This is a genomic window from Burkholderia contaminans (assembly GCF_029633825.1).
Classification (GTDB): domain Bacteria; phylum Pseudomonadota; class Gammaproteobacteria; order Burkholderiales; family Burkholderiaceae; genus Burkholderia; species Burkholderia contaminans.
Window position 1 is genome coordinate 2,457,681 of the sequence record NZ_CP090641.1, and the last position, 55,987, is coordinate 2,513,667.

General features: G+C 67.8%; 50 protein-coding genes, 1 tRNA gene and 1 pseudogene (2 of these 52 only partly in view). 29 read left to right on the forward strand and 23 right to left on the reverse strand.

The genetic code is table 11. The annotated features are described in order from the left end of the window. The 3 genes in view from LXE91_RS28730 to LXE91_RS28740 are tightly spaced (at most 8 nt apart) and all read left to right on the forward strand, a layout consistent with a single transcriptional unit that may run on beyond the window. Positions 1 to 305, forward strand: the end of a protein-coding gene (locus LXE91_RS28730; RefSeq protein WP_039364214.1) for a DUF802 domain-containing protein. 2,743 nt of this gene lie to the left of the window's left edge; only the last 305 of its 3,048 coding nucleotides appear in the window; its start codon lies beyond the left edge, outside the window; it ends in the stop codon at positions 303 to 305. 3 nt (positions 306 to 308) lie between these two features. Then, on the forward strand, positions 309 to 953 hold the full coding sequence (locus LXE91_RS28735) for an OmpA family protein (protein WP_039364216.1): 645 nt from the start codon (positions 309 to 311) through the stop codon (positions 951 to 953). Positions 954 to 961: 8 nt separating this feature from the next. Beyond that, positions 962 to 1,576 (forward strand): DUF2894 domain-containing protein, encoded by a 615-nt coding sequence (locus tag LXE91_RS28740; protein WP_039364234.1) that lies wholly within the window; start codon positions 962 to 964, stop codon positions 1,574 to 1,576. 32 nt (positions 1,577 to 1,608) lie between these two features. Here LXE91_RS28740 and LXE91_RS28745 read toward each other — a convergent pair whose 3' ends face one another. Together LXE91_RS28745 and LXE91_RS28750 are read right to left on the reverse strand one after the other, a co-directional pair. Then, positions 1,609 to 2,181, reverse strand: a complete 573-nt coding sequence (locus LXE91_RS28745) for an NADPH-dependent FMN reductase (RefSeq protein ID WP_039364219.1) — start codon at positions 2,179 to 2,181, stop codon at positions 1,609 to 1,611. A gap of 58 nt (positions 2,182 to 2,239) precedes the next feature. Further along, on the reverse strand, positions 2,240 to 2,830 hold the full coding sequence (locus LXE91_RS28750; RefSeq protein ID WP_039364222.1) for a hypothetical protein: 591 nt from the start codon (positions 2,828 to 2,830) through the stop codon (positions 2,240 to 2,242). 690 nt (positions 2,831 to 3,520) lie between these two features. Between LXE91_RS28750 and cml the strand changes: the two genes are divergently transcribed. Continuing rightward, positions 3,521 to 4,753: a CmlA/FloR family chloramphenicol efflux MFS transporter gene (gene cml, locus LXE91_RS28755; protein WP_039364225.1), complete on the forward strand. Its 1,233-nt coding sequence runs from the start codon at positions 3,521 to 3,523 to the stop codon at positions 4,751 to 4,753. Positions 4,754 to 4,840: 87 nt separating this feature from the next. Here cml and LXE91_RS28760 read toward each other — a convergent pair whose 3' ends face one another. Further along, positions 4,841 to 6,124, reverse strand: coding sequence for an isoprenylcysteine carboxylmethyltransferase family protein (locus LXE91_RS28760; RefSeq protein ID WP_039356423.1), 1,284 nt, complete (start codon positions 6,122 to 6,124; stop codon positions 4,841 to 4,843). 120 nt (positions 6,125 to 6,244) lie between these two features. Further along, the gene (locus LXE91_RS28765) at positions 6,245 to 8,419 is read right to left on the reverse strand and encodes a collagen-like triple helix repeat-containing protein (RefSeq protein WP_278068139.1); all 2,175 of its coding nucleotides are present in this window, start codon (positions 8,417 to 8,419) and stop codon (positions 6,245 to 6,247) included. A gap of 358 nt (positions 8,420 to 8,777) precedes the next feature. Here LXE91_RS28765 and LXE91_RS28770 point away from each other — a divergent pair, with 358 nt between their 5' ends. After that, entirely contained in the window at positions 8,778 to 9,176 is a 399-nt protein-coding gene (locus LXE91_RS28770; protein WP_039356429.1) for a carboxymuconolactone decarboxylase family protein, read from the forward strand. 57 nt (positions 9,177 to 9,233) lie between these two features. On the opposite strand, the gene LXE91_RS28775 is transcribed toward LXE91_RS28770, so the two are convergent. Genes LXE91_RS28775 through LXE91_RS28785 form a run of 3 tightly spaced genes read right to left on the reverse strand, consistent with a single transcriptional unit; the run spans position 9,234 to position 12,722 of the window. Then, entirely contained in the window at positions 9,234 to 10,217 is a 984-nt protein-coding gene (locus LXE91_RS28775; protein ID WP_039356432.1) for an alpha/beta fold hydrolase, read from the reverse strand. Positions 10,218 to 10,224: 7 nt separating this feature from the next. Beyond that, on the reverse strand, positions 10,225 to 11,799 hold the full coding sequence (locus LXE91_RS28780; protein WP_039356435.1) for a flavin-containing monooxygenase: 1,575 nt from the start codon (positions 11,797 to 11,799) through the stop codon (positions 10,225 to 10,227). Then, positions 11,796 to 12,722 carry an SDR family NAD(P)-dependent oxidoreductase gene (locus tag LXE91_RS28785; protein WP_039356438.1) on the reverse strand — a complete coding sequence of 309 codons (927 nt, stop codon included), beginning with the start codon at positions 12,720 to 12,722 and terminating at the stop codon, positions 11,796 to 11,798. The genes LXE91_RS28780 and LXE91_RS28785 overlap by 4 nt, the downstream gene beginning before the upstream one ends. 103 nt (positions 12,723 to 12,825) lie before the next feature. Here LXE91_RS28785 and LXE91_RS28790 point away from each other — a divergent pair, with 103 nt between their 5' ends. Beyond that, the gene (locus tag LXE91_RS28790) at positions 12,826 to 13,476 is read left to right on the forward strand and encodes a TetR/AcrR family transcriptional regulator (protein ID WP_223274374.1); all 651 of its coding nucleotides are present in this window, start codon (positions 12,826 to 12,828) and stop codon (positions 13,474 to 13,476) included. A gap of 312 nt (positions 13,477 to 13,788) precedes the next feature. On the opposite strand, the gene LXE91_RS28795 is transcribed toward LXE91_RS28790, so the two are convergent. Further along, complete coding sequence (locus LXE91_RS28795; RefSeq protein ID WP_039356445.1) at positions 13,789 to 14,052, reverse strand: fucose-binding lectin; 264 nt, start codon at positions 14,050 to 14,052, stop codon at positions 13,789 to 13,791. A gap of 231 nt (positions 14,053 to 14,283) precedes the next feature. Beyond that, a complete protein-coding gene (locus tag LXE91_RS28800; RefSeq protein WP_039356448.1) occupies positions 14,284 to 15,234 on the reverse strand; it encodes a LysR family transcriptional regulator in 951 nt (316 codons plus the stop codon). A 126-nt stretch (positions 15,235 to 15,360) separates the two neighbouring features. Between LXE91_RS28800 and LXE91_RS28805 the strand changes: the two genes are divergently transcribed. The 11 genes and pseudogenes from LXE91_RS28805 to LXE91_RS28855 all read left to right on the forward strand — a co-directional run bounded on the left by LXE91_RS28805 (position 15,361) and on the right by LXE91_RS28855 (position 31,728). Next, entirely contained in the window at positions 15,361 to 16,005 is a 645-nt protein-coding gene (locus LXE91_RS28805) for a glutathione S-transferase family protein (protein ID WP_039356451.1), read from the forward strand. A 36-nt stretch (positions 16,006 to 16,041) separates the two neighbouring features. Next, positions 16,042 to 18,162: a pyridoxamine 5'-phosphate oxidase family protein gene (locus tag LXE91_RS28810; RefSeq protein ID WP_046196696.1), complete on the forward strand. Its 2,121-nt coding sequence runs from the start codon at positions 16,042 to 16,044 to the stop codon at positions 18,160 to 18,162. A 123-nt stretch (positions 18,163 to 18,285) separates the two neighbouring features. Then, the gene (locus LXE91_RS28815) at positions 18,286 to 18,489 is read left to right on the forward strand and encodes a DUF2970 domain-containing protein (protein ID WP_039356454.1); all 204 of its coding nucleotides are present in this window, start codon (positions 18,286 to 18,288) and stop codon (positions 18,487 to 18,489) included. Between the two features lie 578 nt (positions 18,490 to 19,067). After that, positions 19,068 to 21,298, forward strand: a pseudogene (locus LXE91_RS28820) (TonB-dependent siderophore receptor). 59 nt (positions 21,299 to 21,357) lie between these two features. After that, positions 21,358 to 21,990, forward strand: a complete 633-nt coding sequence (pnuC, locus tag LXE91_RS28825; RefSeq protein WP_039356458.1) for a nicotinamide riboside transporter PnuC — start codon at positions 21,358 to 21,360, stop codon at positions 21,988 to 21,990. A gap of 42 nt (positions 21,991 to 22,032) precedes the next feature. After that, the gene (locus LXE91_RS28830; protein ID WP_039356459.1) at positions 22,033 to 23,223 is read left to right on the forward strand and encodes a phosphotransferase enzyme family protein; all 1,191 of its coding nucleotides are present in this window, start codon (positions 22,033 to 22,035) and stop codon (positions 23,221 to 23,223) included. A 242-nt stretch (positions 23,224 to 23,465) separates the two neighbouring features. Beyond that, a complete protein-coding gene (locus LXE91_RS28835; RefSeq protein WP_039356461.1) occupies positions 23,466 to 24,779 on the forward strand; it encodes a TolC family protein in 1,314 nt (437 codons plus the stop codon). 34 nt (positions 24,780 to 24,813) lie between these two features. Further along, entirely contained in the window at positions 24,814 to 26,280 is a 1,467-nt protein-coding gene (locus LXE91_RS28840; protein WP_039356464.1) for an efflux RND transporter periplasmic adaptor subunit, read from the forward strand. Positions 26,281 to 26,405: 125 nt separating this feature from the next. Continuing rightward, entirely contained in the window at positions 26,406 to 29,618 is a 3,213-nt protein-coding gene (locus tag LXE91_RS28845; protein WP_046544088.1) for an efflux RND transporter permease subunit, read from the forward strand. Continuing rightward, on the forward strand, positions 29,618 to 30,301 hold the full coding sequence (gene irlR / locus LXE91_RS28850; protein ID WP_046544089.1) for a heavy metal response regulator transcription factor IrlR: 684 nt from the start codon (positions 29,618 to 29,620) through the stop codon (positions 30,299 to 30,301). The genes LXE91_RS28845 and irlR overlap by 1 nt, the downstream gene beginning before the upstream one ends. Beyond that, a complete protein-coding gene (locus tag LXE91_RS28855) occupies positions 30,298 to 31,728 on the forward strand; it encodes a heavy metal sensor histidine kinase (RefSeq protein ID WP_039349338.1) in 1,431 nt (476 codons plus the stop codon). Before irlR ends, LXE91_RS28855 begins: the two co-directional genes overlap by 4 nt. 79 nt (positions 31,729 to 31,807) lie before the next feature. On the opposite strand, the gene LXE91_RS28860 is transcribed toward LXE91_RS28855, so the two are convergent. Further along, on the reverse strand, positions 31,808 to 32,095 hold the full coding sequence (locus LXE91_RS28860; protein WP_039349334.1) for a DUF4148 domain-containing protein: 288 nt from the start codon (positions 32,093 to 32,095) through the stop codon (positions 31,808 to 31,810). A gap of 141 nt (positions 32,096 to 32,236) precedes the next feature. Between LXE91_RS28860 and LXE91_RS28865 the strand changes: the two genes are divergently transcribed. Further along, on the forward strand, positions 32,237 to 32,641 hold the full coding sequence (locus LXE91_RS28865) for a hypothetical protein (protein ID WP_223274470.1): 405 nt from the start codon (positions 32,237 to 32,239) through the stop codon (positions 32,639 to 32,641). A 199-nt stretch (positions 32,642 to 32,840) separates the two neighbouring features. Here LXE91_RS28865 and LXE91_RS28870 read toward each other — a convergent pair whose 3' ends face one another. After that, complete coding sequence (locus tag LXE91_RS28870; protein WP_039349328.1) at positions 32,841 to 34,001, reverse strand: porin; 1,161 nt, start codon at positions 33,999 to 34,001, stop codon at positions 32,841 to 32,843. Positions 34,002 to 34,324: 323 nt separating this feature from the next. On the opposite strand from LXE91_RS28870, the gene LXE91_RS28875 reads away from it, so the two are divergent. Further along, a complete protein-coding gene (locus LXE91_RS28875; protein WP_039349326.1) occupies positions 34,325 to 34,828 on the forward strand; it encodes a hypothetical protein in 504 nt (167 codons plus the stop codon). Between the two features lie 22 nt (positions 34,829 to 34,850). On the opposite strand, the gene LXE91_RS28880 is transcribed toward LXE91_RS28875, so the two are convergent. After that, positions 34,851 to 35,576, reverse strand: a complete 726-nt coding sequence (locus tag LXE91_RS28880; RefSeq protein ID WP_039349323.1) for a ZIP family metal transporter — start codon at positions 35,574 to 35,576, stop codon at positions 34,851 to 34,853. A gap of 186 nt (positions 35,577 to 35,762) precedes the next feature. After that, positions 35,763 to 37,058, reverse strand: coding sequence for an O-acetylhomoserine aminocarboxypropyltransferase/cysteine synthase family protein (locus LXE91_RS28885; protein ID WP_039349320.1), 1,296 nt, complete (start codon positions 37,056 to 37,058; stop codon positions 35,763 to 35,765). 132 nt (positions 37,059 to 37,190) lie between these two features. Here LXE91_RS28885 and LXE91_RS28890 point away from each other — a divergent pair, with 132 nt between their 5' ends. Further along, entirely contained in the window at positions 37,191 to 37,859 is a 669-nt protein-coding gene (locus LXE91_RS28890; protein WP_039349317.1) for an O-methyltransferase, read from the forward strand. Positions 37,860 to 37,868: 9 nt separating this feature from the next. Here the strand turns inward: LXE91_RS28890 and LXE91_RS28895 are convergent, their stop codons facing one another. From LXE91_RS28895 to LXE91_RS28915, 5 genes are all read right to left on the reverse strand, one after another. After that, the gene (locus LXE91_RS28895; RefSeq protein WP_039349313.1) at positions 37,869 to 39,017 is read right to left on the reverse strand and encodes a DUF1176 domain-containing protein; all 1,149 of its coding nucleotides are present in this window, start codon (positions 39,015 to 39,017) and stop codon (positions 37,869 to 37,871) included. A 258-nt stretch (positions 39,018 to 39,275) separates the two neighbouring features. After that, positions 39,276 to 40,088, reverse strand: coding sequence for a nucleotidyltransferase domain-containing protein (locus tag LXE91_RS28900; protein WP_039349311.1), 813 nt, complete (start codon positions 40,086 to 40,088; stop codon positions 39,276 to 39,278). Positions 40,089 to 40,143: 55 nt separating this feature from the next. Further along, the gene (locus tag LXE91_RS28905) at positions 40,144 to 41,367 is read right to left on the reverse strand and encodes an RtcB family protein (RefSeq protein WP_039349368.1); all 1,224 of its coding nucleotides are present in this window, start codon (positions 41,365 to 41,367) and stop codon (positions 40,144 to 40,146) included. A gap of 62 nt (positions 41,368 to 41,429) precedes the next feature. After that, positions 41,430 to 42,569, reverse strand: a complete 1,140-nt coding sequence (locus LXE91_RS28910; RefSeq protein WP_039349366.1) for a slipin family protein — start codon at positions 42,567 to 42,569, stop codon at positions 41,430 to 41,432. A gap of 258 nt (positions 42,570 to 42,827) precedes the next feature. Next, positions 42,828 to 42,899: transfer RNA gene (locus LXE91_RS28915), tRNA-Phe, on the reverse strand. Between the two features lie 336 nt (positions 42,900 to 43,235). Between LXE91_RS28915 and rtcR the strand changes: the two genes are divergently transcribed. Continuing rightward, positions 43,236 to 44,852 carry an RNA repair transcriptional activator RtcR gene (rtcR, locus tag LXE91_RS28920; RefSeq protein ID WP_039349308.1) on the forward strand — a complete coding sequence of 539 codons (1,617 nt, stop codon included), beginning with the start codon at positions 43,236 to 43,238 and terminating at the stop codon, positions 44,850 to 44,852. 67 nt (positions 44,853 to 44,919) lie between these two features. Here rtcR and LXE91_RS28925 read toward each other — a convergent pair whose 3' ends face one another. Beyond that, positions 44,920 to 45,507, reverse strand: a complete 588-nt coding sequence (locus tag LXE91_RS28925; protein WP_039349305.1) for a nuclear transport factor 2 family protein — start codon at positions 45,505 to 45,507, stop codon at positions 44,920 to 44,922. A 128-nt stretch (positions 45,508 to 45,635) separates the two neighbouring features. Here LXE91_RS28925 and LXE91_RS28930 point away from each other — a divergent pair, with 128 nt between their 5' ends. Then, positions 45,636 to 46,178: a MarR family winged helix-turn-helix transcriptional regulator gene (locus LXE91_RS28930; RefSeq protein WP_039349302.1), complete on the forward strand. Its 543-nt coding sequence runs from the start codon at positions 45,636 to 45,638 to the stop codon at positions 46,176 to 46,178. A 58-nt stretch (positions 46,179 to 46,236) separates the two neighbouring features. Here LXE91_RS28930 and LXE91_RS28935 read toward each other — a convergent pair whose 3' ends face one another. Further along, positions 46,237 to 47,448, reverse strand: a complete 1,212-nt coding sequence (locus LXE91_RS28935; RefSeq protein WP_039349299.1) for an IscS subfamily cysteine desulfurase — start codon at positions 47,446 to 47,448, stop codon at positions 46,237 to 46,239. Between the two features lie 276 nt (positions 47,449 to 47,724). Between LXE91_RS28935 and LXE91_RS28940 the strand changes: the two genes are divergently transcribed. From LXE91_RS28940 to LXE91_RS28955, 4 genes are all read left to right on the forward strand, one after another. Further along, positions 47,725 to 48,252 (forward strand): flavin reductase family protein, encoded by a 528-nt coding sequence (locus LXE91_RS28940; RefSeq protein WP_046196693.1) that lies wholly within the window; start codon positions 47,725 to 47,727, stop codon positions 48,250 to 48,252. A 36-nt stretch (positions 48,253 to 48,288) separates the two neighbouring features. Further along, positions 48,289 to 49,767 carry a 4-hydroxyphenylacetate 3-hydroxylase family protein gene (locus tag LXE91_RS28945; RefSeq protein ID WP_039349292.1) on the forward strand — a complete coding sequence of 493 codons (1,479 nt, stop codon included), beginning with the start codon at positions 48,289 to 48,291 and terminating at the stop codon, positions 49,765 to 49,767. 48 nt (positions 49,768 to 49,815) lie between these two features. Beyond that, a complete protein-coding gene (locus tag LXE91_RS28950; RefSeq protein WP_039349288.1) occupies positions 49,816 to 50,202 on the forward strand; it encodes a hypothetical protein in 387 nt (128 codons plus the stop codon). A gap of 72 nt (positions 50,203 to 50,274) precedes the next feature. Continuing rightward, positions 50,275 to 50,964, forward strand: a complete 690-nt coding sequence (locus LXE91_RS28955; RefSeq protein ID WP_039349286.1) for a DUF2848 domain-containing protein — start codon at positions 50,275 to 50,277, stop codon at positions 50,962 to 50,964. Between the two features lie 37 nt (positions 50,965 to 51,001). On the opposite strand, the gene LXE91_RS28960 is transcribed toward LXE91_RS28955, so the two are convergent. Together LXE91_RS28960 and LXE91_RS28965 are read right to left on the reverse strand one after the other, a co-directional pair. Continuing rightward, positions 51,002 to 51,766 carry a class I SAM-dependent methyltransferase gene (locus LXE91_RS28960; protein ID WP_039349363.1) on the reverse strand — a complete coding sequence of 255 codons (765 nt, stop codon included), beginning with the start codon at positions 51,764 to 51,766 and terminating at the stop codon, positions 51,002 to 51,004. Between the two features lie 11 nt (positions 51,767 to 51,777). Further along, the gene (locus LXE91_RS28965; protein ID WP_039349284.1) at positions 51,778 to 52,404 is read right to left on the reverse strand and encodes a LysE family translocator; all 627 of its coding nucleotides are present in this window, start codon (positions 52,402 to 52,404) and stop codon (positions 51,778 to 51,780) included. Positions 52,405 to 52,584: 180 nt separating this feature from the next. On the opposite strand from LXE91_RS28965, the gene LXE91_RS28970 reads away from it, so the two are divergent. The 3 genes from LXE91_RS28970 (at position 52,585) to LXE91_RS28980 (ending at position 55,025) form a co-directional block, all read left to right on the forward strand. Continuing rightward, positions 52,585 to 53,385 (forward strand): AraC family transcriptional regulator, encoded by an 801-nt coding sequence (locus LXE91_RS28970; protein ID WP_039349281.1) that lies wholly within the window; start codon positions 52,585 to 52,587, stop codon positions 53,383 to 53,385. Positions 53,386 to 53,512: 127 nt separating this feature from the next. Next, the gene (locus tag LXE91_RS28975) at positions 53,513 to 53,932 is read left to right on the forward strand and encodes an ATP--cob(I)alamin adenosyltransferase (RefSeq protein WP_039349279.1); all 420 of its coding nucleotides are present in this window, start codon (positions 53,513 to 53,515) and stop codon (positions 53,930 to 53,932) included. Between the two features lie 97 nt (positions 53,933 to 54,029). Beyond that, on the forward strand, positions 54,030 to 55,025 hold the full coding sequence (locus tag LXE91_RS28980) for a LysR family transcriptional regulator (RefSeq protein ID WP_039349360.1): 996 nt from the start codon (positions 54,030 to 54,032) through the stop codon (positions 55,023 to 55,025). A 275-nt stretch (positions 55,026 to 55,300) separates the two neighbouring features. On the opposite strand, the gene LXE91_RS28985 is transcribed toward LXE91_RS28980, so the two are convergent. Further along, positions 55,301 to 55,987, reverse strand: partial view of a LysR substrate-binding domain-containing protein gene (locus tag LXE91_RS28985; protein WP_039349277.1) — the 3' portion only. 222 nt of this gene lie beyond the right edge of the window; 687 of the gene's 909 nt are visible here — the last part of the coding sequence; the start codon falls outside the window, past its right edge; it ends in the stop codon at positions 55,301 to 55,303.

Here is a 55,987-nt window from a genome sequence, read left to right on the forward strand (position 1 = left end):
ATGCCGAAACACGCAAGCTCGACTCGGTGGCCGCGCAAGTCACGGCAGGCGCCGTCGAGGTCGCGAGCCTCGGCGACGCGTTCGGGATGGCCGTGCAGGTATTCGGCGAGTCGAACGACAAGCTGCTGACCCATCTGCAACGCATCGAGGCCGCGCTCGAGAAGTCGCTCGCGCGCAGCGACGAGCAGCTCGAGTACTACGTCGCGCAGGCGCGCGAGGTGATCGACCTGAGCATGATGTCGCAGAAGCAGATCGTCGAAGACCTGCAGCAGCTCGCCGGCCGGCGGGCGAGCGTCGGAGCGTAACGCATGCACGACGAAATCGACGGCGACGCAACCTCCGCGCCGGTATGGCCCGCGTTCGCCGACCTGATGTCGGTGCTGCTCGGCGCGTTCGTGCTGATTCTCGTCGGCGTGATCGGCATGCAGCTTCAGCTCACGTCGAAGCTCGAGGAAGCCGTGCGTGCGCGCCAGCAGGAAGCGCAGCAGCGCAAGTCGCTCGAGCAGGCGCTCGCCGGGCCGCTTGCAGCCGGCCGCGTGACGCTCGTGAACGGGCGCATCGGCATCAGCGGCAACGTGCTGTTCGCGCTGAACTCCGACCAGTTGCAGCCCGCGGGCCGCGACCTGCTGAAGACGCTGGCCGCGCCGTTGGGCACCTACCTGAAGACGCGTGACGAGATCCTGATGATCAGCGGCTTCGCCGACGACCAGCAGGTGCACGCGGGCAACCGCCTGTTCGCGGACAACTGGGAACTGTCGGCCAAGCGTGCGTTGACGGTCACGCGTGCGCTGATCGACGCCGGCGTGCCGGCGTCGTCGGTGTTCGCGGCGGCGTTCGGCTCGGAGCAGCCGGTCAGCTCGAACGCGGACGATGAAGGCCGCGCGAAGAACCGTCGCGTGGAGATCGCGCCGGTGCCGCGCAAGTCGGCTTCGAACGGAGGGAAGGCGAAGTGACCGGCGAAGTGACCGGCGACGCGACGCACGTTCGCGCGACGCTCGACGCATGGCGCGAGCAGGGCGCCGACCGGCTCGATCCCGTGCGCTTTCACCGGATCGACGCACTCGAACGGCGCGCGGCCGCGCTCGAAGGCGAAGCGCGTGCGTTGCTCGACGCGCGGCTGGCGACGCTGATCGAAGGTTTTGCGGAAGTGGTGGCGTGCGCCGGTGAAACGGCAACCGCGAGCAGCGCGACAGGTGCGCCCGCGCGCGGCGCGCTGGCGGAACTCGTCGAGCGGCTCGCGCGCGATGTGCAGGCCGACCGGCGCGGGCTCGATCCCGAGCTGGTCGACTACTTCCGCACGATGTGGTCGAAGGTCCGCACCGAACAGCAGTATCGCCAGTCGCTCGACCAGGTGCCGCGCAACGCGGGGCCGCTCAATTCGAACAGTCTCGTGCACCGGTCGCTCGCGACGATGCGCGAGTTGTCGCCGGCTTATCTGCAGCAGTTCCTGTCGTATGTCGACGCGCTCGCGTGGCTCGAGGATCTCGCCGGCGGCGGCGCGCAGCCCGAGAAGGAAGCGCCGCGGGCGAAGGCGGCCAAACCGGCGAAGAAGGCGACGCGCGCCAAGGCGCGGTAACGCTGCGCGCGTTCACGAACGAACGCGGATTGCTACCGGCCCGGTTCCGCCTCGTGGATCGCCGCGCGCAGTGCGTGCAGCGCATCGGCCAGCGCCGATGCGAACGGCGGATGCGCGGCGATGCCCGCCGCGTCGAGCTGGCTCCCGAGGATCGGCAGCGTGATCGACGCGGGTTCGACGATGCGTGCCGACATCATCGACAGCGTTTCCCGCAGCGCCGCGTCCGCATGCGTTGCGCGTGGCGATGCGTTCAGCACGGCGACCGGCTTGTACACGACGGCTTCGCACCCCACGATCCAGTCCAGCGCGTTCTTCATCACGCCCGTTACGCCGTGTGCGTATTCCGGGCTCGCGATCAGCAGGCCGTCTGCGGCATTCACGCGGTCGATCAGGTCGCGCACCACGGCGGGCGACGGATATTCGGTATCGGGATTGAACAGCGGGAATTCACCGAGACGATCGAAGCGCGCGATGCGCATGCCGCGCGGCGCGACGAGCGCGGCCGCATCGAGCAGCGCGGCGTTATACGACTGCGCGCGGAGGCTGCCGCACAGCGCGACGATGTCGATGTGGCGGTCGGCGTGGGGGCGGGGATCGGTGGTCATCGATGGGCGTGTCGGTTGGCGCGTTGCGTAGCGGTGAGCGTCGCGCGGGTCGCACGGATTATCGCACTGGTGTTCGGGCGGCACCGGCCATCCCCGTCGCGCGCGCGAATTCCCCGATCTCCCATCCATGACCGAGCATCAGCCGCCGCGTATGCAGCGCGCCATGCACGTGGTCGTCGACGGTTTCGCCGAGATAACGCAGCGCACGTCCGTCGATATCGACGAAGCCGTGCCGGTAATCCTGCGCGAGCGCCGTCCACAACTGTGCGGCGCCGACCGACTGGCGCGCGCCGCTGATCAGGCACAGGCCAGCGTCGAGTCCCCAGCGATACAGCGTCGTCGCCAGCCCCTTGCGTTGCGCGGATCCGCGCAGCCGCGTATGCGGCGCGCGCAGGTAGCGGTCGGCGCGGCGCGGGATTTCGGGCAGGCGGTTGAACACCGTATAGCCGGCGAGCTGGCGCGCGGCCGGGTCCTCGACATACAGGAAGTATTCGCCGTCCGCTTCGCGGTGGCGGACGATCAGGCCGGAGCGGCCGAGCGCGACCGCCGGCAGGCCGTGCAGGCGATGGCCTGGCTGGTAGAGACGCGCGTAGAGCGCGTCGAGTTCATCGTCGATGTCGTGCTGGGAATGCTGTACGTCGATACGCATGGCAAAGGTCGCCCGTCCCGGGCGGTCCGAGAAAGTGGTTCATCGCAAAAGGGGAAAGGAATGGCTGCGGCCCCCGGGCTCGGCGAAGCGAGCCGGGGCCGCGAATCAGCTGGGGATGTGCTGGAAACCGGCGGCGATCGCGGCGAGGCCCGCGATGCAGAGTGCGAACAGGATCAGGACTTTGTGGATCACGTCTCTCTCCTCAAGAATGCGCGGCGCCTAAGGGCGGCATCGCGGAGACGGTGAGCGGCGGGCACGGCCCGCGCGGCCGTCGTGCGGGACGACGGTCGAAGGCCTGGGCGACGTATCGCTCGCGGACGGGCAGCACCATACGCGACGTGATTCGGGTGGGCAATCGGACAGAGGATGAAAAGCGACGAAAGGCGGAGAATCGCGTCGTTTCGCGACAATTGGCCGCATGAGGGCGGGCCGCCGCCTGAGCGGAAGGCGATGCGGGCCGGCCCGACAGCTGTCGCAAGGCCGTGTGCGCACGGCTGGTGCCTCCCAGTCGAACCGACTACACTGCGCAGTCAACGCACACCGCAAGGATTCCTCCATGGGAGCCGGACCGTCCACGGATCGCTAAGCCGCAACGACCTTCGTCAACCGGTCGTTGCGGCGATCTCCCGTTGTCCCTCGCTGACCAGGCAGATCGCCGCCAGATTCCCTTTTCTGAGCGGATGCCTTGTCATGCCTGAACAATCCACGCCCGTCTGGGCCTATTCGTTACCGTCGGCGCTGCTGCTGATGGCGCCTTTCGATCTCCTCGCTTCGATGGCGATGGACGTGTACCTGCCGGTGATCCCGGAGATGCCGTCCGCGCTGGGCACGTCGCCGGCCATCGTCCAGTTGACGCTGAGCGTCTATATGGTCGTCCTCGGCCTGGGCCAGATGCTCTTCGGCCCGTTGTCGGACCGTGTCGGCAGACGCCCGGTGGTGCTCGGCGGTGCGCTGTGTTTTGCGGCAGCTTCGCTGGCACTTGCGATTGCCACGGGCGGCGGCCTGTTCGCCACGCTGCGCGTGCTTCAGGCGCTGGGCGCGTCAGCCGCGCTCGTTGCAACGTTCGCGACCGTTCGCGATGTCTACGCCGATCGCCCTGAAGGCCGCATGATCTACAGCCAGTTCGGCGCGATGCTGGCGTTCGTTCCCGCACTGGGTCCGCTGCTCGGCGCGGCCATCGCGACAGCCTGTGGATGGCGCGCGATTTTCGCGACGCTCGGCCTGCTGGGTCTGCTCGCGTGCGGCCGTGCGTGGCCACGCTGGCACGAAACGCGGCCGCGGACGGCGAACCGGCAGGGGCCGTCCGTCGCTTCGATTCTCGGCAGCCGGCCCTTTCAGGTTCACACGCTTGCATTTGCCGCCGCGATGGGCGCGTTCTTCGTGTTCTTCTCCACCGCGCCGCGCGTGCTGGTCGGAGGGGCCGGCTATTCGCGCGTGGCATTCGGCGTGGCGTTTGCGACCGTCGCGATCGTGATGGTCGTCGTGTCGCGCTTCGCGGGGACGTTCGTGTCGAGGTGGGGCGAGGCCGGCTGCGTTGCGCGAGGGGCGCTCACGATGATGACCGGTGCGATCGTGCTGGCCGTCTGCACGGTCCTGGCGAAGCCGTCGTTCGCGACGTTCGTGATGCCGATGTGGCTGGTAGCGGTCGGTATCGTGCTGATGTCGTCGGTGTCCGCGAACGGCGCGCTGCGCGATTTCGGCGATGCCGCCGGCAAGGCGGTTGCGCTCTACTACGCGGTGCAGGGCGTGATCGTCACCGGCGTGGGCACGCTCGCGACGCTGGTCTTCGACGGTGCTACCGCGTGGCCGCTGGCGGCCTGCTGTTTCGGTATGGGCCTCGCGAGCTTCGTCGCGATCAAGGGGCTGACGCGTGCGACCGGTCGCGCGCGTGACGGGCGCGACAGCAGCCTTTCGTTCGACTGAGCATGCGCGCAGCGACGCGCTGTGGTGTCGGGCCGCGCGGCGCGCCGATGAAGTGGCGGGGCAGCCTGCCCCGCCATTCCAACCGTATCAAGCCGGCGCGCGTTGCCCGAATGCCTGCCTGATCCGCGCGAACAGCCCGTGTTGCTCGATCCATTCGGCATACGCGCGATAGTCTGGGTCGCGCATCAGGTGGCGCTCTTCCGTCTTCGCCCGCGTGTAGTAGATCAGGTTGATCGCGACGAGCCCCGCGCAGTGCATGAGCCCTACCTGCCAGCCGAGCGGCTCGACGAACGGCACCGACACCATCCAGTACGACAGGTTCTTCGTGATGTACGCCGGATGCTTCGTGAAGCGGTACGGGCCCGACGTGATGATCCCGCGGTTGGTGAGGTTCGAGAAACGCAGCCCGAACGAGATCGTGCACAGCGCGTAGGTCAACAGCAGCAGGATGATCACCGAGCCCCAGATCACGCGCAGCGTCGGGGCCGACATCAGCCAGTTGTCCCAGAACATCGAGCCTTCGTAGCGGATGTAGTTGTTCGAGAACAGCGACCAGAACGGCTGGTAGCACATCAGCGCGGCCACCCAGCCGAGCGTCGTCGGCTCGACGGTGCGCACGTGGCTGTCGAGGATGCGGAACGTGCACAGGTAGCCGACGGTGCCGAACATCAGGTCCATCGTGAACGACAGGTCGTACATGAACACGAAGGTCGCGATCGTCATCGGCGCATGCATCGCGTTCGCGAGCGACGCGGTCAGGTGATCGGCGTCCTTCGACAGGTAGACGGTCATCAACGGCAGGAAGAACGCCTTCACGCCCCAGCCGGCCAGCATCTCGCGCACCGGCTTCCAGCTTGCGGGCCGCTCGCGGCGGAACAGGAAGCGGCCCCACAGCAGGTACGCGTCATCGGTCTCGCGCTGGTGGCGGTCCATCCAAGCGAAGTAGAACGGCGCGGCGACGATCACGTACGGCGCGAGCGAGCGCAGCAGCGACCAGAACGGCAGGTAGAACCGGCCGTGGTATTCGGGCAGCAGCCAGTAGATCACGCCGATGCCCGCATAGATCGACGTCAGCGCGCCGAGCCGTGTCGCGACGCGCGCGATGCCGAGCGGCCGGACGGCCTGCCGCGACAGGCCCGCGCTCGGGCGCAGGTAGACGCGCGAGATGAAGATTTCGTGCAACGCGATCGTGCCGATGATCGCGAGGCTCGCGATGACGGCGCGCGTGGCTGCGTCGAGGGCCGGCTGGTCGCGCGTGATCCACAGCGCGAAGAGCCCGGCGGTGATGCCGAGCAGGCCGGCGCGCAGCGGCGTGGCGGAACGGGGTGGGCGGTCCTGGACCGCGGCGATGCCGTCAAGCGTGGAATTCATGATCGGATCCTCGTACGGATGAGGGCCGGCGCCCCCGCTTGGCGGGTGACGCCGGCCGTCGGCCGGGCTTTGTATGGATGCGCGCCCGGCCATTGGCCTGTGGTTCTGTCAGATAAAGCGTTACTTCTTGTTGCCGCCGCCCAGCAATCCGCCCAGGAGGTTCGTCACCGGCGACAGCAGGTTGCCGGCGCCGCCCGCGGCACCACCGTTCGAGCCGCCGGTGAGGCCACCCACCACGGAGCCGCCACCCGCCGGCGTCGTGACCGAGCCGGCCGCACCGCCACCGCCGGGGCTGACCGTGCCGGCGGCGCCCGCGGCGCCTGCCGGCGTCGTGAGCGCACCCGTCACCGTGCCGACCGGGCCGCTCGACAGCAGGCCGCCGAGCGTGCCCGTCACGTTGCCGCCCGGCGTCGTGACCGTGCCGGTGAGGCTGGCGCCGAGCGGCGTCAGCGAGTTGACGAGGTTGGTGACCGGCGCGAGCAGGCCGCCGATACCCGCGCCACCGGTGCCGCTGGTGCCGCCCGTGCCACTCGTTCCGCCGGTACCGCTCGTGCCGCTCGTGCCGCTCGAACCGAGGCCGCCGAGCGCACCCGTCAGCGAGCCGAGCAGGCCCGTGACCGGTCCGAGCGGGCCGCCGCTGCTCGTGCCGCTGGTGCCGCCCGAACCGCTCGAGCTGCCGCCGCCCGGGCCGCCCGTCAGCGTGCCGAGCAGGCCCGTGATCGGGGCGAGCGGGTTGCTGCCGCCCGTGCCGCTGCTGGAGCTGCCCGCGTTGTTGTCGTGGACGAGGCCGCCGGTGGACGTCACCGTGTTGCCGAGCTGCGCCACGACGCCGCCGAGCGCGCCGCCGACCGGGTTGTCGGTCGCGCCGCCGACCTTCGTGCCGGCGCTGGCGAGGCCGTTGCCGAGCGCGCTCAGCAGGCCGTTGAGCGGCGTGCCGAGCAGCGTGACGCCGCCGAGCGTCTGCGTGGCGCCCGGCGTCGTGACCCCGCCGGTCAGCGTGTTCGTGATCGGGTTGATCACCTTGCCGACCTGCGTCTCGAGCTGCTGGACCGGCGAGCTGTTCAGCGCCGTGTTGAGGCCCGACGCGGTCGAGTTGACGGCGCCGCCGACGGTGTTGACGAGATCGCCGACGAGCGTCGTGACCGGCGACAGCGGCGACAGCGGGCCGGAGCCGAGGCTCTTCACCGCGTTGCCGAGGTTGTTGACCGCGCCGCCGGCGCCGGTCAGCAGGCCGGTGGTCGACGTCAGCGTCGGTCCGAGCGGGTTGGCCGACACGCCGATCGAGCCGAGACCGGCCGCGACGCCGTTGCCGAGCGCCTGCACGCCGTTGCCGAGGCTCGTGACCGCGTTGCCGACGCTGGTGGCCGTCGTCGGGTTCGTGCCGGGGATCTGCACGCCGCCGATCTGCGCGCCGCCGGTTGCGACCGTCGTGCCGAGTGCCGTCACGAGGTTGCCGGATTTCTGGAGGACATTGCCGAGGGGGGTGACGCCGGTGCCGGAGGTGCCCGAGGTGCCGGAGGTGCCCGAGGTACCGGAGGTGCCCGAGGTACCGGAGGTGCCCGAGGTACCGGAGGTGCCCGATGTGCCCGACGTGCCCGACGTGCCGGAAGTACCCGACGTGCCGGAGGTACCCGACGTGCCGGAGGTACCCGAGGTGCCGGAGGTGCCCGAGGTACCGGAAGTACCCGACGTGCCGGAAGTACCTGACGTGCCGGAAGTACCTGACGTGCCGGAGGTGCCCGAGGTGCCAGACGTACCGGAAGTGCCCGACGTGCCGGAGGTACCCGAGGTGCCGGAAGTACCCGAGGTGCCGGAAGTACCCGAGGTGCCGGAAGTACCCGAGGTGCCGGAAGTACCCGAGGTGCCGGAAGTACCCGAAGTACCGGAAGTGCCCGACGTGCCGGAAGTACCCGAGGTGCCGGAAGTACCCGACGTACCGGAGGTACCCGACGTGCCGGAGGTACCCGACGTGCCGGAGGTACCCGACGTGCCGGAAGTACCCGACGTACCGGAAGTACCCGACGTACCGGAGGTGCCCGAAGTGCCGGAAGTACCCGAAGTCGTACCCGACGTCCCGGACGAACCCGACGTACCAGAAGACCCCGACGTACCCGAAGACCCCGACGTCCCAGAAGACCCCGACGACCCCGAGGTCCCCGAACTGCCGCCCGACCCGGACGTGCTCGGCTTGATTGTCGGCGGCGTTGTCGGTCCATCGACCGAGCCGCAACCATAGAGTGCGAGCAGCGACGAGACGGCCATCGTTACCGTCGTCTTCTTGAAGAGTTTGTGCATGTTGGCCTCGACATTGGAAGTGTGTCCAAGCCACCACTGCAAATTCCGCGCCACGGCAGTTTTCCCGAAACGGTGTCGCGCTTTATTTCAGAAATCGGGAATATACGTGCGATTTAAACGGAGTACCGGGGCTTTCGCGCGACGGGCACGCAGGGTGCGCAGGCGCGGCGGTTGCGATGTTCCCGCGCGCCGCCGTAACGTGCGGCGTGATGTTACGTAGCGTTCGATATTGCGCGGCACGGGCGCCTCGAACCGAGGGCCGCATCTTTGACGAAACGCGCCGGCCCGATGAACATGGCGCGACATCCCCGGCTGCCGGCGACGCCGCAACGACCACGACTCCACACAGGACACGGACATGAGCGAACAGGACAGGGAATACGGCAAGGCGCGACGCATCGACGTGATGGGCGAGGCGTTCGTCGAGCGTGCGATGCGTGACCTCGACGGTTTTTCGCGGCCGCTGCAGAACTGGCTGAACGAGCACGCGTGGGGCAGCACGTGGCAGCGGGGCGGGATCGACCTGAAGACGCGCAGTTTGTGCACTTGCGCGATGCTGGCGGCGCTTGGCCGCAGCACGGAACTGAAGGGTCACGTTCGCGGTGCGCTCAACAACGGCGCGAGCCTCGTCGAGATCCGCGAGGTGTTGCTGCACAGCGCGCTGTACGCGGGCGCGCCGGCCGCGGTCGAGGCGTTCCGCAGCGCGCGGGAGGTGATCTCGGATCTCGGGCTGTCGCTGCCCGACGACGAAGCCTGATTCCGCCACAGCGCCGGCGGCACGGCACGGAATCAGGCTCTGCTACACGGTTTCGGCTTATGCGATGCGTGCCGACGGCGCGGCAACCTCGGCCGGCGCAGCGGCGACTTCGAGCAACCAGTCGGCGGTGGCCTCCGGAATCGTGACCGGCAGCATGTGCCCGCCCTCGACGACCTTCAGCCGCACGCGCGCCGATTTCTTCGCGAGCGCTTCGCCGTGCTCGCGCCAGTTCAGGATCGGATCGGCACGGCCGTACAGCACGTCGACCGGCAGCGCGAGGTCAGGGTAGCGGCGTTCCATCGCGGGCAGGTCGACCGGTGCCGACAGCAGGTCGGTCGCCGTTGCGTAAAACACGTGCGGGCGCATCCCGAGCAGTCCACCCCCCTTTACCGGGAAGTCGCGCGGCACGTCTTCCGGCGCGAACACCTGGCGCACGGCCTTGCGGCCGGTCAGGATCGTCAGCGGAATCGCGAAGGTCCACGACACGAAGCGGCGCACCAGCGGCGACGGCAGCATCAGCGGCTTGAACGGCGCCGGCGGCTCGCTCTGCTCGTGCGACAGCGGCGCGATCAGCGCGAGGCGGCTCACGCGGTCCGCATGATTGAGGCCGACCGCGAGCGCGATCGCGCCGCCGAGCGAGTGGCCGACCAGCACCGGCTTGTCGAGCTGCAGCGCGTCGATGAACGCGGCGACCGTGCGGGCCTGCGCGAACACGTTCGCCTGCGAACCCGCGCCGCGCAGCGAGCGGCCGGCACCCGGCCGGTCGATGAGGATCACGCGATGCTGCTGCGCGAGCCGCGCGAGCGGCAGGTACGCGAAATTGCGCAGTTGCCCCGCGAGCCCGTGGACGAACACGATCGGCGGCCCGTTGCCGTATTCGACGTAGTGGATGCGGTCGCCGCCGATGTCGACGAAGCGCCCTTCGGGCGGAAACGCGCGCGTCACGCGGCGGGCCACGTAGCCGGTAAACAGCGCGAGCGCGGCGAGCACCGCGACGACGCCGAGCAGCACGTTCTGGATCAGATGGAGCGTATGGGTCATGTCGGCCTCAACGGGTTTCGAGTGCGGGTTCGGCAACCGGCGACGTCGCGGCCGGCCCGGTTTTCGCGCGGCGTTCGAACTGCATCGCCGAATCGGCGAGTCCGCTGAACTTCAGCGATGCGAGATCGAGCACGTAGTTCTGATGGAATTTCCACGGCTTGCTGTGCCCCTGCTTCGGCAGGATGCCGGCCGCGCGCTGGATGTAGCCCGAGCTCAGGTTGACGGCCGGCACGTTGCCGAGGTCGCCGGTGCCTAGCCGCGGCACGCACGTGTCGTAGCCGTTCGCGCGCATGTGGTTGAGCAGCCGGCACACGTAGCGCGCGATCAGCTCGGCCTTCAGCGTCCACGACGCATTCGTGTAGCCGAACGACGACGCGAGGTTCGGCACGTCGCTGTACATCATGCCCTTGTACGACACGGTGTCCGGCAGGTTGACCGCGCGCCCGTCGACGGTGACGCGCGCGCCGCCGAGCATCTTCACCTTCAGACCGGTCGCGGTGACGATCACGTCCGCGTCGAGCTGCTGGCCGCTCTTCAGCTTGAGGCCGGTCGGCGTGAAGCGCTCGATCTCGTCGGTGACGATCGACGCGCGGCCCGAGCGGATCGCCTTGAACAGGTCGCCGTTCGGCACGAGGCACACGCGCTGGTCCCACGGCATGTAGCGCGGCGTCAGGTGCTTCGCGACGTCGAAGCCGGGGCCGACCTGCTTGCTGGCCGCGCGGATAATGAACTGCTTCGTCCGGTCGGGCTTGCGGCGCGACACGTTGTACAGGTACATCGTCAGCAGTACGTTCTTCACGCGCACGAGCCGGTGCGCGAGCCGCGACGGCAGCACGCGGCGCAACGCGTTCGCGATCCTGTCGCGCGCGGGCAGCGACACGATGTAGGTCGGCGAGCGCTGCAGCATCGTCACGTGCTGCGCATCGGCCGCCATCGACGGCACGAGCGTGACGGCCGTCGCGCCGCTGCCGATCACGACCACGCGCCGGTTCGCGTACGACAGGTCCTTCGGCCAGTGCTGCGGATGCACGAGCTTGCCTTCGAACGTGTCCATCCCGGCCCAGTCGGGCAGGTAGCCGGCGTCGTAGTCGTAATAGCCGCTGCACATGAACAGGAAGCGGCAGGTGTAGACGAGCGAGTCGGTCGCACCGTTTCGCGTGCGCTCGATGCGTACCGTCCAGCGCGCGCGGTTCGAGTCCCAGTCGGCTGCCACCACCTTCTGGCCGTAGCGGATCGTCTTGTCGATGCCGTACGCGCGTGCGGTATCGCGGATGTAGTCGAGGATCGTCTGGCCGTCCGAGATCGCCTTGTCGCTGTGCCACGGCCGGAAGCTGTAGCCGAGCGTGAACATGTCGGAATCCGAACGGACGCCCGGATAGCGGAACAGATCCCAGGTGCCGCCGATCGCGTCGCGCGCCTCGACGATCGCGACGCTCGCATACGGGCAGCGCTGCTTCAGGTGATAGGCCGCACCGATGCCGGACAGGCCGGCGCCGACGATCAGCACGTCGAGGTCGTAACTGTCGCCACGGGCGTCGGGGGCGGGCGGCGCGTCGCGCCGGTCGGTCGTCGTCGAGGTCATGCGGGGTCCTTGGTCGGCGTGGTCGGGAGCGCGGCCGGGGCATGCGCGCGTTCTCCCACTGGGACTTCCTTCGGTCGGAGGTTGCGTGCCCGGGCGCGGCGTACGTGGCGCAGCATCAGCCACTGGTAGCCGGCGCCGAGCACGCGCGCGATCCGGTCGAGCCGGCGCGCATCGGCGCCCACGAGCACGCGGCGCGCATTGCGCTCGACACCCGCGAGGATCTGCCGCGCGGCGTCGTCGGCCGTCGTCGCGTTGATCAGGCGGTTGGCCTGGCGGCGATGGGTCGCTTCGTCCTGGCCGGTGAGCGCATGGATGCTGGTATCGACGCGGCCTGCGTCGACGATATTCGTCGCGACGCCGCCCGGATGCACGCAGGTCGCGCTCACCGGCGCACCGTCGAGTTCGAGCTCCATCCGCAGCGCCTCGGTAAAGCCGCGCACCGCGAACTTGGTCGCGTTGTACGCGCTTTGGGTGGGCATCGCGACGAGGCCGAACAGGCTCGACGTGTTGACGATGTGCCCGTCGCCCGACGCGCGCAGATGCGGCAGGAACGCCTGCGTGCCGTGCACGACGCCCCAGAAATTGATGCCGACGATCCATTCGAGATCGGCGATGCGCGCGGTCTCGGCGCTGGCGGCCAGCGACACGCCCGCGTTGTTGAAGACCAGGTTGACCTTGCCGTGCTCGGCCCGCACGAAATCGGCCCACGCGAACACCGCATCGCGGTCGGCGACGTCGAGCCGCCGCGTGCTCACGCGCACGCCGTGCTGCGCGCAGGCGGCCGCCGTGCCGGCGAGCCCGACGTCGTTGACGTCGGCGAGTGCGACCTCGCAGCCGCGCCGCGCGAGCTCGACCGCGAGGCTGCGGCCCATGCCCGAACCGGCGCCCGTGATCGCGGCAACCTTGCCGGAAAACCCCTTCATCCGTCGTTCCTCCCGTTCCGCTTGCGCTGTACCGGCGGCGCATCTATTGTGGTGTTGTTCGTCACCACTTTAGTTTTCGGGTGTCCTGATGTCAAATAGCGGAATGGAGAAAGCACTCGAAACGGAAAAAACGGAAAAAAGGGGCCGGTCGTATGGTGGCGTGGCGCCCGAGGTGCGGGCCGCGGAGCGGCGCGACGCACTGATTCGCGCGGCGACGCGCGTGTTCGGCACGGTCGGATTCCGTAAGGCGACCGTGCGGTCGATCTGCCAGGAAGCGAAGCTGAACGATCGCTATTTCTATGCGGCGTTCGACAGCACCGAGGATTTGCTGCGCTGCACCTACCTGCATCATGCGCAGCAGCTGCACGAAGCGGTCGCGCGGGCGGTGGCCGAGCGCGGCGGCGATCTGCGCGAGAGCGTCGACGCGGGGCTCGCCGCGTTCTTTGCGTTCCTGCGCGACCCGTGCGCGGCGCGCGTGCTGCTGCTCGAGGTGATGGGCGTGAGCGCGGATACCGACATGACCTACCAGCGCATGCTGATCGACTTCGGCAAGCTGATCATGGCGATCGGCGCGCCGCGCGAAGCGGCGACGCCTGCGGAGCGCACCGAGCAGCGGCTGATCGGGCTCGCGCTCGTCGGCGCGATGACGAACGTCGGCGCGGCGTGGCTGCTCACCGACTATCGCGATCCGGAGGCGCAGATGGTCGCGAGTTGCAGGAAGGTGCTGTTGGGGACGTTGCGGGAGGTGGGGTAACCGGAAGGCATCGCGCTTTTGCATGGCCGCCCGGCATTGCCGGTCGAAAATGGAAATAAAACATCAGCTGCACGGCTACCGGAGCCGTGCTGTTTTCTTGCTCGATTTAATCGCCTTTTGCATAAATAAAAAATCGGCGATATTTGGGGGTAAAAAATTTCAAGAAACTGTCATTGTTTTTAATTCTGATTCCATGTGGCGGTGAATTGATCAAAACAACGTGGAGCGAATTAAAAAGCGGCGCAAGGCGAAATCCGGTTCGCATTGCGCCGATCGTGGCGCGAAACCCCCTCGCGCCCCAGGCACGCTCGATCAGGAACCCGTATAGCCGCCCCGGGTCCAGCCGTCGCCATCCCAGCACCACTCGGTCGTCGAGCCGCCGCTGGTCGCGTACACGCGGATGTGGACCGCGCTTCCGGCCAGCCAGCACGTGGCGGACACGTTGTCGCCTGCCTGGTTGAACGCGCCCGTGTACCAGTTCTGGCCGTCGTAGCAGCGTTCGGTGATCTTGTTGCCGTTGGCCGTGTAGACGCGGATCGACGGCGTGGTTCCCCATGAAATTGCGGCGGTTTGCATTTTAGACTCCTTGATTGAATAAATTGGAGAATTGAAACGTTTCGGTAAACGCAAATCATCGTATTACCGGGAATAAGATTAGTAGAAAAATGGGAAAGGCAATGCCTGTTTTTTGGAGATGATAAAGGGCGTATTCGTTTTGAATGAGAAAGCCCGGAGAAAGGATATTGGAGGTGAGTCAATGCGCCTGGATTGCAAGCGGTCGTGCCGGAGGGGGCCGGCTATCCGGAATCAGCTGCTTGTGGGTGGTGCTCGCGTCGCATCCACCCGCGTCCCCGCCGTCTCCCCGATCCTCGCCTTCATCGCGTCGACGAACGCCCGTACTTTCGGCGAAGGCAGCCGCGTCGACGGATATACCGCATGAATCCCGGCCGGCGCCGAGCGCCACGTGGGCAACAACCGCACGAGCCGGCCGGCTGCGACGTCGTCGGCGGTCGAGAAATCCGTCAGCAGCCCGAAGCCGCCGCCCGCTAGCACGATCGCGCGGCACGCGGTGGCGGTGTTCGACACGACCTGCGCGACACAGCGCACGGAAGCGGTGTCGCCTTTCTCGTCTTCGAGTTCGACCGTATGCGGGCGCGGCAGCGTCGACAGCATCACGAACGGCAGCGCGGCGAGCGCATCCGGATCTTGCGGCCGCCCGTGGCGCGCGACGAACGCGGGGCTCGCCACCAGCCATTTCTCGTACGTGCCGAGCTGCACCGCCCGATAGTTCGAATCGGCGAGGCGGCCGATGCGGATCGCGACGTCGAGGTTGTCCGCGACGAGATCGACCACGCGGTCGTTCGCGACGAGTTCGACGTCGAGCCCCGGATGCCGGTCGCGCAACGCGACCACGGCAGGCGCGACCACCAGCGCGCCGTAGTCGATCGGCACGCTCACGCGCAGCGTGCCCCGCAGCGGCCCCGCATCGGACGACACCGCGTCGAGCGCGCTTTCGGCGGCGCGCACGATGTCGCGGCACGCGTCGTAGAACGCCCGCCCCGCATCGGTCACGCTCAGCCGCCGCGTGGTGCGCACCAGCAGGTTCGCGCCGACCTCGGATTCGAGGCGCTGCATGTGCGTGCTGACGACCGTCTTCGCCAGGCCGAGCCGCTCGGCCGCGGCTGTCAGCGAGCCGGCGTCGACCACCGCGACGAAGATCGCCAGCCGGTTCAGGTTCACGTCGCGCAGATCGGCCATCGTCGATTGTCCTATGGGAAAGGATAATGTTTCCGCGATTATCCGTCTTCTGGTGACGAACGGCGAGCGTTACGCTGCAGTCGTTCGTCGCCGATCCCCGGCGGCGCGAGAGTCAGGAGCGTTTCCATGTCTGCCGCCAACAAGCCTGCTTCACCGATTCGTGTCTATTCATTCCTGCTCTCGGGGCACGCCCATCGCGTCCGGTTGTTCGTGTCGCTGCTCGGCCTGCCGTCCGAAACCGTCGATGTCGATCTGGCGGCCGGCGCGCAGCACGAACCGGCGTTCCTCGCGCTCAATCCGCTCGGGCAGGTGCCCGTGATCGACGACGGCGGCACGGTGATCGCCGATTCGAACGCAATCCTCGTGTATCTCGCGAAGCGCTACGGCGACGCGCACTGGCTGCCCGACGATCCGGCTGGCGCGGCGCTCGTGCAGCGCTGGCTGTCGTATGCGGCGGGGCCGATCGCATCAGGGCCGGCTGCCGCGCGGCTCGTGACCGTATTCGGCGCGAAGCTCGACCAGGAGGCCGCCAAGCGCACGGCCGCGAAGGTGCTCGACGTGATCGACCGCGAGCTGGCCGGCAAGCCGTTCGCGGCCGGCGCGCAGCCGACGATCGCCGATATCGCCGCTTACTCGTACATCGCGCATGCGCCGGAGGGCGGCGTGTCGCTCGAACCGTATCCGCACGTGCGTGCGTGGCTCGCGCGCATCGAGGCGCTGCCGGGCTTCGTCGCGATGCCGACGACGCGCGCGGGCCTGCTCGCCGCGTAACGCCCACCGAAGCCGGGCCTGCCCAGGGAGAACGTGATGAACACCCCGACCGCCATCGTACCGGGCTGGGAACTCGACACTGCGCCGTTTCACGCGGGCGAGCTCGCCGTGCAGCAGCGCGCGGGCGTGACGGAGGCCGCGGGTTCGGCCGGCCGGCGCGGGATCCGGCGCTTCATGCCGGACCAGCATCGGGCGTTTTTCGCGCAACTGCCGTTCTTCGTGCTCGGCGGCGTCGATGCGCACGGCCAGCCGTGGGCGACGCTGCGGGCCGGCGCGCCGGGGTTCGTGACGTCGTCCGACGCGCGCACGCTGCGCATCGCGGCGCGCGCGCTGCCGGGCGATCCGCTGGCCGGCGCGTGGCAGCCGGGTGCGCCGCTCGGCGGGCTCGGGATTGAATTCGATACGCGGCGGCGCAATCGCGTCAATGGCGTCGTGCGCGCGGTGGATGGCGATGCGCTGACGATCGCGGTCGAGCAGAGCTTCGGCAACTGTGCGAAGTACATCCAGGGGCGCAAGCCGACGTTCGTCGCGCGGGAAGCCGATGCGTTTGCCGAGCCGGACGTGTCGGATGCGTTGAACGACGCCGATCGCGCGCTGCTGGCCCAGGCCGATACGTTCTTCGTCGCGAGCGCGAACACGTCGGCGGACGCGGGCGCCGCGCGCGGCGCGGACGTGTCGCATCGCGGCGGGATGCCGGGCTTCGTGCGTGTCGACGATGCACGCACGCTGACGACGCCGGATTTCAGCGGCAACCGCTTCTTCAACACGCTCGGCAATCTGCAGCACGATCCGCGTGCGGGGCTGCTGTTCGTCGATTTCGACAACGGCGACCTGCTGTACGTGGCCGCGCGCGCCGAGATCGTGTGGGACGGGCCGCTCGTCGCGTCGTTCGATGGCGCGCAGCGCGTCGTGCGGTTCCATGTGCGGGAGGTGCGGCGCATGCGCGCGGTACTGCCGTTCCGGTGGTCGGCGGTCGAACGTGCGCCGCAGTTCGCGGCGATGGCGGCAGGTGCGGGCTCAAATGCAGCCGCAGGGGCAGGCGTGGTGGTATCGTCCGCATCCGCATCCGCATCCGCATCCGCATCCGCATCCGCATCCGCATCCGCATTGCCGACCGCATCGACGTCGGCACCCGCATGGCGCTCACTGCGCGTTGTGAAGATCGTCGACGAAGCGCGCGCGATCCGCTCGTTCCATTTCGAGTCGGCCGACGGCGGCCCGTTGCCTGCCTACGAAGCCGGGCAGCACCTGACGCTGCGCATCCCGCTGCCGGGCAGCGATGCGCCGGCGATCCGCAGCTACACGCTCTCCGATGCGCCGGGCGGCGCGCACTATCGAATCACCGTGAAGCGCGAAGGGCGCGTCTCGGCGTGGCTGCACGATTACGCGCACGCGGGCATGACGCTCGACGCGCAGATGCCGCGCGGCCGCTTCTCGTTCGATCTCGCGAGCCCGCGCCCGGCCGTGCTCGTGTCGGCCGGTATCGGCATCACGCCGATGATCGCGATGCTGCGCCGTGCGCTGGCCGACGCGCCATCTTCGCGCCGCGTGGTGTTCGTACACGGTGCGCGTGAAGCAGCCGATCGACCGTTCGCCGAGGAACTGGCACGCGCCGCGGCGACCGACGCGCGCCTGTCGCTTCACTGGTTCGACAGTCATCCTCACGAAGGCTCGGCAGCGCATGCCGGCCGCATCGACGTCGCGCAGCTGAAGCGGATCCTTTCGTTCGACGATTACGATTTCTACCTCTGCGGGCCGTCGGCGTTCATGCGCGACTTGTACGACGGATTGCGCGCGCTGAACGTGTCGGACGAACGCATCCGTTTCGAGGCGTTCGGGCCGTCGAGCGTGGCACGCAGCGCGACCCGCACGTCTGCCACGCCGGCGGCGGCGAGCGTGCCGGTCGTCTTCCGGCGCACCGGCCGCGAAGCCGCGTGGACGCCCGCCGACGGCTCTTTGCTCGAATTCGCGGAAGGGCAGCGCGTGGACGTGCCGTCCGAATGCCGTTCCGGGTCGTGCGGCACGTGCGCGACGCGCGTGCTGTCCGGCGCGGTCGACTACGAGCAGGCACCCGATGCACAGGTCGAACCCGGTTGCGCGCTGCTATGCGTCGCGCGGCCCGCGAAGGGGACGGAACCGCTCGTGCTCGACTGCTGACGCACGCATGCGACATGCCGCCGCAGACGGCCTGCTGCGCGAAATGCGCGCGCAACTGCTTCTTTTTTCGGATGCCGGTTGGATCGACGATAGCGTCAACCGATAGATGAAAGGAGCGCAATCATGAAACTGCTCGGCATGATCAAACTGGTCCTGTGGAGTTTCTTCGGCGTACGCAACAGCAAGGCGCACGCGGCCGATCTCGCCAACGTCAACTTCACGCTGCTGCCGTTCGTGGCGATCATCCTCGCGTTGCTCGTCGGCGCGGTCATCTACGGCGTCGTGCACCTGGTCGTCGATCCGACCGTGACGATGCAGGGGTTCTGAGCAGACGGCCGATGAATCGCGAGCGGGCGAACGTTCCCGCTCAGGTTGCCGGCCGTATGACCGGCGCCTAACGGCGCGTAATGGCGCCGCTCATTGAAGCGGGCGCGCACGACGCAAGTCACGCGCCCATCGGCACCGTCGTCGTGCCGCGCGAATCGCGCTCCTCCCATTCCCGCCTTCCCCGCCCCCGTTTCGCCCGATTTCCGGGCGGTCTGCCCCGCCCGGGGTAAAATGCGCGCCGCGCCGCGATGTCGCGCGCGACGGGCACGCCGCCGTTCCAGCGAACGGTGCGCGCCAATGCGTCGCGCCCGCACCGAGGCGTTCGAAGCGTCCCCCCGCATGACAAGACTGCGCGATGCAGCCGGCCGCCCGATACGCCCCCGACGAACCCGTCGACGGCCGCGTCGGTGCCCGGTGCGTCACCTGAATCCGATGTCCCATCCTGCGCCTTCCCGACCGAGCGGCCCGCGTGCGTGCCGCGTCGTCCGGTTCGTCTGATGAATGTCGCGCGCGGGCACGCTTCGCAGCTTCGTAACGGGTTTCGACAGGGTCGAGTGGCGAGTTTTCCATCCAGAACAATGACGGTGAATAGAACAACAGCGTCGCCCGCACGGCGGCGGCGCGCGAAGGTCGGGCTTGGCGTCGGTCTCGGCATCACGCTTTTCGCGGCCCAGGCCGCCGCGGCGCAGGGCGACACGCCGGCGCCGGACTCGGGGCGGCCGGCAGCGCGACGCTGCCGACGATCACGGTGAGCGGCGAGCGCGGCAATGCGCTGCGCGTACGCAACGCGTCGGTCGCGGGGCTCGACGACACGCCGCTGCGCGACACGCCGGCGTCGGTGAGCGTCGTCACGCGCGCGCAACTCGACGACCAGCAGGCGAAGCGGTTGAGCGACGTCGTGCGCAATGATGCGTCGGTCGTCAACGACTATGCGCCGGTCGGTTATTTCGAGGGCTTTGCGATCCGCGGCTTCCCGGTCGATCTCGCGAGCGCGATCCGGATCGACGGGCTGACGGTGTCCGGCGAGCAGAACGTGCCGCTCGAGAACAAGGAGCGCGTCGAGATCCTGAAGGGGCTTGCCGGCATCGACAGCGGCGTCGTCGCGCCGGGCGGCGTGATCAACTTCGTGACGAAGCGCTCGGCGAACGTTGCGAGCGTGACGGGTGGCGTCGACAGCCGCGGCTCGACGTCGGCGGCCGTCGATCTCGGCCGCCGCTTCGGCCCCGACAATCAGTTCGGCTTCCGGATCAATGCCGCGAAGGAGAACATGCACTCGTACATCGACGGCACGAACGGGCGGCGCACGTTCGGCTCGATCGCCGCCGACTGGGACATCAGCCCGCGTGCGAGCTTGCAGCTCAACGCCGAATTCCAGCAGTGGATCCAGCGTTCCGCCCCCGGCTATCAGCTGCTCGGCGGCACCGTCGTGCCGTCGGTCAAGACGACGTCGAAGGCGCTCGGCACGCAGCCGTGGGCGAAACCGGTGACGACCGACGCGCTGAACCTGAACGCGCGCTTCGACTACCAGTTCAACGACGACTGGAAGGCCTATATCGCCGCCGGCCGCAGCCGCACGATGATCGACGACAACAGCGCGTTCGCGTACGGCTGCTCGTACGCGGCGAGCTGCACGGCCGGTGCGACGTCGCCGTTCTTCTTCGGCGCGAACGGCGACTACGACGTGTACGACTTTCGCAGCCCCGGCGAATATCGTCGCAACGACGACCTGCGTGCGGTCACGACCGGCAAGTTCGCCACGGGCCCGCTGCGGCACGAGCTGACGCTCGGCGTGAGCGTGCAGCGCCGCGTCGTGAGCATGGCCGACGCCGTGTACGACTACGTGGGCAGCGAGAACATCTACGGGCCCGACACGACGTTCTCGCCGTCGCCGAATTCGCCCGGCCCGTCGTATCCGCGCCTCGATGCGTGGCAGTACGGCGTGTTCGGGCTCGACCGCATCAGTATCGGCGAACACTGGCAGGTGCTCGCGGGCGGCAAGGAGGTGCTGCTGCGCCAGCGCAGCTGGAGCAGCCTCGACGGCGACGCGACGCATACCGACCGCTCGGTGTTCCTGCCGCAGGTGGCGCTCGTCTACAAGCCGGTGAACGTGCTGTCGCTATACGCGTCGTACAGCAAGGCGCTGTCGCTCGGAGACCAGGCGCCCGTGCGTGCGACCAACGCGTATGCGTTCCTGCCGCCGGTCGAATCGCACCAGTTCGAGGTCGGCGCAAAATACGACTGGCTCGACCGGCTGAGCCTCACGGCCGCAGTGTTCTCGATCAGCAAGCCGTTCCAGTTCGCCGACCCGGACGCATCGGGCACGAGCTACACGTTCGTGCAGCGCGGCACGCAGCGGCACCAGGGAATCGAGCTCGGCGCGGCCGGGCGCGTGACCGAGCGCCTGGGGCTGACGGCCAGCGTCGCGGCGATTCGTGCGCGTGCGTATGATTCCGGATCGCCGGCATACGAAGGGCACCAGATCATTAACGTGCCGGCGCTGCGCGCGACGGTGTATGCGGATTACGCGGTGCCGGGCGTCGCGGGGCTGAACGTGCTGGGCGGCGTCGAATACAGCGCGGCCCGCAATGCGAACGAGGAGGGCACCGCGCGCGTGCCGTCGTGGTTCGTGTTCAATCTCGGCGCGCGCTATACGACGAAGATCGGCGGCCATCGCACGGTGCTGCGCGTGTCGGTGGACAACCTGTTCAACAAGTTCTACTGGCGCGACGCGGGCGAGCAGCAGGGCGATGCGTACCTGTTCCCGGGTGCGCCGCGCACTGCGCGCGTGTCGTTGACCTATGATTTCTGATCGTCCGGAACCGGCCGCGTGATGTGCGGCCCCGGCGGCTAACCTGGAGAGCACAGACGATGTCCCCACTCGAAATCGCCGGCGTGATCGTCAGCGCGCTCGCGATCTGGCTGACCGCGAAGCGGCGCATGCTGTGCTGGCCGGTCGGGCTCGTGTCGGTCGCGCTGTACGGCTGGATCTTCTTCGACGCGAAGCTGTATTCGGACATGCTGCTGCAGGGTGCGTTCGCGGTGCTGCAGGTGTACGGCTGGCAGCGCTGGCTCGCGCAGCGTGCGAGCGAGGCCGATGGCGGCGCGGCACCGGCGGGGGATGTCGCACCCGTCACGGGCGTTCGGCCGATGCAGATGCTGCCCGACCTGATCGCGGCCGTCGTCGGCAGCGCGCTGCTCGGCGGCATGATGGCGCGCTGGACCGATGCGGCACTGCCGTTCGTCGATGCATCGCTGACCGCGTTCAGCCTCGTCGCGCAATACTGGACCGCGCGGCGCTACATCGCGTCGTGGGGGCTGTGGATCGTCGTGAACGTCGTGTACGTCGGGATGTTCGTGTTCAAGGAACTGTATCTGACGGCCGGACTCTATGCGCTGTTCATCGGGCTGGCCGTCGTCGGCTGGCGCGACTGGAGCCGCACGGCCGCGGCGCTGCGCGCGGCGGCCGGCGGTGCGCTGGCAACAGGCGGCGGCGCGCGCTGATTCACGCGCCGATTCGGATTCAACCACGGAGCAACGTCGTTCATGTCATTCCCACTCGAGCCGGACGGATCCCTGTCGCGTGACGTCGCGCCGCCGCAATTCGGTGTCGACGGCGAACAGGCCGAGCGCGACTGGCCGCTGATGACACACGACGAGGTGGCGGCGGTGCTCGCACGGATCGACGGCGCCGGCGAGCCGGCGCGGCTCACATGGCACAGCCCGCGGCAGTTCGCGGCGGCCGTCCTGGTCCAGATGACGGACGGGCGCGGGCTGTTCGTCAAGCGTCATCACGTGAGCCTGCGCGATGTGGAAGGGCTCGAGGAAGAGCATCGCTTCATCGCGCATCTTCGCGAACGCGGGATGCCCGTGGTGGATATTCTTGCCGACCGCGACGGCGCGACCGCATTCGCGTCCGGCGACTGGACCTACGAGGTGCACGTGCGCGCGCCCGGCGTCGACCCGTATCGCGGCGTGATGTCGTGGCAGCCGTTCACGCATGCTTCGCACGCGTACGCGGCCGGCCGCGCGCTAGCGGAGCTGCATCGCGCGTCGGCCGGCTACGATGCGCCGGCGCGGCCCGTGCGGACCCTGCTGTCGAGCTTTCGCGTGCTGTCGTCCGCCGATCTGGCGGGCGCGCTCGAACGCTGGGTCGACGCGCAGCCGCTGCTCGTGCGCGCGCTCGGTGCACGCGACTGGCGCGGCGACGTGGCCGACGCGATCGGCCCGTATCACGCACGCCTCGTTCCGTTGCTGCCCGCGCTTACGCCGTTGTGGACACACGGCGACTGGCATGCGTCGAACCTGTTGTGGACCGAGGCAGGACCTGGCGCGCAGGTGCGGACCGTACTCGATTTCGGGCTGTCGGATCGCACCTGTGCGGTGATGGATCTCGCACTCGCGATCGAGCGCAATACGGTCGACTGGATGGCGCCGGCCGATGCGCGGCGCGTCGAATACGCGCAGATCGACGCGTTGCTCGACGGCTACGAATCGCTCGAACCGCTGAGCGACGAAGCCTACGCGGCGCTGGTCGCGCTGCTGCCGATCGTGCATACGGAGTTCGCGCTGGCGGAAGTCGCTTATTTCGGCTGCATCATCGATGCGCCCGCCATTGTCGACATCGCGTACGACGGCTACCTGATCGGTCACGCTCGCTGGTTCGGCGAGCGCGACGGGCGGCAATTGCTTGACTGGCTCGTGCAGCGACGGCGCGCGAAGCAAGGGGCTGCCTGATTCGCCGGCGGAGAATCGCTGCCACATGTGCCGATTATCCGTGTCACTGTCGTCCTTCGTGCGGCCATCGCGCCGCACATCCATCGAATCCCCCTGATCGCCGACGCGGGGCATGGCTCCCGCAGGGTGTCGCACGCATGCGCGCGGCTGCACCCAACATGACGGAAATATCATCTTCGCCTCATGTTCGCACTGCGGCCGGACCGTAGCATCGGTCGCGAACCGTTACCGCAGAACCGAACATGCTCAAGCTCAACCTCGCCGTGGCCATCGTCTTCGCGATGGCCGCGACGGCTCATGCGCAGCCGTCGCTGTCGCCGGGGCCGGCCCCGGCTGCCTCCGGCAGCGCCGCGCCGATCGGCGCACCGCCCCCCGACACGCTCCCTTCCCCCTCGTTGACGCTTGCCGATGCGCTATCGGTCGCGGCCCGGAACAATCCGGCGCTGCGCGGCGCCCGCGCGGACGTCGATGCGTCGGCCGGCGCACTGATGCAGGCCGGTGCGCGTCCCAATCCCGAAGTGTCGTTCCTGCAGGAAGGATTTCGTCGCGCCGAGCGCACGTCGACCGCGCTGATCAACCAGACGATCGAACTCGGCGGCAAGCGCAGCGCGCGGCTCGATGTCGCGTCGTACGGCAGGGAAGCGGCGAATGCATCGCTCGACGAGCAGGGCGCCGTCGTGCGCGCCGACGTGATCGCCGCGTTCTACGGGCTGCTCGCCGCGCAGCGCCAGCTTCAGGTGACCGAGGAATCGGCCGCGATCGCCGCGCGCTCCGCGGATCTCGCGAGCCGCCGCGCACAGGCCGGCAAGGTGTCGCCGGTCGAGGCGACCAAGGCGCAGGTGGCGGCGGCCGGCGTGCAGATCGAAGTCGTGACCGCGCGTGGCCGTGTCGAGGTTGCGCGCGAGAAGCTGAACGCGGTGATGGGCGAAGCACGCGACGGCCTGCTGGCGGTGCAGGGCGACCTCGAAGCCGTGCCGCCGGTCGAGCCGCTGTCCGCGCTGACCGCGCAGCTCGACGATTCTCCGCTTGCCCGGATCGCACGCGCCGAGATGCTGCGCTCGAACGCGGCCGTGTCGCTCGAACGCGCGCGGCGCATTCCGGACGTGACGATCAGTGCCGGCGTGAAACGCGTGACCACGGGCGGCGTGCCGGACAACCAGGCGGTGGTCGGCGTGTCGATCCCGATTCCGCTGTTCAACACGAACAAGGGCGCGCTGCTCGAGGCGACGCACAAGGCCGCGCGCGCGAATGCCGATCTCGATCGCGAACGCACGCGCCTGCGGCTGGACCTCACGCAGGCGTACGCGAATTTCGAAGCCGCCGCGCAGGAAGCGCAGCGGCTGAAGGCCGACATCCTGCCGGCCGCGCGTCTCGCGCTCGACGCGATGTCGCGCGGCTACGAGCTCGGGAAGTTCAGCTTCCTCGACGTGCTCGACGCGCAGCGCACGCTGTTCCAGGGCCAGTCGCAATACGTGCGCGCGCTCGCCGATGCCCATACGGCCCGCGCCGACATCGGCCGGCTCGTCGGCACGCCGCTCGCACCGGTCGCGCAATAGCGCAACGGACGCCACTCTTACCTGAAGGATCACCATGTCACGCAGCAGAATCCTGATCATCGCGGCGGTCGTGCTCGGCAGTGCCGGGATCGTCATCGGCGCACTCGGCGTCACACGCAACAGCGGCGGCGACGGTGCGGCCGCGGCCGAAGCCGCTTCATCCGCTGAAGCCGCCGGCGAGCGCGGCGGTGTCGTGCTCAAGCGCGGCAAGCTGTCCGTCGAAATCGTGATGACGGAGAAGCCCGGCGACGCGCGCCTCATCGTCTATCCGTTCGTCGACGGCAAGCCGGCCGACAAGGGCGTCATCGTGTCCGGCACGCTGGTTCGCTACGACCGCACGCACGAGCCGTTGCGTTTCGACGCGGCCGGCCAGAAGTTCGTATCCGCGCAGTCGATCGGCAAGCCGCACGTGTTCGACGCGACGATCGACGTGAAGGCGGGCAACGAATCGGCGTCGTTCCCGTTCGCCCGCGCCGACGGCGCGATCGCGCTGACCGACGCGCAGCTCGCGGCTTCGAAGATCGCGCTGGCGAAGGCCGGCCCAGCACAGATCGCGACGCCGTTCCAGTTGCCGGGCGAGATCAAGTTCAACGAGGATCGCACCGCGCACGTGGTGCCGCGCGTGGCCGGCATCGTCGAGCAGGTGTCGGTGTCGCTCGGGCAGAACGTTGCGAAGGGCCAGGTGCTGGCCGTGATCGCGAGCACCGATCTCGCCGACCGGCGCAGCGAGCTGCTGACGGCCGAGCGCCGGCTGTCGGGTGCTCGCGCGACCTACGAGCGCGAGCGCACGCTGTGGAAGGAGCGCATCTCGGCCGAGCAGGACTACCAGCAGGCGCAGGTGCAGTTGCGTGAAGCCGAGATCGCCGTGCAGAACGCGCGGCAGAAGCTCGCCGCGCTGAACGCGCCGGTCGGCGCGGGCGCGCTGAACCGCTACGAACTGCGCGCGCCGTTCGCCGGCACGATCGTCGAGAAGCATGCGACGCCGGGCGAAGCGATCGCCGCCGATGCGAGCATGTTCGTGATCTCCGACCTGTCGACGGTATGGGCCGAGATGGCCGTGCCGGCGCAGCGATTGAACGACGTGCGGGTCGGCCGCGACGCGACGGTCATCGCAACCGCGTTCGAATCGCGTTCGAGCGGCCCGATCGCGTACGTGGGGTCGCTGCTCGGCGAGCAGACGCGCACCGCGCCGGCGCGCGTCGTGCTGCCGAACCCGGACGGCGTGTGGCGGCCCGGGATGTTCGTGAACGTGTCGGTCGATGCGGGCAAGCAGGGCGTGCCGCTCGCGGTCGCGAGCGACGCGCTGCAGGACGTCGACGGCGCACCGTCCGTCTTCGTGCGCTCGTCGAAGGGTTTCGTCGCGCAGGCCGTCGAAACGGGCCGGCGCGACGAACGTGCGACCGAAGTGCTGAAGGGGCTCAAGCCGGGCCAGGAATACGCGGCGTCGAACAGCTTCGTGCTGAAGGCCGAGCTCGGCAAGGGGAGCGCGGAACATGAATGAGCGATACGTGTGTGCCGTGGCACGCCTCGCGGCCCGATATGCGGCCCGCTTTCCGGCCCGCCGGGTGACCGGCCGGGCGGCCCGTCCGTCGAGGGTGACCGTGCCCCGTTTCAAGGAATCCCGTCATGTTTGAGCGCCTGATCCGCTTTGCGATTGCGCACCGCTGGCTCGTGATGCTGGCGATCGCGGCCGTGGCCGCGCTGGGCGTGTTCAGCTACCAGAAGCTGCCGATCGATGCGGTGCCCGACATCACCAACGTGCAGGTCCAGATCAATACGGCCGCGCCCGGCTATTCGCCGCTGGAGGCCGAGCAGCGCATCACCTATCCGGTCGAGACCGTGATGGCCGGCTTGCCAGGCCTCGAGCAGACGCGCTCGATCTCGCGCTACGGGCTGTCGCAGGTCACGGTGATCTTCAAGGACGGCACCGACATCTATTTCGCGCGGCAGCTCGTCAACGAGCGCATCCAGGAAGCGAAAGACAAGCTGCCGGCCGGTATCGCGCCCGCAATGGGGCCGACGTCGACGGGGCTCGGCGAGATCTACCTGTGGACCGTCGAGGCCGACGCCAACGCGCGCAAGCCCGACGGCACGCGCTATACGGCGGCCGACCTGCGCGAGCTGCAGGACTGGGTCATCCGGCCGCAGCTGCGCAACGTGCGCGGCGTGACCGAGGTCAACTCGATCGGCGGCTACGTGAAGGAGTACCGCGTCGCGCCGAATCCGGCCAAGCTGATGTCGTACGGGCTGACGCTCGCCGACGTCGTGCGCGCGCTGGAACGCAACAACGACAACGTCGGCGCCGGCTACATCGAGAAGCGCGGCGAGCAGTATCTGGTGCGCGTGCCGGGCCAGGCGCGCACAGTCGACGACATTGCCAGCATCGTGCTGACCAACGTCGGCGGCGTGCCGGTGCGGATGAAGGACGTGGGGCTGGTCGACATCGGCCGCGAGCTGCGCACCGGCGCGGCGACGTCGGACGGCGAGGAGGTCGTGCTCGGCACGGTCTTCATGCTGATGGGCGAGAACAGCCGCACGGTCGCGAAGGCCGTCGCCGCGAAAATGGAGGACGTGAACCGCACGCTGCCGGCGGGCGTGAAGGCGATTCCCGTGTACGACCGCACGGTGCTCGTCGAGAAGGCCGTCGCGACGGTGAAGAAGAACCTGCTCGAAGGCGCGATCCTCGTGATCGCCGTGCTGTTCCTGTTCCTCGGCAACATGCGCGCGGCGCTGATCACGGCGCTCGTGATCCCGCTGTCGATGCTGATGACCTTCACCGGCATGGTGAACGCGAAGGTGAGCGCGAACCTGATGAGCCTCGGCGCGCTCGATTTCGGGATCATCGTCGACGGCGCGGTGGTGATCGTGGAGAACTGCGTGAGGCGGCTCGCGCACGCGCAGGCCGCCGCGGGCCGGCCGCTCACGCGAGACGAGCGCTTCGCGGAGGTGTTCGGCGCGTCGCAGGAAGCGCGTCGCGCGCTGATCTTCGGGCAACTGATCATCATGGTCGTGTACCTGCCGATCTTTGCGCTCACAGGTGTCGAAGGCAAGATGTTCCACCCGATGGCCATTACCGTCGTGATGGCGCTTGCGGCCGCGATGGTGCTGACCGTCACGTTCATTCCGGCGGCTGTCGCGCTGTTCATCGGCGAGCGTGTCGAGGAGAAGGAGAACCGGCTGATGAGCTGGGCGCGGCGAGCGTACGAGCCGGCGCTCGCCGCATTCATGACGTGCCCGGCGCGCGTGATGGTCGGTGCGGGCGTGATCGTGCTGGCCACGCTCGGGCTGGCCACGCGGCTCGGCAGCGAGTTCATCCCGAGCCTCAACGAAGGCGACCTGGCCGTTGCCGCATTGCGGATTCCCGGCACGAGCCTGTCGCAGTCGGTCGAGATGCAGAAGTCGATCGAGAAGACGCTGAAGGCGCGCTTCCCCGAGATCGAGCGCGTGTTCGCGCGCACCGGCACGGCCGAGATCGCGGCCGACCCGATGCCGCCGAACCTGTCGGACGGCTACATCATGCTGAAGCCGGCCGACAAGTGGCCCGACCCGAAGAAGCCGCGCGACCAGCTCGTGCGCGAGATCGAGGAAGCGCTCGCCGAGCTGCCGGGCAACGCGTACGAGTTCTCGCAGCCGATCCAGCTGCGCTTCAACGAACTGATCTCGGGCGTGCGCAGCGACGTCGCCGTGAAGATCTTCGGCGACGACATGGCCGTGCTGAACCAGACCGGCGAGCAGGTCGCGGCCGCGCTGCAGAAGGTGCCGGGCGCGTCGGAGGTGAAGGTCGAGCAGACCACCGGCCTGCCCGTGCTGACCGTCAACCTCGATCGCGACAAGCTCGCGCGCTACGGCGTGAGCGTTGCGGACCTGCAGGACTCGGTGGCCGCGGCCGTCGGCGGGCAGAAGGCCGGCACGCTGTTCCAGGGCGACCGCCGCTTCGACATCGTCGTGCGGCTGCCCGACGAGCTGCGCTCGGACATCGAGGCGATCAAGCGGCTGCCGATCGCGCTGCCCGCATCGGCGGCCGGCGCCAGCGCGCCGCTCGCGGCAGCGCCGTATGTGCCGCTCGCGGAACTGGCGACGATCGACGTCGCGCCCGGACCGAACCAGATCAGCCGCGAGGACGGCAAGCGGCGGGTGGTCGTCAGCGCGAACGTGCGCGGCCGCGACGTCGGGTCGTTCGTCGCCGATGCGCGTGAGCAGTTGCAGCAGGACGTGCGCGTGCCGGCCGGCTACTGGGTGTCGTGGGGCGGGCAGTTCGAGCAGCTGCAGAGCGCAAGCGAGCGCCTGAAGCTCGTCGTGCCGCTCGCGCTGTTCATGGTGTTCGTGCTGCTGTTCGTGATGTTCAACAACGTGAAGGACGGGCTGCTCGTGTTCACCGGCATTCCGTTCGCGCTGAGCGGCGGTGTCGTGTCGCTGTGGTTGCGCGGGATTCCGCTGTCGATCACGGCGGCGGTCGGCTTCATCGCGCTATCGGGCGTGGCTGTGCTCAACGGGCTCGTGATGATCTCGTTCATCCGCAACCTGCGCGACGAAGGCATGCCGCTCGAGGCCGCCGTGCGCGAAGGCGCGCTCACGCGGCTGCGGCCGGTGCTGATGACGGCACTCGTCGCGTCGCTGGGGTTCCTGCCGATGGCGTTCGCGACCGGCACCGGCGCCGAGGTGCAGCGCCCGCTCGCGACGGTCGTGATCGGCGGTATCCTGTCGTCCACGGCGCTGACGCTGCTGGTGCTGCCGGTGCTGTACCGTGTCAGCCATGCGGTGTCGTGGCGCGCGGCGTTGCGCGGCGGCTTCGGCTCGGGCGTGCTGCGCCGGCTGGGTTTCTTCAAGGGTAATGCGTGATGCGAATTCTGATTGTCGAGGATGAACCGAAGACGGGCGCGTACCTGCGCAAGGGGCTGACCGAGGCCGGCTATGTCGTCGACTGGGTCGAGGACGGCATCACGGGCCAGCATCAGGCCGAGACCGAGGAATACGACCTGCTCGTGCTCGACGTGATGCTGCCCGGCCAGGGCGGCTGGACGCTGCTGCAGAACCTGCGGCGCAGCAAGTCGACGCCCGTGCTGTTCCTCACCGCGCGCGACGATGTCGGCGATCGCGTGAAGGGGCTCGAGCTCGGCGCCGACGACTATCTCGCGAAACCGTTCGACTTCGTCGAGCTGACCGCGCGCATCAAGTCGATCCTGCGGCGCGGCCAGCCGCGCGATTCGAATACGCTGCGCGTGGCCGATCTCGAACTCGACCTCACCCGCCGCAAGGCCACCCGGCAGGGCGACACGATCCTGCTGACCGCGAAGGAGTTCGCGCTGCTGTGGCTGCTGATGCGCCGCGAGGGCGAGATCCTGCCGCGCGCGACGATCGCGTCGCAGGTGTGGGACATGAATTTCAACAGCGACACGAACGTCGTCGATTCGGCGATCCGGCGCCTGCGCTCGAAGATCGACGACGCGTACGACCCGAAGCTGATCCACACCGTGCGCGGCATGGGCTACGTGCTCGAGGCGCGCGGCGGCAGCGCGGCATGATCGCGCGCCTGCTGCCGCGCACGTTGCGCGGACGCCTGACCGCGCTGATCATCCTGTCGACGTCGGTGATCCTCGCGTCGAGCGGCGTCGCGCTGTACGAGGCGCTGAGCAATCGCGTCGACACGACGGCGGCCGAGCAGATGGCCGGCATATCCGCCGCGTTGGGTGCGCATCTGGCCGAAGCACGCTCGACGGCCGACGTCGCGCGCAACATCGACATCTGGATCGACCAGTTGCATGGTCATCCGAACATGGATCTCGCGATCTTCGATGCCACGGGGGCGCGTCTGGTCGGCACGCCCGGCTTCCGCCCGTATGGGCCGCTGATGTCGCTGGATGCGGGACGCGTGCCGGTCGGCGTCGCGCCACCCGGCACGCGGCATCAGTATCTGGTGACGAATGTGCCGCTTGCCGGTGCGGGCACGGGTGCACCCGTGGTGCGTGTCGTGGTGCAGTACGACCGCAGCGCGGACATGCTGCTGCTGCGCACGCATGCTTATACGATCGTCGTGATCGAGGTGTTCGGCGTGGTGCTCGCGGCCGCGATCGCATACGGGATCGCGGCGCTCGGCTTGAGCCCGCTGCGGCGGTTCGCGGCGCGCGCCGAACAGATGTCGACGAGCCGGCTCGCCCATCCGCTGCCGGCGCTCGATACGGCCGGCGAGCTGAAGGAGCTCGAGCACGCGTTCAACGGCATGCTCGAGCGATTGAACGAATCGTTCACGCGGCTGAGCCAGTTCTCGTCGAATCTCGCGCACGACATGCGCACGCCGCTCACGAACCTGCAGGCGGCCGCGCAGGTCGTGCTGTCGCAGCCGCGCAGCGCGGACGAATACCGGAACGTGATCGAGTCGAGCATCGACGAATACCAGCGGTTGTCGCGGATGATCGAGGACATGCTGTTCCTCGCGCGATCGGAGCAGGCCGGCACGTCGATCAGCGTGCGGCGCCTGGATGCGTCGGAAGAGGCGGGGCGCGTCGCGGGCTATTACGAGCCGCTGGCGGAGGATGCCGGCGTGACGGTGAAGGTCGACGGCCATGCGTGGGTCGACGCGGACCTGACGCTGTACCAGCGCGCGCTGAGCAACTTGCTGTCGAATGCGCTGGCCTACGCGCCGCGCGGCAGCATCGTGACGATCGATTGCGTGGAGCAGGGCGGGGCGACGACGATCGCCGTGTCGGATACGGGGCCCGGCATCGAGGCCCGGCACGTCGGAAGGATCTTCGAGCGCTTCTATCGCGTCGATCCTTCCCGGCACAACTCGGCGCAAGGGACGGGGCTCGGCCTCGCGATCGTCCGGTCGATCATGGACAATCACGGCGGCGAATGCGGCGTCGACAGCGACCCGGGCCGGCGTACGACGTTCTGGCTGCGCTTTCCGCGCCGGCCGGCCGAGCCGATACGGCCGGCGGCCATCCATACCTGACACCGCCGGCGGGCACGCCCGCGCGTTCGCCATGAGGCGGCCGCGCGCGGCGCGCCGCTTGCGGTCGTATGACCGGGCATCATCTCTGCGCGGTCAGGTTGTCGTGGTTGTCGGTCTGCGGCTTCTTCTCGCCGCCATGCACCGAAATTCCATGCAGCTCCTTGTTGCGCGCGACGAGCTCGCCGGTCGGCGGGTACTGCGTCTTGCTCACCGGCACGACGCCGTCGTGCTGCGCCTGCTTCAGTTCATTGACAACCTGCGTGCGGGTCTTGCCCTGCGTTTGCGTCTGCGCGAATGCGCCCTGCGTGGCCATGCCGAGCGACAGCGTGGCGGTGACGAACAGTGCTGCGAGTTTTGCGGTTTTCATCGAGTGCTCTCCTTGATCAGGGCCGCCGGGTGGCGAACCATGGACCCAGTATGCGAAAGCAGCCGTGCGTGATCGTGATCGCGAGATGAAAAATGCGTCAGATTGCGTGATGAGGGGCGGTGCCGTTCGGACGCGACCGACATGACGCAATCGTCATGTTCGGGTCATGGGCGCGATGAGCGGGAAGCGGAACATGAAGTCCGCCGATGGTCGATGTGGCCGGCGGCATTCATGCCGTTCGCGATCGCTGTATGGAACGCGTGCGGCGTCGTTCAGACTTTCCTTCCGGACCAAAAAGTGCATCGTCCCGCCATTCGCCTAGCCTTGATCGCAGTCCTGATCGTCCCGCTGTTCTCGGGCTGCGCATCGACACGTTCCGGCACCCCGCCTACTGCGCAGGCCGCGCCCGCCGCTGCGAAAAAGCCGGTGCCGGCCGATCTCATGCCCGGCGAGCAGATCGACTACGCCGGGCATCGTTGCGGCAATCCGAACCTGTACGTAAAGACGCACAACTGCCTGTTTCCGCAACGCACTTCAACGCGCTGATCGTCGGCGCGCGATCAAAAAAAGGCCCGGCACTCGACGTGTCCGGGCCTAACGCGTGACGTGCCGTGCGGCAGCGACTCGCTTGCGTGGTCTGGAACGGGCGCTGCCCGTCACGTTTCCGATCGTAGCGATGCGACGCTTCGCGAACCTGATCGGAACATGAAATTTTCGTCACGCTGCGCGCGTCATGCCGCTGCGGTCAGAACCGGTGGCGCAACCCGAGATTGACGATACCCTGCGTGCGCGTTCCGCCGTAGCCATACGAGCCGATCGACGCCTGCGCCGTTTGCGTACCGCCGTCGAGCGTGCGCTGCTCCCCGTTCGCGCGTTGCCATGCGCCGACTGCATAGAGATCGGTGCGCTTCGACAGCACGTAGTCGGCGCCGGCGGACACCTGATGGTAGGTTGCGCCCGTATCGCCACGGGCGCGCGTGTAGCTGTAGCCGACGCCGACGAGCAGGCTGGGCGTCGCCTGGTAGTTGAAGAAGCCGCGCGCGGTGTCGTACTTCTGCGTGCTGCGGAACGCGGACATCGCATCGGCCTTGTACAGCGCGTTGCTGTAGTCGATGCCGATCGCGAACGGCGCGAAGTTGTAGCGTAATGCGCCGCGCGCGATGCCGATTGATTTCGCGGAGATGTAGCCGCCGTTGACCAGCGACCCGTCGAACGTGCCGTCGGACGTGCCGTTCCAGCCGGTCCGGATGCCGTTGGCGAGCGAGGAACGGTTGGCCGCGTAGTAGTAGCCGCCCGCCACGTCGACCGGGCCGTTGCTGTACGACAGGCCGGCCGACCAGGTTTGCCCGGCGCCGCTCTTGCCGGCCACGCCGCCGAGCGCATACATGCCGACAAACTGGAGTCCGTTGATCACGGGCGACGTGTATTTCACCGCGTTGTCGGTGCGCGACGACGTGTCGTAGTTGTCGACGTCGCCCGGCGTCGCGTAGACACTGCCGAAGTAGAAGTCGCCGGTGACCGGCCACGCGACATCCGCGAGTGCATCGTACTGGCGACCGAGCGTCAGCGCGCCCCAGCGTGCGCTTTCGAGGCCGACGAATGCCTGGCGGCCGAACATCCGGTTGCCCTGCCCGAGCGCGCCGGTGTTCGGGTTGAAGCCGTTTTCCAGCGTGAAGATCGCTTTCAGCCCGCCGCCGAGATCTTCCGAGCCCTTCACCCCGAAGCGGTTGCCGAGCAGATTGCCGTTGCCGAGGCCGACGAGATTCCTGCCGTCCGCGTTGGCGTTCCATACGTACGTCAGCGACGTATCGAACAGGCCGTATAACGTGACTTCCGATGCGTGGGCCGCGTGAGCGGTCGCGAGCAGCGCACCCGACATCATGGCGAGCCGAACTGGAGTTTTCATGGTGTGCCCCTGAAGGTCAAGATGATCGTTTCGTGCATCGATCGATTTCGTGCCGCGCCGGGTACCGGCGGGCGCGGAATGTCGCGATGGCGCTGCCGATTCTGGAAAGCGTTCGGATCGTGAAGGTGAGGGACAAATGAGAAAAATGTCATCGCCGCGTCATACGTGCGGAAATGCGCGACGAATTGTCGTTCGTAGTGCGACGCATACGGTGTCGAGGTGGTGACGAAACCGTCATGCTGCGATCACGATTCCGCACCGCTGCCGGCTCAAAGTGAACGCTCCTGTCACGGATTTCCAGCAAACACGAAGAGGAGAGTGCCATGCGCCATTTCGCGAAAGGAATCGTGCTTGCGGCGTGCCTGATGTCGACGGCCGCGGTGGCGGCCGGCTGGCCGGAGCGAGCGTTGTCGCACGCGTCGGCGCATGACGTCGGCCGGCGCGCGAGCGAGCGGATGCGCTGCGAGTTCGCGGCCGTACCGGCCGGCGAGTGGAGCGCGACGTTCACGCGCGGGCAATGCGAGGTCGGCAACGGCCGGCTGACGTTCGTGCCGGCCGATGCAGGCGGCGGATCGAATGGCGCGGAGAAACGGATCCTGCTCGGCGATATCCGCACCGCATCGCATCAGTCGCGCAAGCTGAAGGAGCAGCTGCAACTGACGTCCGGCGACGAAGTGATCGCGCTGAACGTGCTGACCGACGACGGCACCCGCAAGTCGCGCGAACATGCGATCGACCTGTGGGCCGCGCTGCGCAACGAGGGCGTGACGCCCGTCAACGGCATGCGCATCGTCGATACGTATCCGACGGGCGCGACGACGTGGTAGCCGGTGCGCGGTCGTGCGCGGCTTATCCTGCCTTCACCGATCCCTCGATCAGGAAGAACGCGATGAAGCCGATGAAGAACGCGGCCGTTGCGAACGGTGTCTCAGGTACCTCGTGCGCTTCGACCAGCAGTTCTTCGGTGACGAGGTACAGCAGCGCGACGGTACCCAGCCCGAGCAGCGCTGCGTAGAGGTTGGAAGGAAGTCCGGCGAACGCGGCGTTGCCGGCCACGGCCGCGATGCTCAGCAGCGCCGCGAGCCCGACCGGTACGACGATCGACAGCAGGCGGCCGATGCCCGCGGCCGCGAGCGCCGCGCTGACCGACAGCGCGAGGAACAGCACCTCGAGCGTCAGCGCGACGGTCAGGATGATCCCGCTTTCGTCGCTCGCGGAGAACGCGATCCCGAGTACGAGACCGTCGATGACGAGGTCGATCGCGGTGACGACGATGAGGCTCACGGGCAGCCGCGCCGCTTCGAAGCGCGTCTCGATCGCGCCCGACAGCGCGCGGACCGCGAGCATCAGTGCGATGCCGAGCACGAAGCCGACGACGACCGGAAACAGCGCGTGCGCGCGGTCCTGCGGCAGCAGCTCGAGTGCGGCGGCCGCGAACACGATGCCGCCGGTGAAATGCTGGATGACGCTGGAAGTTTTCGGGCCGGGTGAGCGCCATGCGGCCGCGAGGGCACCGAAACAGGCCGCCAGCAAGGGCGGTAACGTGAGCAGCGCGAGCTTCGCGGTCGGTGTCATGAGGCCTCTCGGACGGTTGGCGTACCGCAGCGGGCTCAGCGTCTGGCCATCCGGCTGCTGGGTACGGGTGGTTCGTACACGCCGGGCATCGCCCCGGCACCAACCGGCGATTGAACACCTTGAAGCCGCTTCAAGGTCAACCCGTTCGATGCAGGGCGCACCGGCAAGCCGGCGCGCCCGTGGCGGTCAAAGCTGCGCGAGCGCCTGGTCGAGATCGGCGAGCAGGTCGTCGATATGCTCGATGCCGATCGACAGCCGCACCGTTTCTTCCTTCACCCCGGCCTTCGCGAGTTCGGCCGGCGACAGTTGCCGGTGCGTCGTCGATGCCGGGTGCGTGGCGAGCGACTTCGTGTCGCCGATGTTGACGAGCCGCGTGAACAGCTTCAGCGCGTCCTGGAACTTCGCGCCGCCGTCGCGGCCGCCCTTCACGCCGAACGTCAGGATGCCCGGTGCGCGGCCCGACAGGTAGCGCGCGACGAGCGGATGGTCCGGGTGATCGGGCAGGCCCGCGTAGTTCACCCATTCGACGTTTTCGTGGCGCGCGAGATGCTGCGCGATCTTCAGCGCGTTGTCGCTGATCCGCTCGATGCGCAGCGCCAGCGTCTCGATGCCCTGCAGGATCTGGAACGCATTGAACGGTGAAATGGCCGCGCCCATGTTGCGCAGCGGCACCACGCGTGCGCGGCCGATATACGCAGCCGGCCCGAACGCTTCCGTGTAGACGACACCGTGATAGCTGACGTCGGGTTCGTTCAGCCGCTTGAAGCGGTCCGCATGCTCGGCCCACGGGAACTTGCCCGAATCGACGATCGCGCCGCCGAGGCTCGTGCCGTGGCCGCCGAGATACTTCGTCAGCGAGTGCACGACGATATCCGCGCCGTGCTCGAACGGGCGCAACAGGTACGGCGACGGCACCGTGTTGTCGACGATCAGCGGGATGCCGTGGCGATGCGCGACTTCCGCGAGCGCGGCGATGTCGGTGACGTTGCCGAGCGGGTTACCGACCGATTCCGCGAAGATCGCCTTCGTGCGCGCGTCGATCAGCGGCTCGAACGACGCGGGGTCGCGCGGATCGGCGAAGCGCGTCGTGATCCCGTATTGCGGCAGCGTATGCGCGAACAGGTTGTAGGTGCCGCCGTACAGCGAACTCGCGGACACGATGTTGTCGCCGGCTTCGGCGATCGTCTGGATCGCGTACGTGACGGCCGATTGCCCCGATGCGAGCGCCAGCGCGCCGATGCCGCCCTCGAGCGCGGCGATGCGCTGCTCGAGCACGTCCGTCGTCGGGTTCATGATCCGCGTGTAGATGTTGCCCTGGACCTTCAGGTCGAACAGGTCGGCGCCGTGCTGCGTGTCGTCGAATGCGTACGCAACGGTCTGGTAGATCGGTACGGCGACCGCGCGCGTGGTCGGGTCGGGACGATAACCGCCGTGCACGGCGATGGTTTCGAGGCGCCAGTTCGATGCGGCCTGATCGGTCATGGGTGCTCCGTCTGTTGTTGTGGTGGTCGAGCGATTATAGGAGCACGTGCGCACCTGCCCTTAGAACGAATGGTTTGTTGCTTATGGCGGGGCGGCGCATAAAATGCCTGTTCCGCAAACAAGGGGTGCGCGATGAATCAGGACCAATGGAACCAGGTGGATGCGTATTTCTCCGCGACGCTCGTGCCATCCGACGACGCGCTCGACGCCGCGCTCGCGGCGAGCGATGCGGCCGGGCTGCCCGCGATCAACGTCGCGCCGAACCAGGGCAAGCTGCTGCAACTGCTCGCGACGATCCGCGGCGCGCGCCGGATCCTCGAGGTCGGCACGCTCGGCGGCTACAGCACGATCTGGCTCGCGCGCGCGTTGCCGCCGGGCGGCACGCTCGTGACGCTCGAACTGAACCCGGAGCATGCAAAGGTCGCGACGCGGAACATCGCGCGTGCCGGGTTCGCGGAAGTCGTGACGGTGGTGGTCGGCAGTGCCAAGGATAGCCTCGCGCGGCTCGTCGATGCGGGTGAAGCGCCGTTCGATTTCATCTTCATCGATGCCGACAAGGACAACAACCCGGTCTATCTCGACGCGGCGCTGAAGCTGTCGTGGCCCGGCACGGTGATCGTCGTCGACAACGTCGTGCGCGGCGGGCGCGTGGCCGATCCGGGCAATCGCGAACCCGACGTGGTCGGCGTGCGCGACGGGTTCGCGCGTCTCGCGGCTGCACCGAACCTCACGACGACCGCCGTGCAGACGGTCGGACAGAAGGGCTGGGACGGGTTCTCGATCTCGATCGTCGGCGCGTGAGGGGATGCGTCAGCGGTTTCCTGCCGCATCGGCCCGTCGATACAGGCGTGGCCACTGATCGTCGAACAGGCCGTTGCAGGTGCCGTGCGTCGCGATGTCGCCGAGCACGAAGCGCCGGCCGTCGAAGATCCATGACGCGGTCGAGCCGCAATCACCGGCACTGCGCAGCCTCACCTTGCTCGACAACGTCGCGCTGGCAGAATCGTAGCCGGCCTCGGTCAGTTCGTTCGCGAACGACGCCGAATCGAGCCCCGCGTTCGCGTTCTCGCCGAAATTCATCGCCGTCGGCGTGAAGGGTGCCGTCCGTCGCGCGCGATACCACAGGTCGGTGTGGTTATACATGCTGCTGGTCTGGCACGGTATCGCAACCAGTGCCTCGTCGGCGGAGATCGCCACGGCGCGCGATGCCTTCCGGCGATCGCTCGCCGACATTTCGTCTTCGACGTCGGCCGCACATTGCTTCACGTCACCGCCGAACTTCGCAAGCACCGCGTCGACGAGCGGGCGTTGCTCGGCGGCCGACAGATCCGCGACGGCCGGTGCCGGCGTGACGGCGGGCGGCAGTGCCGGTGCGGCCGGTACCGACGACGCGGGCCGGGTGCCCGGGCGCAGCAGCGCGGTGACGGTGCCGACCCGGCCCTGCGTGTCGTCGATCAACAGCAGCGCGGCATTCAATCCCGTCAACGGCGTGCGGGCGGTTTGCGCCGACGCCGGATCGCCGAAGCTCAGCAACTGCGCATTGCGCGAAGCGGTGAGCCATGCCGCAACCGTTGCCGGATCGTTGGTGCGGATCCGGAATGGATGCGCGTCGTCATCGTCCGGCTTGCCGCCGAATGCATGCCATTGGGCCGCCATGGCATCGAACGGGCGGCCATCCATGCGTGCGGTGCGCAGGTCCAGCGGCGCCGACGTGTAGAGGTCGAGCGAGGCCTGTGCGTCCGGGCCCGCATCGCGCGTCACGCGCAGGATGAGCCGGGTGCGTGCGTCGTCGATATCGTCGGCGTGGCTTTCGGCAATGCAACGGTTGCCGTTGTCGCAGACGACCGACCAGTTCTTGAAATCGCGCTCGACCGGCGGCCGCGCAAGCGGACGAGCCTGGGCGACGAGCGGGGAAACGGCGAGGAGGGTGGCGATGGCGAGCGAAAGGCGGTGCGACATGACGGTTCGTATCGACTGTGGAAGGGCGGGCGGAAGACGTCGGACTGCAAGCGCATCGTCAGCAAGCGGCGCGGGTCGAAGGCTGCGGCGCATGCGGCGGCGCGCGTTACGGAACAGCGTCGAGTATACCGCCGCAATGTGTTGCGATCGCGACGACGACGCGTAGTGTGCGGTCACGGCGGTTGCTGGCCGGCATGGGTCGGACAAGCGCGGGTGAAAAAAAGGCGCGACGCCCTCAGGCATCGCGCCGTTCACCTTTCATCGTCCGTCGACCACGTCGCGCAGGAACGCATCGAGCATCGCCACGTCGCCCCACGGCCGCTTGTATTCGCGATCGTGCTCGGCATCGGCGAGCATCGTCTCGACGAGCGCGTGGATCGCCGGCCGGCGCGGCCCGTACTCGCTTTCGTTCGCGCTCATCTTCAGCGCGAGCAACGCGTCGAGTTCCGCGCGCGCCGCCGGCTCGTGCACGGTGCCGTCGACGAGATCCACGAAGCGCATCGGCGGCATCCCGAGCCCCGCGTCGATCCAGCGCACCGCGAGCAGCGGCCGCAGCACGTACAGGTACTTCTTGTAACGCACCGTGTCGCCTTGCAGATAGCCGCGAAAGTTCTTCTTCGCCATCGCGAGGTAGTGGTGACGCCCGCGCACCGGCGAGAAGAACGCCGACGCGAGCGACCTGAGCCGCGGCGCCCAGCGCGCGTCTTCGCGATACACGACGGGCGAGTCGAGCCATTCGAGCAGCGTCGGGTTCGAGCGGCGCAGCAGTTGCAGCGCCTTGCGCAGTTCCCAGCCGCTGACGTCGAGCTCGTCGTCGAGCGGCCGCTCGATCACGTCGCGTTGCGACTCGACGCTCAGGTACCAGTCGCGCTTGTGTGCATACACGAAGCGCACGTCGTAATCGCTGTCCGGCGATGCGAACCCCCAGCCGCGGCTGCCCGATTCGCACGCGAAAAGCACGCTCACGTCGTGGCGGCGCTCTACTTCCTCAAGCTCCGCCATCACGCGTGCCCGCACGGCCGGGTCGACCGGATGTGCGCTGCGCACGGCCGTCAATTTTTCCGTTTTCATTGTTGTTGCTTCCTTTTCGTTGTGCGCGGCCGCCGGCCCTCGGCCGCGCACCGCGCTATCCTTTCACGCACACCACCTGGCGCAGCGTATGCACCACTTCGACGAGGCTGCGCTGGGCCGCCATCACCGCGTCGATGTCCTTGTAGGCCATCGGGATTTCGTCGACGACGCCCGAGTCCTTCCGGCATTCGACGCCCTGGGTTGCCTTCACCTGGTCGTCAACGGTGAAGCGGCGCTTCGCTTCGGTGCGGCTCATCGTCCGGCCCGCGCCGTGGCTGCACGAGCAGAAGCTGTCCGGGTTGCCGAGCCCGCGCACGATGAAGCTCTTCGCCCCCATCGATCCCGGAATGATCCCGAGCTGCCCCTTCTGCGCCGACACCGCACCCTTGCGCGTCACGAGCACGTCTTCGCCGAAGTGGCGTTCGCGCTGCACGTAGTTGTGGTGGCAGTTCACCGCGTGTTCGTCGACCGAGAACGGTTTGGCGATCACGCCGCGTGCCGCCCCGATCACCGCGTCCATCATCGCCTGCCGGTTGCGGCGCGCGTAGTCCTGCGCCCAGCCCACCGCTTCGACGTAGTCGTCGAAGTGCCGGCTGCCCTCGGTGAAATACGCGAGGTTGCGATCCGGCAGGTTCGCGATGTGCTGCCGCATGTCGGCCTGCGCGAGCTCGATGAACAGACTGCCGATCGCGTTGCCGACGCCGCGCGAGCCGCTGTGCAGCATGAACCACACGTGGTCCGCTTCGTCGACGCACACTTCGATGAAGTGGTTGCCGGTGCCGAGCGTGCCGAGATGCGCGTAGTGGTTCGTCTTTTCCAGCTTCGGATATTTGTCGACGATCCGCTGGAAGCCCGGCTGCAGCGACTTCCACGATTCGGTCACGGCGGCCGGTGTGCGGTCGCCCCACGCGCCCGGATCGCGGCGGCCCGGCGCGCGGCCGTGCGGCACCGCGCGTTCGATCGCGCTGCGCAGGCCCGCGAGCGAATCCGGCAGGTCGGACGCCGTCAGCGTCGTGCCCGCGGCCATCATCCCGCAGCCGATGTCGACGCCGACCGCCGCCGGAATGATCGCGCCCTTCGTCGGGATCACGCTGCCGATCGTCGAGCCCTTGCCGAGGTGGACGTCCGGCATCACCGCGACGTGACTGAAGATGAACGGCATCTGCGCGGTGTTGCGCAGTTGCGCGCGCGCTTCGTCTTCAACGGCCACGCCTTGCGTCCACATCTTCACCGGCTTGCCGTTCGCCAGTTCCATCACCTGGTAATCCAATTCACTCATGTTCATCACCTTGCTACCTTGTTCACGAGGCACGGCGCCCGTGCGCCGTGCCTGATCGTTCATTACGCGCCCTTGATGCTGACGAGTCCGTTCAGCACCTGGTCTAGACCGCCGAACACCGAGATGCGGTCGATCCGTTCCGCGACGCGCTCGAGCGTTTCCAGCTCCTTGAGCCGCAGCGCGGTCGGGTTTTCTTCCATCACCTTCGCGGTGTTCAACAGCGAACGCGTGGCCGCCGTTTCCTCGCGGCGGCGAATCACGTTCGCCTGCGCGGATTTCTCCGCTTCGACCACCTGCGCGAGGATCGTCTTCATGTCGCCCGGCAGCACGATATCCTTCACGCCGACGCTGCGCACGTCCACGCCGGAATGGCCGAGGCGGGCACGCACCTGCGCGATCACGACGTCGTCGATCGACTGCTTGTCCTCCAGCAGTTCGTCGAGCGAGCGCGTGCCGACGGCCGATCGCAGTGCGAACTGCAGCTCGCGATACAGGTGTTCGACCGGCTTCTGCAACTGGCCGAAAGCATGCAGCACGTCCGCATAGCACCACGTCGCCGACAGGTTCAGCCGCAGCGCGACCTTGTCGCGCGTCAGGATTTCCTGTCCGCCGACCTCGATCGCCTGCAAACGCAGGTCGACGAGCTCGACCGCGACGTCGCGGTTGAAGCGCCAGAACGCTGCCACGCCCGCGTCCAGCAACCGCTCGATCTTGCCGTCGATCTTCAGCACGCCGACGTGGTACGCCGGCACCTGCGCCAGCAGCACGCCCGTCAGGCCCGCCACGCCGCGCGCACGCAGCGCCGGTTGCGCGATGCGCTTCACGAGCGCGGCCGGCAGCATGCTGTCCTGCGCGAGATCGACGCGTTCCAGACGGTGCGCGGTCAGGCCGCGCCAGTACAGCCGGCGCGTGCCCGGCGCCAGGATCTCGACGAGCACGTCGTCTTCGTAGCGCAGGCCCGCTTCATCGTCGGCGAGATCCATCGCGACGAAGTGCTGCGCGAGCACGTCCGGCGCGTCGTGACGCAGGTAGTCGGCCAGTGCCGCGTCGGCGAGCGGCGCGTCGAGACGCGCGGTCTGCACCGACAAACGCTTGAACGGATCGAAGGCCTTGAACACGCCCGGTTCCAGCACCTTCACGAAATCGCCCTCATTCATCAGCAGCGCGCGTTCGTTCTTCTTCACTACATGTCGCATCCACATATTCTTGTCCTTTTCTTCAATGACCGCCGGGTGACGCGCATCGTGCGGATCGCGGGGCGACGCAACCGGGCGGGCGGCGCGCTGGCCCGGCGTCGAAGTGCACGGCGACGCATCCTGCATCGCGTCGTCGTGCGCCTTCGCGCGGGCCGTGCGGCCGTCCGGCCGATCGCGCGGAACCGCAACCGGTCCGACGCGCGGCGGGCCTTGCGGCCCGCACCGGCGGGTACTGCTTCTATCAGAGACTGTCGCTTGCGGACAGTGTTCGAGCGGGATTCGAACCCGCCACCGGCCGGCTTTCGCCGGCTGCTCGACCTGATGAGCTTCCGAACAATGGGCGCCCCGGGATTCGAACCCGGACGAGGCATGCCTGGCGCGCCCGTTTGCCTTCGTCTGCCCATGGCGACATGCGCTGCCGCGACGAACGAGGTTCGGCGGCGGCGCACCAGCAGGGCTTGTTGAACCCTGGCTCGTGGGCCAGCGGGACATCCGGCGCTTTCTACTTAGCGAGGAGCGTGCCAGTGGGTGACCTGATGCTCGATAAAAATCTCAAGCCGTTGAAGTGAAAGGGGAAATTATTTTGAATCGCGGGTGGTGTCGAATATCCGCTGGTGGCTCGATCAGGAAAATTCGATACAATCAGATCGCTTCTTATCCTATGAGATAAACATGCGAAAGACTGTCGCGATCGGCTTTCTCGGTACCGTGCTCGACCAGGGCGGCGGCTCGCAGCGCCGCTGGCGCAACTGGCGGCCGACGATTTCGTTGTGCGAGCAGCGCGACACGCCGATCGACCGGCTCGAACTGTTGCACTCGCCGAACTACGCGCGTCTCGCGAACCGCGTGAAGCAGGATCTCGAGCGCGTGTCGCCGCATACCGACGTGCGGCTGATCCCGATGGAGATTCGCGATCCGTGGGATTTCGAGGAGGTCTACGCCACGCTGCACGATTTCGCGCGTGCCTACCCGTTCGATCTCGACCGCGAGGACTACCTGATCCACATCACGACCGGCACGCACGTCGCGCAGATCTGCTGGTTCCTGCTGGCAGAGGCGCGCTACCTGCCTGCGCGTCTCGCGCAGACGGCGCCGCCGCAGAAGACCGACGAAGGGCCGAGCGGGCCAGGCACGATGTCGGTGATCGATCTCGACCTGTCGCGCTACAACCGGATCGCGCAGCGCTTCACGCGCGAGCGTGACGAAACCGTGTCGTTCCTGAAGGCAGGCATTGCGACACGCAATGCGCGCTTCAACGCGCTGATCGAGCAACTGGAGCGCGTGGCCGTGCGTTCGCGCGCGCCGATGCTGCTGGTCGGGCCGACGGGCGCCGGCAAGTCGTTTCTCGCGAAGCGCGTGTACGAGCTGAAGCGCGGCCGCCATCGGCTCGCGGGGCCGTTCATCGAGATCAACTGCGCGACGCTGCGCGGCGACGCGGCGATGTCGACGCTGTTCGGCCACGTGAAGGGCGCGTTCACCGGCGCGCAGTCCGCGCGTGCCGGGCTGCTGCGCGCGGCGGACGGCGGCCTGCTGTTTCTCGACGAGATCGGCGAACTCGGGCTCGACGAGCAGGCGATGCTGCTGAAGGCGATCGAGGAGAAGCGTTTCCTGCCGGTCGGCGCGGACGTCGAGGCGACCAGCGATTTCGAGCTGATCGCGGGCACGCACCGCGACCTGCGGCAAATGGTGGCGGCCGGCACGTTCCGCGAGGATCTCTACGCGCGGATCAACCTGTGGACGTACGAGTTGCCGGGGCTGGCCGAGCGCCGTGAGGACATCGAACCGAACCTCGAATTCGAGCTCGACCGTTTCGGCCGCGAGCAGGGCGAGCAGGTGCGGTTCAACGTCGAGGCGAAGCGGCGCTATCTCGCGTTCGCCGCGTCGCCACGTGCGGCGTGGGCCGGCAACTTCCGCGAGCTGTCCGCGTCGGTCACGCGGATGGCGACGTTGGCCGATGCCGGGCGGATCACCGAAGCGCTTGCCGAACAGGAAGTCGAGCGGCTGACGCGCACGTGGTCGTCGCCGGGCGGAGCGGGTGCGTCCGAAGCGTGTGTCGACGCGGTGTTCGGTGCGCGTGCGGCGGAACTCGACCTGTTCGACAGTGCGCAGCTCGAACGCGTGCTCGACGTGTGCCGCGTGTCGGCAAGCTTGTCGGAAGCCGGGCGCACGCTGTTCGCGGTATCGCGGCGGAGCAAGAAGCAGCCGAACGATGCGGACCGGCTGCGCAAGTATCTCGCGCGGTTCGGGCTGGATTGGGAGGGCGTGCGGCAGGCGCTCGACGGGGCATGACGCGTCCGGTGGCGCGGGCGCCGCGTGCAGCCGGAGCGCACGGCACGCGGTCATCGATCGGGAAGGGTTACGCCGCCGCTGCGTCGTGAAACGGCGCCAGGAATGCCCACTCCGGTTGCGCAGCTGCCACATCCGCGAGCCCGCGGGCGAATGCGTGTGCCGGCAGCCACGGATACCCGAACGCCGCGTGCAGCGCATCGAGTTTCACCGACTGCGGATCGTCGATCGTATCCATTCGTGCGATATGAATGTGCAGCGCGGCAATCCGCGCGGCGTGTTCGCTTTCGCCGTTGCCCGCGAACTGCCAGCGATACGTGCCGTGCCCGATCCGCAACGCGCCGTTGTCTTTCTGGCGCATCACGACGAGCCACGACATCCCGCTGACGCCGTGCGGGTCGACTTCCGGTGCCGCGCACACGTAATAGGTCCGGCACCGTTCGAACCGCTCGCCGAATTCCTCGACCAGCGTGCGCGCAATCGCAGCCGCGCCCGTTACGCGCGGCGGAAAATCGATATCGTCGTTCGCGAGCGAAAAGCTCAGCTCGGCATCGGCCGCGAAGCAGTCGGCGATCAGCGCGGGACGGTTCAGGTCCTTCGCACGCAGATAGCATTCGAGCAGCGCGCGAACCGATGCGGGATGAAGCGGAAAGGGCATGGACGAGCCTCCTGTGTCGGGAAACCGGGGCATAGGCGCCGGCCGGGCCGAGCCCAGGGCGGAGGTGCCTTTGCCGTATAATTTCGTTTCAAAGCTAAATTCGCATGACCGTACGGAGCGTCGAAGTCATGGCCAAGCAGCAAGAGGAGTCCGTTCTGACCATTACCAACCCGGCCTGCCTGATCGACGGCACGGACACGGAATTTCGTCACCTGATCAACGGGCTGCTGCCGTTCGCGGCCCGCCTGCTGTCGGTGCGCGACGGCTTCGGCTCGCTGATCGGCCTCACTGGCATCCAGTATTCGCTGCTCGTCTCGGTTTCGCATCTGTCGCACGACGATGTCGTGACCGTCAACCGTCTCGCCGATCACCTGCACCTGAGCGGCGCATTCGTCACGATCGAGACCGGCAAGCTGAAGAAGCTCGGCCTGATCGACAAACGCTCGGACCCCGACGACAAGCGCAAGATGCGGCTCACGGTCACGCCGGCCGGCGCGAAGCTGCTGAAGGCGTTCGCCGAAACGCAGCAGCGCATCAACAACGTGCTGTTCGAGGGCGTGACGAAGACCGAATTCAAGGCGCTCTGCTCGGTGATCGACCGCCTCGTCACCAATGGCGACCGCGCGACGCTCGATCTCGCCCACCTGATCGCGCGCCAGGAAAAAGGCTGACGCGTACCGGCCGCGGGATCGCCCGCGATCGCCGGCCGGCCTGACGCATCGGCCGTGCTCAGTGCGCGGCCCACTCGATCGTATTCAGGTCGACCCCGTCGAGATGCATGTCCCACAGTGGGCTCAGCTCACGCAGCTTGCCGACCGTGTCGCGCACCTGCGCGATCACGCTGTCGACTTCGGCTTCGGTCGTGAAGCGGCCGAGCGTGAAGCGGATCGAGCTGTGCGCGAGTTCGTCGCTGCGGCCCAGCGCGCGCAGCACGTACGACGGCTCCAGCGATGCCGATGTACATGCGGAGCCTGACGACACCGCAACACCCTTGATTCCCATGATCAGCGATTCGCCTTCGACGAAATTGAAGCTGACGTTCAGGTTGTGCGGAATCCGGCGGCTGAGATCGCCGTTCACGTAAACCTCGTCGAGCGTCGACAGGCCGGCCAGCAGCCGGTCGCGCAAGGCGCCGACACGGCGACTTTCTTCTGCCATCTCTTCCTTCGCGAGCCGGAACGCCTCGCCCATCCCGACGATCTGGTGCGTCGGCAGCGTGCCCGAGCGCATCCCGCGCTCATGGCCGCCGCCGTGCATCTGCGCTTCGATCCGCACGCGCGGCTTGCGGCGTACATACAGCGCGCCGATTCCCTTCGGGCCGTAGACCTTGTGTGCGGTCACCGTCAGCAGGTCGACGTTCAGCGCATTCACGTCGACCGGAATCTTGCCGGCCGCCTGCACCGCGTCGCAATGGAACACGATGCCGCGCGCACGGCACAGCGCGCCGATCTCGGCCACCGGCTGGATCACGCCCGTTTCATTGTTCGCGAGCATCACCGACACCAGGATCGTGTCGGCGCGCAGCGCCTGCTGCACGGCATCGAGATCGAGCAGGCCGTCTTCCCGCACGTCGAGGTACGTGACGTCGAAGCCTTGGCGTTCGAGTTCGCGACACGTATCGAGTACGGCCTTGTGCTCGGTCTTCACCGTGACGAGGTGCTTGCCCTTGCCCTGGTAGAAGTGCGCCGCACCCTTGATCGCGAGGTTGTTGCCCTCGGTCGCGCCGGACGTCCACACGATTTCGCGCGGGTCGGCGCCAAGCAGTGCGGCGACGTGCGCGCGCGCTTCCTCGACGGCCTGCTCCGCCTCCCAGCCGTAACTGTGGCTGCGTGACGCCGGGTTGCCGAACTGCTCGTGCAGGAACGGCACCATTTTGTCGACCACGCGCGGATCGACGGGCGTCGTCGCGCTGTAGTCCATGTAGATCGGACGGGATTGCATCGATGCGGCTCCGGAAAGCGGTGTCTCCCGCGGTGCCGGAAAGCACCGGGGAATCGGGTAGCCGCAGTGTACGTGGACATTCCCGGACGCCGCGCAACATCCATCCCATCAGTAGGGTCGTCTTTCAAACAAAGCTTTCAAGTTCAGGGTTTACGACAACTTGAACCCGCCTTTGTGTTTACATTTAATAAAAGCTAAATAACAAAGCTAAATCACGATACATTGTTGGGCCGGATTCCACTGCGGAATCCGGCGATGCAACCCAAGGAGGATGAGATGAGCGAGAACCATGCCGGAACCGGCGCCGGTGCCGACGAGCAGCGACGCTTTCGCGCGGCGCTGTCGATGTTCGCGACGGGCGTCGCGGTGATTACCGCCCCGCGCAAGGAAGGGATGCCGATCGGCATCACGGTCGCGTCGTTCAATTCGGTGTCGCTGGATCCGCCGCTGATCCTGTTCTCGGTCGACCGTCGCAGCCTGAGCCTCGGCGACCTGGCCGGCGCAGGCGGCTATGCGGTCAACGTGCTCGACGAGACGCAGCAGCATCTGTCGAACTGCTTCGCGAAAGCGAACGGCGACAAGTGGGGCTGGCGTGCGGACGCGGCCGATGACGATGGCGCGGTGCTGCTGCCCGATGCGCTCGCGACATTCGAATGCGAACCCTATGCGCAGTACGACGGCGGCGATCACGTGATCTTCGTCGGCCGCGTGACGCGGCACTGCGCGCGTTCGGAAGGGCGCCCGCTGATTTTTTTCGGCGGCCGCTACCGCACGCTCGACGGCATGCACGCGCCGTCTGCCTGAATGCAACCCACGCTTCATTCCACCCTGGAGGACACCATGATCAAGAACGGGACTCAGCACATCGCGTCGCTGCGCGACGGGCGGCAGGTCTACCTGAATGGCCAGCCGGTCGGCGACGTGACCGCGCACGCGGCATTCCGCAATTCGATCCGCAGCTACGCGAGCCTGTACGACTACCAGGCGCGCGACGAGAACGTCGAGAAGATGACGTTCGTCTCGCCCGACTCGGGCCACCGCGTCAGCCGGATCTGGCAACTGCCGACGTCCTATGACGAACTCGTCGAGCGCCGTGCCGCGCTGGAAGCGTGGTCGGAGCTGCATTACGGCTTCATGGGGCGTTCGCCGGACCACGTCGCATCCTGTCTCTCCGGCATGTTCATGGGCGCCGACGTGTTCGAGCAATACGATCCGGCGCGCGCGGGCGCGCTGCGCGACTACTACCGCTATGCACGCGACAACGACTTGTTTCTGACCTACGTGATCGTGAATCCGCAGGCGAACCAGTCGAAGTCCGCACACGAGCAGGAGGACAAGTACCTAGCGGTCGGCATCGTCGATCAGGATGCCGAAGGCATCACGGTGCGCGGCGCGAAGATGCTCGCGACGAGCGGGATCATGGCGAACGAGGTGTTCTGCAGCTGCATCCAGCCGCTGCGCGAAGGCGACGAGATGTACGCGCTGTCGTTCGCGGTGCCGATGAACGCGAAGGGCATGAAGATCCTGTCGCGCAAGTCGTACGAGGAGAACGCGACGTCGGTGTTCGACAACCCGCTGTCGAGCCGCTTCGACGAGAACGACGCGGTGCTGTATTTCGACGACGTGAAGGTGCCGTGGGAACGGATCTTCGTCGCCGGCAACACGGCGATGTGCGCGAAGCAGTTCCACGCGACGCCCGCGCACGTGTACCAGAACTATCAATGCCAGGTGCGGCTGATGACGAAGCTGCGCTTCCTCGTCGGGCTCGGGTTGAAGATTTCCGAGGTCAACGGCACGAATACGTTCCCGCAGGTGCGCGAAACGCTGGGCCAGCTCGCGGCAGAAGCGTCGATGGTCGAGGCGTGGGTCTACGGGATGGAAGCGAAGGGCACCGTCGTCAACGGTTTCTACGTGCCCGATCGCAACATGCTGTACGGCTCGCAGGTCGTCACGCAGCAGCTCTATTCGAAGGTGCTCAACACGCTGCGCGAGCTCGCCGGCGGCGGCATGATCATGCTGCCTTCCAGCGTGCGCGACTTCGAGAATCCCGACCTGCTGCGCATCATCGAGAAGACGCAGAAGTCGCCCGTGTGCTCGTCCGAGGAACGCGTGAAGTTCTTCAAGCTCGCGTGGGATGCGGTCGGTTCCGAATTCGCGTCGCGCCACAACCAGTACGAGCTGTTCTATGCCGGCGCGTCGTTCGTCACGAAGGGGCACGCGTATCGCACGTACGACTGGCAGCGCGCGTCGCATCTCGTCGATTCGATGCTCGGCAGCTATTCGTTGAACCAGGAACTGTCGACGCCGCGCGCCGCCTGAGGCGTCGTCGCGCGTCCGACTCACCCGCTATCGCCACAGGAGAGACAGATGGCCATCAACAAGCTTCACGACGAATTCCATACGCTGGACATGCAACGCGACTGGCGGCTGCCCGAAGGTTATGACCCGGCGTCCGGCGCGCAGGAGCTGATCCTGTCCGGCGCGCTCGACACCGAGCGCAAGCGCGGCAGCCGCACGCGCCTGCTGCGCCTGCCTGCCGGGCTGCATACGAAGAAGCCGTTCGTGCACGACTACTGGGAAGAAGTGTTTCTCGTCGAGGGCGACCTGACCGTCGGCAACGACGAGCACGGCAACGGCGGGTCGCCGTTCAAGGGCTACACGTACGCGGTGCGTCCGCCCGGCGCGTGGCACGGCCCGTTCAAGTCGAACGGCGGCTGCGTGCTGCTGGAGATCCACTACTACGACCCGGCGTAAGCACGACCGATCAACGACACACGGCGGGCGGCAGCGCGCAGCACGTGCGCTGCCCGCCACGAGGAGGATTCGATGAAAACCATCACGTTCGCGATCGACGGTCGCGACGGCCGCACCGAGCGCGTGATCACAATCGACACGCTCGTGATCGCGGGCTGGACCGGCCGCGACACGGTCGCGATGGAGAAGCACATCCGCGAGCTGGAGGAACTGGGCGTCAAGCGCCCGGCGACGACGCCGGTGTTCTACCGCGTCGCGGCCGATCGCCTCGATCCATCGCCTGCGATCCAGGTATCGGGCGGGCAAAGCAGCGGCGAAGCGGAATTCGTGCTGGTGCGCGACGGCGGCGAGACGTTCGTGGGCATCGCGTCCGACCATACCGACCGCGAGGTCGAGACCTACGGGATTACCGTGTCGAAGCAGATGTGCGGCAAGCCGTGCGCGAACACGCTGTGGAAGTTCGACGACGTGGCCGGGCACTGGGATCAGCTCGTGCTGCGCGCATACGCGACGATCGACGGCGAGCGCGTGCTGTACCAGGAAGGCAAGGTGACTGCGATGCGCGCACCGGACGACCTGCTCGCGCAGTTTGCACGCCATGACGGCCGCTTCGTCGACGGCACTGCGATGCTGTGTGGCACGCTTGCGGCGATCGGCGGCATCCGGCCGGCCGAGCGGTTCGAGGTCGAGCTGGAAGATCCGGTGCTGGGGCGCACGCTGCGGCATGCGTATGCGGTGGACGCGCTGCCCGTGGCGGGCTGACGCGGTAGCAGCGCGCGGTAGCAGCGCGCGCCAGCACTCAGGCGCGGCAGATCGCGATGATCTCCGCGCTGGTCGCTTCGTCGAACGGCGCGTGCCGCCAGTCGCCGTACCAGTCGGCCGACGAGAATCCGGCTGCGATCACGCGTGCCAGCAGGTCGGGCTGCGCGACGAATCGCAGCCGGCTCGTGTTCGTCAGCACCGTGCCGTCGCGGCGGAAGCGGTAGTGCGTGTCGAACGTCACGATCGCACCGTCCACCGAGCGCACCGCATGATGAAGATCGACGATGCCTGCCTCGCGCGACTCGACGCTGCGTGCCGAATGCTCAGGCGTCCATGCAAGCCACGGCTGGATGCGCGGATTGCGGGTGTCGAACAGGAAACGGCCGCCGTCGGCGAGCACACGTCGCACGCCTCGCAACGTCGTGTCGATTTCGGTGTCGGTCAGCAGGCACTGGAACGCATGCCCGGTCATCACGACCGCATCGAACGGTGGTGCGCCGGGCGGCAGGCTGTCGAGCGCGCACGCGAGCCAGCGCACGGTGTCGGCGCCGGGCTGGCGCCGGGCGTATTCGATCATCGCCGGCGCGGGATCGATCGCGACGACGTCGTGCCCGGCTGCCGCGAGCCGGCGTGCGAACGTGCCGGTGCCGCAGCCGAGATCGAGGATGCGCTGCCGTGCGCTGCCGATCACGGACGCATAGAACGCGAAATCCTGGTCGCCCGCGTTGAACAGGTCGTAGATCGCGACGAGGCGCGGGTCGGTGTAGAGGGCTTCGCCGGCGGGCGCGGCGGCAGACGTCATGCGGCCGCGCATCAGCGCTGCTGCACCGCCACGCGCAGCCCGAGCGCGATGAAGATCGAGCCGATGATCTTCCCCTGCCAGCGCGTGAGCCACGTGAGCCGCTTCACGATGCGGCCGAGCGGGCGGATCGAGCACGCGATCAGCGTCGTGTAGAGCGAGCTGAGCACGACGAAGATCAGCCCGAGCACCGCGAACTGCACGAACGTCGAGCCGCGTTCCGGATGCACGAACTGCGGCATGAACGCGAGGAAGAACAGCGCGGTCTTCGGGTTCAGCACTTCGGCGGGAATCGCCTGCAGGTAAGCCTTGAGCGGCGTGACGGGCGACACGCTCGGCAGCGACGGATCGGACGGCTTCTCGAGCAGCGCGCGCACGCCGAGGTAGATCAGGTACGCGGCGCCGACCACCTTCACGACGTTGAACGCGAGCGCCGACGTCATCAGCAGCGCCGACAGGCCGACCGCCGCGAACAGCGTATGCACGAAATCGCCGCTGGCGACGCCGAGTCCGGTCAGGATGCCGGTCCTGCGGCCGCCCTGGACGGTGCGGCTCAGCACGAGCAGCACGGCGGGGCCGGGAATCAGGAACAGGCCCAGGACGACGGCCGTGAAGGTGGTCAGCGTGGTCAGGTCGAACATGGCGGCTCCGGAAAGTGGGCGCAGCGGCGGGGGATCGGGGCATTGTATTCGCTTCGCCGCGCGGCTGCAGACGCGGCCCGGTCACCCGGCCGGCGGCAGGGCCGCACCGGTGCCTTTCTGGTATAAGCACGAAAGGGCGCGCAGGCAGCGCGTCCGGCTTTCTCCATCGTCCACCGTTTCATGCGCAAGCTTCCACCGACCACCGATCCCGCAGCGGATGACGAAGTCTTCCACGTGCCGCGTCCGCTCGTCGTGTTCGGCGGCTCGGTCGTCGAGCCCGAATGGCGGCTGGAGCGGCACAGTCATCCGCAGGCGCAACTGCTCTATACGCTGAGCGGCGTCATCTACTGCGAGATCGACGGCGGCGTGTGGAGCGCGCCGCCGCAATGCATGGTGTGGATTCCGGGCGACGTCCCGCACGCGGCACGCGGCTCGGCCGGCGCGACCTTCTACGCGGTGCTGGTCGAACCCGACGCCGCGCTCGACCTGCCGGCGCGTTGCTGCACGCTGTCGGTGTCGCCGCTGCTGCGCGAGCTGCTGCTGAAGGCGGCGAGCTTCCCGAACCTGTACGACGTCGACGGGCCGCAAGGGCGATTGATCGCGACGCTCCTCGACGAACTCGTCGCGGCGCCGGTCGAGGATCTGTATCTGCCGATGCCGGCCGACCGGCGGCTGCGCAAGCTGATCGACCATCTGCTCGACGATCCGGCCGACAAGTCGCCGCTGCCCGAACTCGCGCGGCGCGTGGGCATCAGCGAGCGCAGCCTGACGCGGCTCGCGGCGAAGGAACTCGGGATGAGCCTCGGCGACTGGCGCCGGCGGCTGCACGTCGCGCTGTCGCTGCGGATGCTGACGACCGGGCGCCGCGTGCACCAGATCGCGATCGATCTCGGCTACGAGAGCGCGAGCAGCTTCGTGACGATGTTCCGCAAGGCGACCGGCAAGTCGCTGACGCAATTCCTGACCGACCGGCAACGCTGAACGATGAAGGCCGTGCCGCCCCATGCGTGCGCGATTGGCCGGATTGAGCAAGCGGTTGGCCGGGACGATAAATGACGCCGCAGGCCTCGATCCATAAAATGAGAATCGTTCTCATCTGGAGGCCGACATGCAAATCGTCACGACTGACTTCCCGTTTGTCTGGTTGCGTTACACCGGTTCGACGCACACCGACCCCGCCCGCCTGATCGCCGAGCTCGACGCGTTGCTGGCGCGTCGCGAACCGTTCGTTCTTCTGACCGACGATGCGCCGTCCGGAGACGATCGCGGCGGGGACGATCACGACCTGCGCAAGCAGCTCGCGAAGTGGAGCAAGGCCAACCGCGCGCAGTCGCGCGAATGGATCCCCGCGATGATCGCGATCGAGCCCGACGCGGCGCGGCGTGTGGCGCTCAACGCATTCTCGGGTGCGTTCGAGAAGGTGTGGGGCTATCCGCTGAATGCGGCTGCCACGCGCGACGACGCGCTCGCGCTGGCGCAGCGGCTGCTCGACGAACCGGCGCGGCGCGCCGTGGCGGCGAACGGCTGAACCCACTGTGCCGCGCCGGCGGCGCGGCGTTCCTCGAAACGCATGCACGGTGCGCGAACGCGCGCCGCTGCATGCGGCCAACATGCAGGGGTGTCCGGTGGACAATCCGATCCGCGCGATGCGCATCTTCACGCGCATCGTCGAAATGAACAGCTTTACGCGTGCAGCGCAGGCGCTCGGCATTTCGCGCGCCACCGCGACGCGGACCGTGCAGGAGCTCGAAACGGCGCTCGGCATGCCGTTGCTGGTGCGTACGACGCGCGCGCTGCGGGCGACGCCCGAAGGCGATGCGTATTATCGGCGCTGCGTGCGCATCACGGCGGACGTCGACGAGCTCGAAGCCAGCATCCGCGGCGCCGCGCTGCATCCGAGCGGGCCGCTGCGCGTCGAGTTGCCGGCGGCGGTCGCGGACGCGATCGTGCTGCCGGCGCTCGGCGCGTTTCATGCGCGGCATCCCGATCTGGTGCTGACGCTGGGTGTATCCGGGCGCGCGGCCGATCGCGTCGGCGATGCGATCGACTGCAGTGTCCGGCTCGGCGAACTGCCCGATTCGTCGCTCGTCGCGCGCCGGCTCGGCATGCTCGAGCGCGTGACCTGCGCGAGCCCCGCGTATCTCGACCGCCACGGCGTGCCGCGCGCGCTCGACGATCTGGCCTCGCATCGCGCGGTCAGCCTGTCGTCGGTGCCGGGCCAGCGCACGGCCGAGCTCGATTTCCTCGTCGATGGCACGGTGCGCAAGATGCGGATGGACGGGATCGTCAGCGTGGACGACGAGCCCGCGTATCTGGCGTGCGGCATGCACGGCCTCGGGCTGATCCAGCCGCCGCGTGTCGCCGCGCAGTCGCTGATCGATGCGGGGCGGTTGTGCGAAGTGCTGCCGCGCTGGCGGCCCGACGCGATCGCGGTGTCGGCCGTGTATGTGAAGCGGCCGCACGTGTCGCCCGGCGTGCGCGCGTTCGTCGAATGGATCGGCGAGCGTTTCGAGGCGGCGGTGAGCGGCCATGCAGGCATGATCACCGCTCGGGTGTGGCGGCATACGGTGCGTGCCGCGGACAGGGTTGACCAGGTGGACGCCCAGATGGCCGCAGCTTGATCAGCAAGTGTCGGGTCAGGCGCGGTCAATGGTTCGCAATCGTCGTGGGTGCGCTCGCTTGACCGACGAGATAACGGAAGCGCATCGATGATCCCGCCGGGTTGCCGCGGCGGAGCGGACGGCGGCGGCCCGGCGCGAATCCGGCGGCTGCCGGCTCATATGAAAGTGTCAATATTCTGGCGATTATTTGACGAAACAGCTGAAATATTGGCTCTTTTGACCGAGCCGCACGTTTGTCTCTCATGAATCGACGTGCGTCGTTTCCTGCGTTCCGATCACTGTCCCAGCTCGTCCGCCAGAAAATCGACGAACGCCCGAATCCGGGCGGACATCTGGTGACGCTGCGCATACACCGCATAGATGTCGGCGCTCGGCGTCTCGTGGTCGGGCAGCACGACGACCAGGCGGCCGTCGGCGAGATAGTCGCGCAGATCCCATTCCGCGCGCATCAGGATCCCGTGCCCGTCGAGCGCCCATTTCACGGCGATCTCGCCATCGTTCGTCGTCAGGTTGCCGTTGATCCGCACGGCCTCCGTGTGGCGTGCCGTGCCGCGCCCGCTCGACAGGCGCCAGATTCCGTAACCTTCGTCCCCTTGCCGGATGCCGATGCAATTGTGGCGCGTCAGGTCGTGCGGCGTCGTTGGTGTGCCGTGCTGCGCGAGATACGCGGGCGCCGCGCACAGCAGCCGGCGGTTCGGCGCGAGCCGCCGCGCGACGACCCGCGTATCGGGCGGCTCGCCGAAGCGGATGCATACGTCGAACGCGTCGTCGGTGAGCGGCGGCGGCATCACCGACAACTGCAGCTGCACCGACACCTCCGGATAACGCGCGACGAAGCGCGAGATAGCGGGGCCGACCTGGTTACGCCCGAAGCCGAGCGTCGCGTTCACGCGCAGCAGCCCCTTCGGGCGCTGCTTCGCGCTGCCGAGCAGTTCGCCGAGTTCGTCCATCTGGTCGAGGAT

What these genes read in the sequence shown, in the direction of transcription:
- LXE91_RS28870 (WP_039349328.1), bottom strand. Translation starts at nt 34,001, where the DNA reads ATGAAAACTCCAGTTCGGCTCGCCATGATGTCGGGTGCGCTGCTCGCG.
- LXE91_RS28845 (WP_046544088.1), top strand. Translation starts at nt 26,406, where the DNA reads ATGTTTGAGCGCCTGATCCGCTTTGCGATTGCGCACCGCTGGCTCGTG.
- LXE91_RS28860 (WP_039349334.1), bottom strand. Translation starts at nt 32,095, where the DNA reads ATGAAAACCGCAAAACTCGCAGCACTGTTCGTCACCGCCACGCTGTCG.
- LXE91_RS28830 (WP_039356459.1), top strand. Translation starts at nt 22,033, where the DNA reads ATGTCATTCCCACTCGAGCCGGACGGATCCCTGTCGCGTGACGTCGCG.
- LXE91_RS28945 (WP_039349292.1), top strand. Translation starts at nt 48,289, where the DNA reads ATGATCAAGAACGGGACTCAGCACATCGCGTCGCTGCGCGACGGGCGG.
- LXE91_RS28735 (WP_039364216.1), top strand. Translation starts at nt 309, where the DNA reads ATGCACGACGAAATCGACGGCGACGCAACCTCCGCGCCGGTATGGCCC.
- LXE91_RS28800 (WP_039356448.1), bottom strand. Translation starts at nt 15,234, where the DNA reads ATGGCCGATCTGCGCGACGTGAACCTGAACCGGCTGGCGATCTTCGTC.
- LXE91_RS28940 (WP_046196693.1), top strand. Translation starts at nt 47,725, where the DNA reads ATGAGCGAGAACCATGCCGGAACCGGCGCCGGTGCCGACGAGCAGCGA.
- cml (WP_039364225.1), top strand. Translation starts at nt 3,521, where the DNA reads ATGCCTGAACAATCCACGCCCGTCTGGGCCTATTCGTTACCGTCGGCG.
- LXE91_RS28965 (WP_039349284.1), bottom strand. Translation starts at nt 52,404, where the DNA reads ATGTTCGACCTGACCACGCTGACCACCTTCACGGCCGTCGTCCTGGGC.
- LXE91_RS28815 (WP_039356454.1), top strand. Translation starts at nt 18,286, where the DNA reads ATGAAACTGCTCGGCATGATCAAACTGGTCCTGTGGAGTTTCTTCGGC.
- LXE91_RS28760 (WP_039356423.1), bottom strand. Translation starts at nt 6,124, where the DNA reads ATGAATTCCACGCTTGACGGCATCGCCGCGGTCCAGGACCGCCCACCC.
- LXE91_RS28810 (WP_046196696.1), top strand. Translation starts at nt 16,042, where the DNA reads ATGAACACCCCGACCGCCATCGTACCGGGCTGGGAACTCGACACTGCG.
- LXE91_RS28765 (WP_278068139.1), bottom strand. Translation starts at nt 8,419, where the DNA reads ATGCACAAACTCTTCAAGAAGACGACGGTAACGATGGCCGTCTCGTCG.
- LXE91_RS28890 (WP_039349317.1), top strand. Translation starts at nt 37,191, where the DNA reads ATGAATCAGGACCAATGGAACCAGGTGGATGCGTATTTCTCCGCGACG.
- LXE91_RS28750 (WP_039364222.1), bottom strand. Translation starts at nt 2,830, where the DNA reads ATGCGTATCGACGTACAGCATTCCCAGCACGACATCGACGATGAACTC.
- LXE91_RS28865 (WP_223274470.1), top strand. Translation starts at nt 32,237, where the DNA reads ATGACGCAATCGTCATGTTCGGGTCATGGGCGCGATGAGCGGGAAGCG.
- LXE91_RS28745 (WP_039364219.1), bottom strand. Translation starts at nt 2,181, where the DNA reads ATGACCACCGATCCCCGCCCCCACGCCGACCGCCACATCGACATCGTC.
- LXE91_RS28795 (WP_039356445.1), bottom strand. Translation starts at nt 14,052, where the DNA reads ATGCAAACCGCCGCAATTTCATGGGGAACCACGCCGTCGATCCGCGTC.
- LXE91_RS28955 (WP_039349286.1), top strand. Translation starts at nt 50,275, where the DNA reads ATGAAAACCATCACGTTCGCGATCGACGGTCGCGACGGCCGCACCGAG.
- LXE91_RS28840 (WP_039356464.1), top strand. Translation starts at nt 24,814, where the DNA reads ATGTCACGCAGCAGAATCCTGATCATCGCGGCGGTCGTGCTCGGCAGT.
- rtcR (WP_039349308.1), top strand. Translation starts at nt 43,236, where the DNA reads ATGCGAAAGACTGTCGCGATCGGCTTTCTCGGTACCGTGCTCGACCAG.
- LXE91_RS28900 (WP_039349311.1), bottom strand. Translation starts at nt 40,088, where the DNA reads ATGAAAACGGAAAAATTGACGGCCGTGCGCAGCGCACATCCGGTCGAC.
- LXE91_RS28925 (WP_039349305.1), bottom strand. Translation starts at nt 45,507, where the DNA reads ATGCCCTTTCCGCTTCATCCCGCATCGGTTCGCGCGCTGCTCGAATGC.
- LXE91_RS28885 (WP_039349320.1), bottom strand. Translation starts at nt 37,058, where the DNA reads ATGACCGATCAGGCCGCATCGAACTGGCGCCTCGAAACCATCGCCGTG.
- LXE91_RS28790 (WP_223274374.1), top strand. Translation starts at nt 12,826, where the DNA reads ATGGAGAAAGCACTCGAAACGGAAAAAACGGAAAAAAGGGGCCGGTCG.
- pnuC (WP_039356458.1), top strand. Translation starts at nt 21,358, where the DNA reads ATGTCCCCACTCGAAATCGCCGGCGTGATCGTCAGCGCGCTCGCGATC.
- LXE91_RS28880 (WP_039349323.1), bottom strand. Translation starts at nt 35,576, where the DNA reads ATGACACCGACCGCGAAGCTCGCGCTGCTCACGTTACCGCCCTTGCTG.
- LXE91_RS28930 (WP_039349302.1), top strand. Translation starts at nt 45,636, where the DNA reads ATGGCCAAGCAGCAAGAGGAGTCCGTTCTGACCATTACCAACCCGGCC.
- LXE91_RS28950 (WP_039349288.1), top strand. Translation starts at nt 49,816, where the DNA reads ATGGCCATCAACAAGCTTCACGACGAATTCCATACGCTGGACATGCAA.
- LXE91_RS28960 (WP_039349363.1), bottom strand. Translation starts at nt 51,766, where the DNA reads ATGACGTCTGCCGCCGCGCCCGCCGGCGAAGCCCTCTACACCGACCCG.
- LXE91_RS28875 (WP_039349326.1), top strand. Translation starts at nt 34,325, where the DNA reads ATGCGCCATTTCGCGAAAGGAATCGTGCTTGCGGCGTGCCTGATGTCG.
- irlR (WP_046544089.1), top strand. Translation starts at nt 29,618, where the DNA reads ATGCGAATTCTGATTGTCGAGGATGAACCGAAGACGGGCGCGTACCTG.
- LXE91_RS28935 (WP_039349299.1), bottom strand. Translation starts at nt 47,448, where the DNA reads ATGCAATCCCGTCCGATCTACATGGACTACAGCGCGACGACGCCCGTC.
- LXE91_RS28895 (WP_039349313.1), bottom strand. Translation starts at nt 39,017, where the DNA reads ATGTCGCACCGCCTTTCGCTCGCCATCGCCACCCTCCTCGCCGTTTCC.
- LXE91_RS28905 (WP_039349368.1), bottom strand. Translation starts at nt 41,367, where the DNA reads ATGAGTGAATTGGATTACCAGGTGATGGAACTGGCGAACGGCAAGCCG.
- LXE91_RS28975 (WP_039349279.1), top strand. Translation starts at nt 53,513, where the DNA reads ATGCAAATCGTCACGACTGACTTCCCGTTTGTCTGGTTGCGTTACACC.
- LXE91_RS28775 (WP_039356432.1), bottom strand. Translation starts at nt 10,217, where the DNA reads ATGACCCATACGCTCCATCTGATCCAGAACGTGCTGCTCGGCGTCGTC.
- LXE91_RS28855 (WP_039349338.1), top strand. Translation starts at nt 30,298, where the DNA reads ATGATCGCGCGCCTGCTGCCGCGCACGTTGCGCGGACGCCTGACCGCG.
- LXE91_RS28805 (WP_039356451.1), top strand. Translation starts at nt 15,361, where the DNA reads ATGTCTGCCGCCAACAAGCCTGCTTCACCGATTCGTGTCTATTCATTC.
- LXE91_RS28770 (WP_039356429.1), top strand. Translation starts at nt 8,778, where the DNA reads ATGAGCGAACAGGACAGGGAATACGGCAAGGCGCGACGCATCGACGTG.
- LXE91_RS28910 (WP_039349366.1), bottom strand. Translation starts at nt 42,569, where the DNA reads ATGTGGATGCGACATGTAGTGAAGAAGAACGAACGCGCGCTGCTGATG.
- LXE91_RS28970 (WP_039349281.1), top strand. Translation starts at nt 52,585, where the DNA reads ATGCGCAAGCTTCCACCGACCACCGATCCCGCAGCGGATGACGAAGTC.
- LXE91_RS28780 (WP_039356435.1), bottom strand. Translation starts at nt 11,799, where the DNA reads ATGACCTCGACGACGACCGACCGGCGCGACGCGCCGCCCGCCCCCGAC.
- LXE91_RS28835 (WP_039356461.1), top strand. Translation starts at nt 23,466, where the DNA reads ATGCTCAAGCTCAACCTCGCCGTGGCCATCGTCTTCGCGATGGCCGCG.
- LXE91_RS28785 (WP_039356438.1), bottom strand. Translation starts at nt 12,722, where the DNA reads ATGAAGGGGTTTTCCGGCAAGGTTGCCGCGATCACGGGCGCCGGTTCG.